The 57,671-nt window shown below is 40.0% G+C and carries 61 protein-coding genes, 1 rRNA gene and 1 pseudogene (1 of these 63 only partly in view); 27 read left to right on the top strand and 36 right to left on the bottom strand.

Annotation, left to right across the window (positions count from 1 at the left end; translation table 11 throughout):
• The 3 genes from CGC57_RS10080 to CGC57_RS10070 all read left to right on the top strand — a co-directional run.
• On the top strand, nt 1-234 hold the 3' end of the coding sequence (locus CGC57_RS10080; protein WP_095899009.1) for an HAD family hydrolase. The gene continues 393 nt to the left of window position 1, outside the view; 234 of the gene's 627 nt are visible here — the last part of the coding sequence; the start codon falls outside the window, past its left edge; its stop codon occupies nt 232-234.
• Nucleotides 231-629, top strand: coding sequence for a pyruvate carboxyltransferase (locus CGC57_RS10075; RefSeq protein WP_095899008.1), 399 nt, complete (start codon nt 231-233; stop codon nt 627-629). Before CGC57_RS10080 ends, CGC57_RS10075 begins: the two co-directional genes overlap by 4 nt.
• A gap of 90 nt (nt 630-719) precedes the next feature.
• On the top strand, nt 720-1,304 hold the full coding sequence (locus CGC57_RS10070) for a DUF4112 domain-containing protein (RefSeq protein WP_095899007.1): 585 nt from the start codon (nt 720-722) through the stop codon (nt 1,302-1,304).
• A 97-nt stretch (nt 1,305-1,401) separates the two neighbouring features.
• Here CGC57_RS10070 and CGC57_RS10065 read toward each other — a convergent pair whose 3' ends face one another.
• The 5 genes from CGC57_RS10065 to CGC57_RS10045 all read right to left on the bottom strand — a co-directional run bounded on the left by CGC57_RS10065 (nt 1,402) and on the right by CGC57_RS10045 (nt 9,008).
• Nucleotides 1,402-2,670 carry a DUF2851 family protein gene (locus CGC57_RS10065; RefSeq protein WP_095899006.1) on the bottom strand — a complete coding sequence of 423 codons (1,269 nt, stop codon included), beginning with the start codon at nt 2,668-2,670 and terminating at the stop codon, nt 1,402-1,404.
• Nucleotides 2,671-2,751: 81 nt separating this feature from the next.
• Nucleotides 2,752-3,327, bottom strand: a complete 576-nt coding sequence (locus CGC57_RS10060; RefSeq protein ID WP_095899005.1) for a phosphatase PAP2 family protein — start codon at nt 3,325-3,327, stop codon at nt 2,752-2,754.
• A complete protein-coding gene (locus tag CGC57_RS10055) occupies nt 3,327-5,081 on the bottom strand; it encodes a DEAD/DEAH box helicase (protein WP_095899004.1) in 1,755 nt (584 codons plus the stop codon). Before CGC57_RS10055 ends, CGC57_RS10060 begins: the two co-directional genes overlap by 1 nt.
• A gap of 181 nt (nt 5,082-5,262) precedes the next feature.
• On the bottom strand, nt 5,263-8,625 hold the full coding sequence (secA, locus tag CGC57_RS10050) for a preprotein translocase subunit SecA (RefSeq protein WP_095899003.1): 3,363 nt from the start codon (nt 8,623-8,625) through the stop codon (nt 5,263-5,265).
• Nucleotides 8,626-8,786: 161 nt separating this feature from the next.
• Nucleotides 8,787-9,008 carry a DUF2795 domain-containing protein gene (locus tag CGC57_RS10045; RefSeq protein ID WP_002673751.1) on the bottom strand — a complete coding sequence of 74 codons (222 nt, stop codon included), beginning with the start codon at nt 9,006-9,008 and terminating at the stop codon, nt 8,787-8,789.
• A gap of 276 nt (nt 9,009-9,284) precedes the next feature.
• Here CGC57_RS10045 and CGC57_RS10040 point away from each other — a divergent pair, with 276 nt between their 5' ends.
• The 4 genes from CGC57_RS10040 to CGC57_RS10025 all read left to right on the top strand — a co-directional run bounded on the left by CGC57_RS10040 (nt 9,285) and on the right by CGC57_RS10025 (nt 13,518).
• A complete protein-coding gene (locus CGC57_RS10040; RefSeq protein WP_095899002.1) occupies nt 9,285-10,535 on the top strand; it encodes a 3-phosphoshikimate 1-carboxyvinyltransferase in 1,251 nt (416 codons plus the stop codon).
• Nucleotides 10,536-10,721: 186 nt separating this feature from the next.
• On the top strand, nt 10,722-11,015 hold the full coding sequence (locus tag CGC57_RS10035) for an HU family DNA-binding protein (protein ID WP_040361328.1): 294 nt from the start codon (nt 10,722-10,724) through the stop codon (nt 11,013-11,015).
• 224 nt (nt 11,016-11,239) lie between these two features.
• The gene (locus tag CGC57_RS10030; protein WP_095899001.1) at nt 11,240-12,784 is read left to right on the top strand and encodes an Rne/Rng family ribonuclease; all 1,545 of its coding nucleotides are present in this window, start codon (nt 11,240-11,242) and stop codon (nt 12,782-12,784) included.
• Between the two features lie 68 nt (nt 12,785-12,852).
• Entirely contained in the window at nt 12,853-13,518 is a 666-nt protein-coding gene (locus CGC57_RS10025; protein ID WP_095899000.1) for a uroporphyrinogen-III synthase, read from the top strand.
• A 30-nt stretch (nt 13,519-13,548) separates the two neighbouring features.
• On the opposite strand, the gene CGC57_RS10020 is transcribed toward CGC57_RS10025, so the two are convergent.
• From CGC57_RS10020 to CGC57_RS13050, 9 genes are all read right to left on the bottom strand, one after another.
• Nucleotides 13,549-17,064, bottom strand: coding sequence for an MMPL family transporter (locus tag CGC57_RS10020; protein WP_095898999.1), 3,516 nt, complete (start codon nt 17,062-17,064; stop codon nt 13,549-13,551).
• 71 nt (nt 17,065-17,135) lie between these two features.
• Complete coding sequence (locus CGC57_RS10015) at nt 17,136-18,002, bottom strand: DKNYY domain-containing protein (protein ID WP_095898998.1); 867 nt, start codon at nt 18,000-18,002, stop codon at nt 17,136-17,138.
• Nucleotides 18,003-18,010: 8 nt separating this feature from the next.
• Entirely contained in the window at nt 18,011-18,649 is a 639-nt protein-coding gene (locus CGC57_RS10010) for a WG repeat-containing protein (protein ID WP_095898997.1), read from the bottom strand.
• 30 nt (nt 18,650-18,679) lie between these two features.
• Nucleotides 18,680-19,204 (bottom strand): O-acetyl-ADP-ribose deacetylase, encoded by a 525-nt coding sequence (locus CGC57_RS10005; RefSeq protein WP_095898996.1) that lies wholly within the window; start codon nt 19,202-19,204, stop codon nt 18,680-18,682.
• Nucleotides 19,205-19,211: 7 nt separating this feature from the next.
• A complete protein-coding gene (locus CGC57_RS10000) occupies nt 19,212-19,490 on the bottom strand; it encodes a DUF6794 domain-containing protein (protein WP_167372286.1) in 279 nt (92 codons plus the stop codon).
• Nucleotides 19,491-19,747: 257 nt separating this feature from the next.
• On the bottom strand, nt 19,748-19,963 hold the full coding sequence (locus CGC57_RS13065; protein ID WP_232033988.1) for a hypothetical protein: 216 nt from the start codon (nt 19,961-19,963) through the stop codon (nt 19,748-19,750).
• Between the two features lie 8 nt (nt 19,964-19,971).
• Nucleotides 19,972-20,316 carry an SMI1/KNR4 family protein gene (locus CGC57_RS13060; RefSeq protein ID WP_232033987.1) on the bottom strand — a complete coding sequence of 115 codons (345 nt, stop codon included), beginning with the start codon at nt 20,314-20,316 and terminating at the stop codon, nt 19,972-19,974.
• A 19-nt stretch (nt 20,317-20,335) separates the two neighbouring features.
• Nucleotides 20,336-20,833: a transposase gene (locus CGC57_RS13055; RefSeq protein WP_232033986.1), complete on the bottom strand. Its 498-nt coding sequence runs from the start codon at nt 20,831-20,833 to the stop codon at nt 20,336-20,338.
• 64 nt (nt 20,834-20,897) lie between these two features.
• Nucleotides 20,898-21,161, bottom strand: coding sequence for a transposase (locus tag CGC57_RS13050; protein WP_232747232.1), 264 nt, complete (start codon nt 21,159-21,161; stop codon nt 20,898-20,900).
• Between the two features lie 83 nt (nt 21,162-21,244).
• Between CGC57_RS13050 and CGC57_RS09985 the strand changes: the two genes are divergently transcribed.
• The 6 genes from CGC57_RS09985 to CGC57_RS09960 all read left to right on the top strand — a co-directional run bounded on the left by CGC57_RS09985 (nt 21,245) and on the right by CGC57_RS09960 (nt 26,523).
• Entirely contained in the window at nt 21,245-21,592 is a 348-nt protein-coding gene (locus tag CGC57_RS09985) for a hypothetical protein (protein WP_009413704.1), read from the top strand.
• 21 nt (nt 21,593-21,613) lie between these two features.
• A complete protein-coding gene (locus CGC57_RS09980) occupies nt 21,614-22,216 on the top strand; it encodes a CDP-alcohol phosphatidyltransferase family protein (RefSeq protein WP_088594990.1) in 603 nt (200 codons plus the stop codon).
• Complete coding sequence (locus CGC57_RS09975; RefSeq protein WP_002679931.1) at nt 22,206-22,982, top strand: phosphatidate cytidylyltransferase; 777 nt, start codon at nt 22,206-22,208, stop codon at nt 22,980-22,982. Before CGC57_RS09980 ends, CGC57_RS09975 begins: the two co-directional genes overlap by 11 nt.
• Nucleotides 22,970-24,010: a patatin-like phospholipase domain-containing protein gene (locus CGC57_RS09970; RefSeq protein WP_095898994.1), complete on the top strand. Its 1,041-nt coding sequence runs from the start codon at nt 22,970-22,972 to the stop codon at nt 24,008-24,010. Before CGC57_RS09975 ends, CGC57_RS09970 begins: the two co-directional genes overlap by 13 nt.
• Nucleotides 24,007-24,753, top strand: a complete 747-nt coding sequence (locus CGC57_RS09965) for an SDR family NAD(P)-dependent oxidoreductase (RefSeq protein ID WP_095898993.1) — start codon at nt 24,007-24,009, stop codon at nt 24,751-24,753. Before CGC57_RS09970 ends, CGC57_RS09965 begins: the two co-directional genes overlap by 4 nt.
• 66 nt (nt 24,754-24,819) lie before the next feature.
• Complete coding sequence (locus CGC57_RS09960) at nt 24,820-26,523, top strand: bifunctional alpha/beta hydrolase/class I SAM-dependent methyltransferase (RefSeq protein ID WP_095898992.1); 1,704 nt, start codon at nt 24,820-24,822, stop codon at nt 26,521-26,523.
• 41 nt (nt 26,524-26,564) lie between these two features.
• Here the strand turns inward: CGC57_RS09960 and CGC57_RS12935 are convergent, their stop codons facing one another.
• The 18 genes and pseudogenes from CGC57_RS12935 to CGC57_RS09870 form a co-directional block, all read right to left on the bottom strand.
• Complete coding sequence (locus CGC57_RS12935; protein ID WP_172595629.1) at nt 26,565-26,741, bottom strand: hypothetical protein; 177 nt, start codon at nt 26,739-26,741, stop codon at nt 26,565-26,567.
• A 5-nt stretch (nt 26,742-26,746) separates the two neighbouring features.
• A pseudogene (locus CGC57_RS09955) lies at nt 26,747-26,986 on the bottom strand (class I SAM-dependent methyltransferase); the annotation flags it as partial.
• Nucleotides 26,987-27,004: 18 nt separating this feature from the next.
• On the bottom strand, nt 27,005-27,688 hold the full coding sequence (locus CGC57_RS09950) for a hypothetical protein (RefSeq protein ID WP_095898991.1): 684 nt from the start codon (nt 27,686-27,688) through the stop codon (nt 27,005-27,007).
• Between the two features lie 10 nt (nt 27,689-27,698).
• A complete protein-coding gene (locus CGC57_RS09945) occupies nt 27,699-28,196 on the bottom strand; it encodes a YdeI/OmpD-associated family protein (RefSeq protein WP_095898990.1) in 498 nt (165 codons plus the stop codon).
• A gap of 32 nt (nt 28,197-28,228) precedes the next feature.
• Nucleotides 28,229-29,299 (bottom strand): hypothetical protein, encoded by a 1,071-nt coding sequence (locus CGC57_RS12930; protein WP_232033984.1) that lies wholly within the window; start codon nt 29,297-29,299, stop codon nt 28,229-28,231.
• 77 nt (nt 29,300-29,376) lie between these two features.
• Nucleotides 29,377-29,745, bottom strand: a complete 369-nt coding sequence (locus CGC57_RS09930) for a hypothetical protein (RefSeq protein ID WP_095898989.1) — start codon at nt 29,743-29,745, stop codon at nt 29,377-29,379.
• Nucleotides 29,746-29,845: 100 nt separating this feature from the next.
• Nucleotides 29,846-30,217, bottom strand: a complete 372-nt coding sequence (locus CGC57_RS09925) for a hypothetical protein (protein WP_095898988.1) — start codon at nt 30,215-30,217, stop codon at nt 29,846-29,848.
• Between the two features lie 6 nt (nt 30,218-30,223).
• Nucleotides 30,224-30,553, bottom strand: coding sequence for a hypothetical protein (locus tag CGC57_RS09920; RefSeq protein WP_095898987.1), 330 nt, complete (start codon nt 30,551-30,553; stop codon nt 30,224-30,226).
• Between the two features lie 6 nt (nt 30,554-30,559).
• A complete protein-coding gene (locus CGC57_RS09915) occupies nt 30,560-31,042 on the bottom strand; it encodes an SMI1/KNR4 family protein (protein ID WP_095898986.1) in 483 nt (160 codons plus the stop codon).
• 7 nt (nt 31,043-31,049) lie between these two features.
• Nucleotides 31,050-31,481: a DUF2262 domain-containing protein gene (locus tag CGC57_RS09910; protein ID WP_095898985.1), complete on the bottom strand. Its 432-nt coding sequence runs from the start codon at nt 31,479-31,481 to the stop codon at nt 31,050-31,052.
• Between the two features lie 188 nt (nt 31,482-31,669).
• Nucleotides 31,670-35,479 carry a DNA-directed RNA polymerase subunit beta gene (gene rpoB, locus CGC57_RS09905; protein ID WP_095898984.1) on the bottom strand — a complete coding sequence of 1,270 codons (3,810 nt, stop codon included), beginning with the start codon at nt 35,477-35,479 and terminating at the stop codon, nt 31,670-31,672.
• Nucleotides 35,480-35,752: 273 nt separating this feature from the next.
• Nucleotides 35,753-36,133, bottom strand: coding sequence for a 50S ribosomal protein L7/L12 (rplL, locus tag CGC57_RS09900; protein WP_002680017.1), 381 nt, complete (start codon nt 36,131-36,133; stop codon nt 35,753-35,755).
• A 53-nt stretch (nt 36,134-36,186) separates the two neighbouring features.
• Complete coding sequence (rplJ, locus tag CGC57_RS09895; protein ID WP_095898983.1) at nt 36,187-36,702, bottom strand: 50S ribosomal protein L10; 516 nt, start codon at nt 36,700-36,702, stop codon at nt 36,187-36,189.
• Between the two features lie 22 nt (nt 36,703-36,724).
• The gene (gene rplA, locus CGC57_RS09890; RefSeq protein ID WP_002679854.1) at nt 36,725-37,414 is read right to left on the bottom strand and encodes a 50S ribosomal protein L1; all 690 of its coding nucleotides are present in this window, start codon (nt 37,412-37,414) and stop codon (nt 36,725-36,727) included.
• A gap of 12 nt (nt 37,415-37,426) precedes the next feature.
• A complete protein-coding gene (gene rplK, locus CGC57_RS09885) occupies nt 37,427-37,864 on the bottom strand; it encodes a 50S ribosomal protein L11 (RefSeq protein WP_002679988.1) in 438 nt (145 codons plus the stop codon).
• Between the two features lie 47 nt (nt 37,865-37,911).
• Nucleotides 37,912-38,463, bottom strand: a complete 552-nt coding sequence (nusG, locus tag CGC57_RS09880; RefSeq protein ID WP_002679816.1) for a transcription termination/antitermination protein NusG — start codon at nt 38,461-38,463, stop codon at nt 37,912-37,914.
• A gap of 11 nt (nt 38,464-38,474) precedes the next feature.
• Nucleotides 38,475-38,666 (bottom strand): preprotein translocase subunit SecE, encoded by a 192-nt coding sequence (gene secE, locus CGC57_RS09875; protein ID WP_002679824.1) that lies wholly within the window; start codon nt 38,664-38,666, stop codon nt 38,475-38,477.
• 107 nt (nt 38,667-38,773) lie between these two features.
• Nucleotides 38,774-40,162, bottom strand: a complete 1,389-nt coding sequence (locus CGC57_RS09870) for a leucine-rich repeat domain-containing protein (protein WP_095898982.1) — start codon at nt 40,160-40,162, stop codon at nt 38,774-38,776.
• Nucleotides 40,163-40,471: 309 nt separating this feature from the next.
• Here CGC57_RS09870 and CGC57_RS09865 point away from each other — a divergent pair, with 309 nt between their 5' ends.
• From CGC57_RS09865 to nagB, 7 genes are all read left to right on the top strand, one after another.
• Entirely contained in the window at nt 40,472-42,589 is a 2,118-nt protein-coding gene (locus CGC57_RS09865) for a peptidylprolyl isomerase (protein ID WP_095898981.1), read from the top strand.
• Nucleotides 42,590-42,709: 120 nt separating this feature from the next.
• Complete coding sequence (gene pdxH / locus CGC57_RS09860) at nt 42,710-43,351, top strand: pyridoxamine 5'-phosphate oxidase (RefSeq protein WP_095898980.1); 642 nt, start codon at nt 42,710-42,712, stop codon at nt 43,349-43,351.
• A gap of 96 nt (nt 43,352-43,447) precedes the next feature.
• A complete protein-coding gene (locus CGC57_RS09855) occupies nt 43,448-43,807 on the top strand; it encodes a hypothetical protein (protein WP_095898979.1) in 360 nt (119 codons plus the stop codon).
• A 138-nt stretch (nt 43,808-43,945) separates the two neighbouring features.
• Entirely contained in the window at nt 43,946-44,680 is a 735-nt protein-coding gene (locus CGC57_RS09850) for a porin family protein (RefSeq protein ID WP_095898978.1), read from the top strand.
• Nucleotides 44,680-45,849 carry a VWA domain-containing protein gene (locus CGC57_RS09845; protein WP_095898977.1) on the top strand — a complete coding sequence of 390 codons (1,170 nt, stop codon included), beginning with the start codon at nt 44,680-44,682 and terminating at the stop codon, nt 45,847-45,849. The genes CGC57_RS09850 and CGC57_RS09845 overlap by 1 nt, the downstream gene beginning before the upstream one ends.
• 335 nt (nt 45,850-46,184) lie before the next feature.
• Nucleotides 46,185-46,871, top strand: a complete 687-nt coding sequence (locus CGC57_RS09840; RefSeq protein WP_002682147.1) for an LOG family protein — start codon at nt 46,185-46,187, stop codon at nt 46,869-46,871.
• 209 nt (nt 46,872-47,080) lie between these two features.
• Nucleotides 47,081-49,024 carry a glucosamine-6-phosphate deaminase gene (gene nagB, locus CGC57_RS09835; RefSeq protein ID WP_002682146.1) on the top strand — a complete coding sequence of 648 codons (1,944 nt, stop codon included), beginning with the start codon at nt 47,081-47,083 and terminating at the stop codon, nt 49,022-49,024.
• 82 nt (nt 49,025-49,106) lie between these two features.
• Here the strand turns inward: nagB and dnaJ are convergent, their stop codons facing one another.
• From dnaJ to CGC57_RS12925, 3 genes are all read right to left on the bottom strand, one after another.
• Nucleotides 49,107-50,225, bottom strand: a complete 1,119-nt coding sequence (gene dnaJ, locus CGC57_RS09830; protein ID WP_095898976.1) for a molecular chaperone DnaJ — start codon at nt 50,223-50,225, stop codon at nt 49,107-49,109.
• A 10-nt stretch (nt 50,226-50,235) separates the two neighbouring features.
• A complete protein-coding gene (locus CGC57_RS13160) occupies nt 50,236-50,766 on the bottom strand; it encodes a nucleotide exchange factor GrpE (protein ID WP_262482497.1) in 531 nt (176 codons plus the stop codon).
• A gap of 423 nt (nt 50,767-51,189) precedes the next feature.
• The gene (locus CGC57_RS12925; protein WP_172595628.1) at nt 51,190-52,050 is read right to left on the bottom strand and encodes a helix-turn-helix transcriptional regulator; all 861 of its coding nucleotides are present in this window, start codon (nt 52,048-52,050) and stop codon (nt 51,190-51,192) included.
• A 97-nt stretch (nt 52,051-52,147) separates the two neighbouring features.
• Between CGC57_RS12925 and CGC57_RS09815 the strand changes: the two genes are divergently transcribed.
• The 7 genes from CGC57_RS09815 (at nt 52,148) to CGC57_RS09785 (ending at nt 57,231) form a co-directional block, all read left to right on the top strand.
• Complete coding sequence (locus CGC57_RS09815) at nt 52,148-52,519, top strand: DUF2493 domain-containing protein (RefSeq protein ID WP_095898974.1); 372 nt, start codon at nt 52,148-52,150, stop codon at nt 52,517-52,519.
• A gap of 69 nt (nt 52,520-52,588) precedes the next feature.
• A complete protein-coding gene (locus CGC57_RS09810) occupies nt 52,589-52,888 on the top strand; it encodes a hypothetical protein (protein WP_095898973.1) in 300 nt (99 codons plus the stop codon).
• 74 nt (nt 52,889-52,962) lie between these two features.
• Nucleotides 52,963-54,180, top strand: coding sequence for a hypothetical protein (locus CGC57_RS09805; RefSeq protein WP_095898972.1), 1,218 nt, complete (start codon nt 52,963-52,965; stop codon nt 54,178-54,180).
• A gap of 45 nt (nt 54,181-54,225) precedes the next feature.
• Entirely contained in the window at nt 54,226-54,369 is a 144-nt protein-coding gene (locus tag CGC57_RS13045; protein ID WP_232033983.1) for a hypothetical protein, read from the top strand.
• A gap of 707 nt (nt 54,370-55,076) precedes the next feature.
• A complete protein-coding gene (locus CGC57_RS09795; RefSeq protein WP_095898971.1) occupies nt 55,077-55,301 on the top strand; it encodes a hypothetical protein in 225 nt (74 codons plus the stop codon).
• 74 nt (nt 55,302-55,375) lie between these two features.
• Nucleotides 55,376-56,578, top strand: coding sequence for a hypothetical protein (locus CGC57_RS09790; RefSeq protein ID WP_095898970.1), 1,203 nt, complete (start codon nt 55,376-55,378; stop codon nt 56,576-56,578).
• Between the two features lie 47 nt (nt 56,579-56,625).
• Entirely contained in the window at nt 56,626-57,231 is a 606-nt protein-coding gene (locus CGC57_RS09785; protein WP_232033982.1) for a hypothetical protein, read from the top strand.
• Between the two features lie 138 nt (nt 57,232-57,369).
• Here the strand turns inward: CGC57_RS09785 and rrf are convergent.
• Nucleotides 57,370-57,479 (bottom strand): 5S ribosomal RNA (rrf, locus tag CGC57_RS09780).
• Nucleotides 57,480-57,671: the final 192 nt, after the last annotated feature.

The raw sequence follows: 57,671 nt of genomic DNA, 5'->3' as shown, positions 1-57,671 counted from the left end.
ATGAGTGGCGATGATGTGAAATACAGCAAGCCTAACCCCGAAATATTCCTAAAGGTAGCCCAATGGTATGGATTACCAGCAACACAATTTACTGTGATAGAGGACAGTGCCAATGGCGTAAAGGCTGCCAAAAGTGCTAATATGCAGTGTGTAGGCTTCCAGAATCCCCTTTCAGGCGGACAAGATTTAAGTCAAGCCGATCTACTTATCCATTCAATGCAAGAATTGTTATGACAAACAGTAACATACAACTCATAGAATGTGTAACAATAGCCAATGAGGATTATTTGCAATCTTTATTATCAGTAGGTTACTATGCTCTTGCTCTCGAAGCCAGCCTCCTCTCCTTAACCAAAGATTTAGATTTTTCAAATACCCAAACTAAAATACTGCTTTTAAACGACGAACTGCCTACCATTGAAAAACAAGGTATTACTATTAGCAGTTTGGCTACTGCCTACCAAGCCGGCACTACCCGTTTTTACAGTGCTATCAAAGGTTATGGCGGCTATCTCCCTACTGAAAAACTCCTCACCTTCTTCCAAGCACAACATCACCCTACAGACATCAACCTGCTGGCTTTTGAGAGTGCTTATAACGAAGCGCTACAAATATTTTCTTCTCTCTGACGCTATTTGGCAGTTTCACTCCCTATCTTTGCCTCGCGAAACAGAATTAACAATATTTTTAAAAGAAAATAAACATATTACCATATAAATATGAACACCAACAATCGAAGCTCAAGGAGAATACAACAAACACAAGAAAGCATTTCTCAGGAATTTGCTGATGTAACAAGAGCTATTCAACGAGAGGAGAAAAGAAGAAAAAAAAGAGAAGAATGGAAAAGGAGTATTGAGCAAAGTAATAGCTACCAAACAATAAAGTCTGTAAAAACACTAATGGATGACTATTATTTAGATCCTTTATTAGGACTAATACCTGTTGTAGGAGATATCTTACCACAGATATTCAATTTTTCTTTTTTCTACGTTTCCACTTTTAAAATTAAATCGTATGCCTTAACAGTGATTATTCTGCGTAATATCTTGATAGATATTTTAGTAGGAATTATTCCATATTTAGGTATTATACTTGATGTTTTTCATAAGTCCTATCAAAAGAATTTCAATTTAATTGTAGGTTTTGTTAATGATGACAAAAACATAATACGAGAAGTTAATCAGAAAGCGTTTTCAACTACTATATGGATAGCTATTATAGGAGTAGCTATTTATTATTTGACAGTATTTTTATGGTCTATAGTAATGGGCGTTTATCATTGGATCATAAATCTATTCTAAAAAGAACTATTTCTAAAAATAGTAGCAAAACGCCTCTTACAAGTACGATACAAATATAATTGATAACCAATTGTTTTTCAATTTATCAAAGTTTTTCTTACTTCCTCCCTAAAATTGAAATCCCTATAGCACAATCTAAACAGCGTTTGGATTGGCAATAATGTTTGTATTGTTGTAGAAGTACTTGGGTGTCAAAAGCAGTGGTAACAGAGACTCCTAATTGTTGGTATTGGGTGATAATGCTGTTGCTCTCAGCAGTCATTGTTTTGAGTTCTTCAATGAGAGATTCACTCACATCCTTGCCCAAACTTTGGTAATAGGCATATTTGAGTGGAATGAATACATTTATCCAAATAAGTGTGATGAGACTCGCACTAATAGGCTTTTTTACTTTTTTAGAAGTCTTTGTAAAAGTATAGTGGGTTTCCCAAAAGTCGGAGACTCCTACCGCAAAGAGTTTTTGGATACTTTTAAAATCATTCACTTCAAGGATTTGTGAAAACAAACCTTCATTTAGCTCGTATAGCTGTACGAGTTGCGAGAGTCGGATAGTAGGGAAACCTTGTGGACGCAAACCGGTGAAATGTATTTTTACTACGGGTGCAGAGAGGTTGTATTTCTGTTGTAGGTAGTGATAATTTTGCAAGAGTTCACGTGGGTAGGAGAGTTCAGTTTCTTCGAGGAGTAAGCCTGCTTGCCCCAATAGTAGTGCTTCTAAATGTAAGGGATGTGAACGCTCTTTGCGGATAATACTAAAATCGAGATGTTTGCCCAATTGCAGGAATGCTTCGCCGTTTACAGTACCTCCAAAAGACTTGAGAAGCATACAAAAAAGTACTTTCTCCCAATCGAAATTGGCAGCTTTCCACAACTCGTTTACCGCAGTGGCTTTTTCTTCTAAACGTTCTACTAATAGGCGCTCATTCCACGAAAGCAAAGTAATGGCAGGTATAGTGGTATATTCTTTTTCACAAGGAATAAACTGGTAGTGTGAGGTTACAGTGGTATTGTATCGCTCTAAGAGTTCGGGGGAGATAAGACCTTGGAGTTCTAAAGTGGGAATAGGCAGATTGTTAGCATCGAATACTTCTATATCGTGTTCCCAAACTACGTGCAGAATCACATTGCGATAAGCGGGATCACTCTCGTGACCGTGTACATACCAATGCGATGATTTGAGATGCATTTCTACATTACCTGCCCATTGCTGCTCACCTATAAGCAGTTGGGCACTTTGGAAATCGGGACCAGAAAGGGTATTGTAGTCGCCAAATGAGAGAATTTGCAAGCGCTCTCCCGTAGTAAGTACAGTGTTGAGAGGTACTTTTTTGTATTTCCATAGGTAGTGTAAGAAATCTTCTTTCATTTTGTTTAGGTAAGAGATAAGAGGTAAGAGGTAAGAAATAGTACCAGCTTATTTAATTAGTAAAGGTTGTAACAATGCAAATTATTCTCGAGTTGGGATTTTTAATCTTTTTTCTGTGTATAAAAAAAGTAAATAATAAAGGGTAGCTAAGAGTATACCGAAAATCCAACCTACAAGCACATCACCAGGAAAATGCACGCCTAAATAAATACGGCTATAACTCACAATCACCGACCAACAGAGCAGTAGAGTGAGAATATATCGGGCATTTTTTCTAAGCAAGTAACTAAAAAATACGGCGATTGCCATTGTATTGGCTGCGTGTGCTGAAAAGAACCCATACTTACCGCCACAAATTACCATTCGCATTTGCCCTATAAGACTCTCATCGTGACAAGGGCGCAGGCGCTGGAATCCGTATTTGAAAACATTTGCTAGCTGGTCGGTAGTGGTGATGATTATAGTAGTGAATACCAAGATGAGCAACACTCGTTTCCAATGGAAATACTTGAAACACAAGTATAACAAAAAAGCGTAGAGGGGGATAGACGAGAGTTCATTGGTGATTACTAACCAAAGGCTGTCAGCTTCGGGTGTTCCCCCACTATTGAGAAAACAGAGCAGTTGCTTATCCGTTTCTATAAGGTATTCTAACATTATTTGCGTTTTTTCTTCTTTTTAAAAGCCTGTTGAAGGGCTTCGGCGGTCTTTTGTTTGCGACTTTCTCTTTGTCCTTTTTTGCGACTTCTCCCCTCGTCGTTGCCGTGTTTTCTACCGTCATCATTTCCGCGTTTGCGTCCGCCGCGGTCTCTGCCAGCTCCTTTAGTAGAGAGCTCTACATTGATGAAGCGACCGTCCATTTGAAAATCGGTAAAGGTGCTCATCACCAAATCGGAAAGATCGGCATCGGTATTGAAGAAAGAGAAACTGTTCTTTACATCTACTTTGAAAACATCATCACGACCTAAATTAAGGGTTGCTTTGAGGAAATCTTTGAGCGATTTCCAGTCGTAGCCATCGCGTTCACCTATGTTGATGAAATAGCGCACTTCATCGCTATTACCCCCACTACGGCTTTCGCGCTCGTTCTCTACCGATAAGTTTTCGGCATTTTTATAATAATTGAAGAAACGCGTAAACTCTACTGAGAATATTTTTTTGATTAGTTCATCGCGATCTACATTTTTCAGTTCTTTATAGATAGCTGGCAAATAATCGTCGATAGCAGGGTTTACTTCTGTATTTTTGAGGTTGTTAGCCAAGTGATAGAGTTGTATCTCGCAGATTTCCATACCCGATGGCAATTGTTTCTGCTCAAAAGGTTGCCCTATCATCTTTTCGATAGTTTTAATTTTCTTCACCTCACTTTTTGGTAAAATTACCATCGAAATTCCTGATTTACCGGCACGACCTGTACGCCCACTGCGGTGGTTGTAGGTTTCTATTTCGTCGGGCAATTGGTAGTGAATTACGTGGGTGATATCGTCTACATCGATACCGCGGGCAGCGACATCGGTAGCAACGAGCATTTGTATTTGGCGTGCGCGGAAAGATTTCATTACCAAATCGCGCTGATTCTGACTCAAATCGCCGTGAAGAGCAGCGGCATTATAACCGTCTTCAATAAGTTTTTCGGCTACTGCCTGAGTATCGCGTTTGGTACGGCAAAACACTACCGAGAAGATATCGGGGTTGGCATCAGCGAGGCGTTTTAGGGCTTGGTATCTATGGCGACCGCTCACTATATAGTACTCGTGTTGCACGGTGTTAGTAGCCTGATTGCGAGTTCCTACTGTTATTTCGATAGGTTTACGCATAAACTTACGCGCTATCTTAGCCACCTCGTTAGGCATAGTAGCCGAAAAGAGCCAAGTGCTTTTTTCTTGAGGGGTATGCGAGAGAATAGCGGTAATATCTTCATAGAAGCCCATATTGAGCATTTCGTCGGCTTCGTCCAGTACACAATAGTTGATATGACTGATATCTACGAAGTTACGGCGTATCATATCTTGCATACGTCCAGGAGTAGCCACGATAATTTGTGCGCCTTTTTTGAGGCTACGCGCTTGTTCCTCAATACTTGCGCCGCCATATACCGCCACTACGTTCACCTTAGGGAGGTACTTAGCATAATTGCGGAGCTCGGAAGCGATTTGCAAGCAGAGTTCGCGTGTAGGTGAAAGGATAAGACCTTGAGTTACACGGCTATCAGTATCGATAAGTTGGAGGAGAGGAAAGCCGAAAGCGGCTGTTTTACCAGTACCCGTTTGGGCTAAAGCTACCATATCAGCACCATTCGCCAAAAGAGTAGGGATGGCTTTTTGCTGAATTTCAGAAGGGATTTCAAAGCCCATATCGCTGATGGCTTTGAGGATAGGTTCATCAAGACCTAATTGTTCAAATAAATTCATTAATACAATTTGTAAATTAGCAAATTTGCCAATTTGCTAATGTATTTCAAGGCGCAAAGGTACAACAATATTTTCAATTGACAATTGATAATTGGCAATTAAGAAAAAAACTTTGCCAAAGGTCTTAGCACAAGAGGCTTTTAAGAACTTTGGCAAAGTGTAATGTTGATGTTTATTTTAATTATTTATTAGGCACTAATATCCACTCTCCGCTTTCTACTAGTGGTTCTGCTTGTTTGAACTTGAGTTCTTTGCGTTCACCGGTGCGGATGTTTTGGATTACTACCTTGTCGTTACGACCAATTTTAGGTTGTTGGCGTACGATGGTTTCTACTACCGAACGGCGCTGTGAGGCTTGTTGTCCTACTTCACGGGCGCGCTGTGCCATCTCATCGCTATTAAGAGTTTCTTCCTTATTGGTTTGGTAGTTCTCACGGGTGCGTTGTGGCGCGTGGGCTTCCTGCACTGGTGGATTTTGAGTAGGCAATTCGGCTTTGAATAAGAAAGAGATAATCTCTTTGTTTACCTTATCGAGCATTGATTTGAACAACTGATAAGCTTCAAACTTATAGATGAGTAGCGGGTCTTTTTGTTCGTGTACCGCTAATTGCACTGATTGTTTGAGCTCGTCCATACGGCGAAGGTGTGTTTTCCACTCCTCATCGATGATACCCAAAGTGATGTTCTTTTCAAAATCACTTACGAGTTTCTTACCTTGGGTTTCGTACGCCTCTTTAAGGTCGGTTACGATGTTGAGCATCTTTTCGCCATCGGTGAAAGGCACAACAATACGCTCATAAGTATTATTAGGATTTTCGTATACGTCTTTAATCACTGGGAAGGCTTGAGCGGCACTGCGTTCAGCTTTTTCCTGATAGTGTTTGAGCACTTCGTGATACAAGGTGAAAGTAAGATCGTTTACTGACTGTTTAGCAAATTCGGCTTCTGAAATCTTTGTTTTCAGTGAGAAATATTTGATGAGCTCGAAAGTGAAATTCTTGTAGTTATTACCACCTTTATTGTTCTCTACTATATTCTCGCAAGTATCGAATATCATATTTGCCAAATCCACTTTTAGGCGTTCACCTTCAAGAGCGTGGCGGCGGCGTTTATAAATTTGCTTGCGTTGTGCGTTCATCACATCGTCGTACTCCAACAGACGTTTACGCATACCGAAGTTGTTTTCTTCTACCTTTTTCTGAGCTGCCTCGATGCGTTTGGTCATCATAGAGTGCTGAATTACATCACCTTCTTTGTGACCTAAGCTATCCATTAGTCGGGCGATACGTTCAGAACCAAAGAGGCGCATTAGGTTATCTTCGAGAGAAACGAAGAAGAGTGAGCTACCAGGGTCACCTTGACGACCAGAACGACCGCGCAACTGACGATCGACACGGCGAGAGTCGTGGCGTTCGGTACCTATAATTGCCAAACCTCCTGCTGCTTTTACTTCGGGGGTTAGCTTGATGTCGGTACCACGTCCCGCCATATTGGTTGCGATGGTTACCACACCACTATGTCCGGCTTCAGCTACGATTTCAGCTTCTTTTTTATGCAATTTCGCGTTCAACACATTGTGTTTTACCTTGCGCATTGTAAGCATACGGCTGAGGAGTTCGGATACTTCCACCGAAGTAGTACCAATCAACACTGGGCGACCTGCTTCGGATAGTTTTACTACCTCATCAATCACAGCGTTGTATTTCTCGCGTTTGGTTTTGTAGATAAGGTCGTTATGGTCTTTGCGAGCGATAGGGCGGTTGGTAGGAATTTCCATTACATCGAGTTTATAGATTTCCCAGAACTCACCCGCTTCGGTGATAGCTGTACCCGTCATACCTGCTAACTTGCTGTACATACGGAAGTAGTTTTGCAAGGTAATAGTCGCATAGGTTTGGGTAGCAGCCTCAATTTTCACATTCTCTTTGGCTTCAATTGCTTGGTGCAAACCATCGGAATAACGACGACCGTCCATAATACGACCTGTTTGTTCATCTACGATGAGCACTTTGTTATCAATTACTACATACTCTACATCTTTTTCAAAGAGAGTGTAGGCTTTGAGCAATTGGTTAAGGGTGTGAATACGTTCGCTTTTTACGCTAAAATCTTGGAATAATTTATCTTTTAGTTTAGCTTCTTCTTCAATAGGAAGACCTTGGTTCTCGATATTGGCAATTTCTACCCCAATATCAGGTAAAACGAAGAAATCTTTATCGCCATCGTAGGCAATATCGGCAAACCCTTTATCGGTAAGCTCGATTTGGTTGTTTTTCTCATCAATCACGAAGTACAATTCGGCATCTACCTTTGGCATTTCGCGATTGTTATCCTGCATATAGTAATTTTCAGTTTTTTGGAGGAGTTGTTTTACCCCTTCTTCACTGAGGAACTTGATAAGTGCTTTGTTTTTAGGTAACCCACGATACACGCGCAAGAGTTGGAATCCACCTTCTTTGGTATCACCTTCGGCGATGAGTTTGCGGGCATCGGCTAATACTTTGGTAAGGTAAGTACGCTGTTTGTTTACCAAATCTTCTACCAAAGGTTTCAGTTCGTTGAACTCGTGCAATTCGCCTTTAGGGGTAGGACCTGAGATGATGAGCGGCGTACGAGCATCGTCTATCAATACTGAATCGACCTCATCGACAATAGCATAATTATGAGCGCGTTGCACCAAATCTTCGGGGGTGTGCGCCATATTGTCGCGTAGGTAGTCGAAACCAAATTCGTTGTTAGTTCCGTAGGTAATGTCGGCATTGTAAGCACGACGACGCGCTTCGGAGTTAGGTTGGTGGTTGTCGATACAATCCACACGTAAACCGTGGAACTCAAATAAAGGTCCCATCCACGCACTATCTCGGCGTGCCAAATAGTCGTTCACGGTTACCAGATGCACCCCATTCCCCGTTAGGGCATTGAGGTAGACAGGCAAGGTAGCCACAAGAGTTTTACCTTCCCCTGTTTGCATTTCGGCAATCTTACCTTGGTGAAGGGCAATACCTCCAATAAGCTGTACATCGTAGTGTACCATATCCCAAGTAACATCTTTACCAGCGGCGTCCCAGTGGTTTTTCCACACGGCTTTATCACCCTCGATAGTTACATAGTCGTGGGTAGCAGATAGTTCGCGGTCGTGCTCGGTAGCTGTTACGGTAATCGTTTCATTATTAGCAAAACGGCGGGTAGTTTCCTTCATCGTTGCGAAGGCTTCGGGAAGAATTTCGTTCAATGCCTTTTCTGAGGCTTGATAGGCTTCACCATTGAGTTTATCTACTTCAGCATAGAGGTCTTCTTTAGCATCGATATCGTCGGTAGCATTTGCTTGGGCTTCGAGTTCGGCTATTTTATTATCGAACTGAGCACGAGCGTCTTTTATTCTTTGCTTAAATTCAATAGTTTTTGCGCGCAACTCATCGTTAGAGATATTTTCTAACTGAGAGGCGTAAGTTTTTATTTTCTCAACGATAGGTTGGATAGCTTTTAGGTCGTTTTTGGCTTTATCGCCAACAAAAATTTTAATAAGGGAGTTTATAATACTCATATAGTGAGGATTTTTTTATAATATAATTATTCTAAAATTCATACCACAATTTTGTCAATAAACATACCAAACTGACAACAACTGACAAATTGTCACGGCATAATTGATTGATTAACAAATTTGCAAATTAAAAAAAGTCTCTTTGGAGAGACTTTTATTTTTTAGTATTCATCTTCATTCCATAGGTAGTCTTCTTCCGACGGATAATCAGGCCAGATTTCGTCGATAGATTCATACATATCACCTTCATCTTCTATTTCTTGAAGGTTTTCCACCACTTCCATAGGAGCGCCTGTACGGATAGCATAATCAATAAGCTCGTCTTTGGTAGCAGGCCAAGGAGCATCACTTAAATAAGATGCGAGTTCTAACGTCCAATACATAAACTAATAGAATTTTATAAATTTCGCGCAAAAGTAATATATTTTATTGAATGTGCAAATTTTTGTCTATTTTATTTTTAAATAGAGAGTTATTATCATGAGGGTGAGTGTAATGAATAGAGCTACTAAAAGATACAAATATCTGACCAATTAGCAGGAAATAAACTTTTTGTACGCGGTGTTTGCAGTGGGCGTTTGTAAAACGCCCCCACATATTTGTTAATTTGCTAATTTGTTAATTATCGCGTATCTTTGCGGTTGTTAAACAGTTATGCAATGAACATCACTCTGCCTTTATCGCAACTTGTTTCAGGGAAAACGTTACAGCTCTCGGGCTCTAAATCGGAGAGCAATAGAGCGCTTTTGCTACAAGCATTCTTCCCTGAATTACAGATAAAAAACCTCTCTACTGCCGATGATACACTTCTCTTACAGCGTGCGTTACAATCCGAAGAGGTAACTATCGATATTCACCACGCAGGTACAGCAATGCGCTTTCTCACAGCTTATTTTGCTACCCAAGTAGGGCGAGAGGTATTGCTCACTGGCTCAGCAAGGATGAAAGAGCGCCCCATTCACTTATTAGTGGAAGCATTACAGCGTTTAGGGGCTAATATTCGCTATGAAGAACGCGCAGGATTTCCGCCCTTATATATTAAAGGTGTTAGACTTAACGAAAAAGAAGTACGTATTCGCGGCGATGTGAGCAGTCAGTTTCTTTCTGCCTTATTGCTTATCGCCCCTTCATTACCAAATGGACTTACGCTGATTTTGGAGGGTAAACTCACCTCTATGCCTTATCTGAAAATGACCGTGAGTTTCCTGCAATACTGTTTGGGTGAAGAAGTTGTACAATGGGAAGGCAACGTGCTGAAAGTAGCTTCACATATAAATAGAGCTTTAAAAAACAATATATGGGAGGTAGAATCGGACTGGTCGTCGGCTTCGTATTGGTTTTCGTTTGTAGCACTCTCGCCCATAGGCACACAGCTCACACTCACACACTTCAAAGAAGATAGTTTGCAGGGTGATAGCGCATTACCACAACTCTATAAACATTTTGGCGTAAGCACTACTTTTAAAGGTAGTACAATGCACATTGAAAAAACTGCCCTCCCCTACTCTACCCGTTTAGAACTTCAGCTAAACGATACCCCCGACATCGCACAAACTATAGCTGTTACAGCTTTAGGATTGGGATTAGAGGCACACCTCAGCGGATTGCACACACTCAAAATTAAAGAAACCGACCGACTGCAAGCATTACAAACCGAAATGACAAAACTCGGTGCGACAGTGAACATCACTGATGAGAGTTTGCATTTAGCCTCTTGCAACCACCTGTGTGAGGGAGTGCCTATTGCCACTTATAACGACCATCGTATGGCAATGGCTTTTGCTCCGTTGATGCTCAAAACTCCTATAGTGATAGAGAACAAAGAGGTGGTAAGCAAATCGTATCCAGAGTTTTGGGAGCAGGTGGAACAGGTGTCAGGTATCAGGTTTCAGGGAACAGATAAGAGGTAAGAGATAAGAGTTAAGGGCATTAGAAAAATATAAATAATTGATAGTTAGGATATTAGTTTGTTTTTAAAAGAGAATAGAAAAATAAATACTAATTTTTTTAATGTAACATAGTGTTTATTAAAGATTTAATTTGTATCTTTGCCGCCTGAAAAGAAAAAAGAATATTCATACAAAAACATATTAAAGATGACAAAAGCAGAAATTGTATCAAAGATTTCCGACAAATTGGGTCTTGACAGAAACGACGTACAACTTACCGTTGAGAACTTTATGGATGAGGTGATTAACTCATTAGAAAGTGGACAAAATGTATATTTGAGAGGTTTTGGTAGCTTCATTATCAAAACAAGAGCTGAAAAAACAGGTCGCAACATCTCAAAAAATACTACTATCAAAATTCCTGCACACAACATTCCTGCCTTTAAGCCAGCAAAAGTATTTGTAGAAGGGGTGAAAGCAAAAGTGAAAGTTAAAAAGTAATACCCCCGTATTAGTTTAAGTAACTGAATAATTAACACATAAAATAATAAAGTTATGCCAAGCGGAAAAAAAAGAAAAAGACATAAAGTGGCTAACCACAAACGCAAAAAAAGAGCGAGAGCTAATCGTCACAAAAAGAAAAAGTAGTGTAATACTACTTTTTCTTTTTAACAGACAAAACGTACCTTGATTTATTAATTTTTAACTAAAAAAAATCCAACAAAGTGGACAAAGAATTAATTATTCGTTCTGGTTCCTCTTACGTAGATTTTGCTTTGCTCAGAGATGGTAGGCTCATAGAACTTCACAAAGAAGAAGATGCCAATGGATTGGGAGTAGGTGATATAATGCTAGCCAAAGTGCGCAAACCTATACAAGGGCTGAATGCAGCTTTTGTGAATGTAGGGCACGAAAAGGACGCTTTTTTGCATTATCACGACTTGGGACCTCAATTGGCTTCCTTACAGAAGTTTCTCAAATGGGTACTCTCGGGAAAACTAAAAGACTTTTCACTAAAAGATTTCCCCTTAGAACCAGATATCAACAAAAATGGTTCGATAGCCGATACTCTCAAGCCTAACCAGCCTATATTAGTGCAGATAGTGAAAGAACCTATCTCAACTAAAGGACCACGCATCAGCTCTGAACTTTCTATCGCGGGGCGCTACCTCGTGCTGGTGCCTTTCTCCGACCGCATTTCTATCTCGCAAAAAATAGAAGGTAAAGCCGAGAAAGAACGGTTGAGAAAACTCTTGCAAGGCATTAAACCTAAAGGTTTTGGCGTAATTGTACGCACTGTAGCCGAAGGTAAAAAAGTAGCGGAACTAGACAAAGATCTGCAAGGTCTCTTCAATCGTTGGGTTTTGATGTGTAGAAAAATACAAAAAGCGGTTTACCCCTCTAAGGTAATGAGTGAAGTGAGCAAAACAGGTGCTATACTTCGCGATATGTTCAACGACACGTTTACGGGTATACACGTGGATAACGAGCATCTCTACGAACAAATAAAGAAATATGTACAAGAGATTGCTCCTGAAAAAGAAAACATCGTAAAACTCTACCATTCATCAGTGCCGATATTTGAGAAGTTCCACATAGAACGCCAAATAAAAACGGCTTTTGGTCGTACTGTATCGATGCCTAAAGGAGCTTATCTAGTGATAGAACACACCGAAGCTCTACACGTGATAGATGTGAACAGTGGTAACCATTCTAACAAGAACAACGACCAAGAATCCACTGCACTATCCGTAAATCTCATCGCTGCTACCGAAATCGCACGACAATTGCGATTGCGCGATATGGGAGGTATTATCGTTGTAGATTTCATCGATATGGGCAATAGTGAAAACCGCCGTATCCTATTTGACCACTTGCGCAATGAAATGGCTGAAGACCGCGCCAAACACAAGATATTGCCTCCGAGCAAGTTTGGCTTGATACAAATCACTCGCCAACGCGTTCGACAAGAACTCAACATCAAAACAAAAGAAGAGAACCCAAGCAAAGAAGGCGAAATAGAAGCGCCTATCGTTCTGGTTGATAAAATCAACATAGAACTTGAAAGCATTATTAAGGAGGACGCCTATAAAGGACGCATTGTGCTGAACGCTCACCCTTTTATAGCGGCTTATTTAACCAAAGGGCTCTTTAGCTCTATCCGTTTTAAATGGTTTTTGAAATACAAACGATGGATAAAAATCCTACCTCGCGATGCCTATAGTTACTTAGAGTATCGATTCAAAACCAGTGAAGGTACCCCTCTTTAACATTACCAAACTCGGCGCTTGTGCGCCGAGTTTTCTATTTTAGATAACAGGTAACAGTCCTTATAAAAATGAAAACCATTGTCTCTACAAAAATATTAACCGAAACACAGAAGTCTGTGCTTTCAGGACTCGATATGCAGCTGATTGAACACAATTTTGTAAGTGTAAATTTGCTACCAATAAAACTCACTCTTCCTTATAATCTGTTAATCTTCACAAGCCAAAATGCGGTGAGGAGTGTATTGCAGCATCCTTTGGCTACTGCCTTAAAAAATAGTATTGTGTTATGTGTAGGCGAACGCACTGCACAACTACTTGAAAAAAGCGGTTTTACGGTGCGTTGCTCTTTTGATTACGCTACCGATTTAACGAAATATCTTTCAGCTAATTTAAAAGAATTTGAAAAAATGCATCGCATTGCTTTTTTTGCGGGCACACAGCGATTGGAAACGCTCCCACAATTCTTTGCTAAGCACTTGCCTAATGTAGAAGAAATTACCGCTTATCAAACAGAACTAACACCTATCACTATTCACAAAAGAGTAGATGGCATACTATTTTTCAGTCCGTCGGGGGTGGAGAGTTATCACTCGTGTAATCCTGCAGGCGAAGAAAAAGCGTTTTGCATAGGGGATACTACTGCCGAAGCTGCCCAACGCTATTGGAAAGAAGTGGTAGTTGCTGAAAAACCAACTATTGACAGTGTGCTGGCTCAGGTAATAGATATAAGGTAAGAGGTAAAAAAATAATGTAAAACACCCAAACTAAGCTGTTTCTCTACCTTTAATTACTACATCAAAATCTTTTCCTTCTGGACGTTCTTTTACGTATTGTATTTTGCGAATTTTAGTGAGGTAACTATGCTGTGCGATGGCGCGCTTCTCGTCATCGGTGATGACGGATACAATTTCGCGCTCGGGATAGGTGAGCAATAGCAAGAAATCTAACTGACCATAATCATCGGCGATATGCAAGATACGCGCTTTTTCGGGTAGTGAATGCACGAGCTCGTGATAGTGTTCGCGATGCTGCTGGTAATCTTCTTTGACAGCACACACTACATAATTTTCCTTGTATAAATAGTTTAAAAACAGTTTCTTCTTTAAGTAATCCACTCCTTCCAATCGTTTGCGTAAAGTGAGGAATTGCTGGCGGTAGAAAGCACCTATCTGTTTGGCTTTTTCGCGTGGAGTGTTGCCAAAACGCTCATCATCAGGTGTTATAGGGTCGCCAACTACTACCGTAATAGCACCATCGTAGATAATCACATCTCCTTTGGGTTGTACCTCCGAACAACCGTGAATATACACGGGCACGAGAGGCGTTTGGAAATGTTCGGCTATTAGAAAAGCACCTTTGTAAAAACGGTGTATTTGGTTACTTTCGGAACGTTTGCCTTCTGGGAAAATCATTACTGAAATACCATTCTTCAAATTCTTTTCAAATAAGGGCATTCCTTTTTCTATGCCTTCAGAAACAGGAAAAAAGCCCATTGACTGCACATAACGTCCAAATACTACCGATTTATACACCCAATCATTTACCATATAGCTGACGCGATGTGTGAAAAGCCCTATTGCCAAAGTATCGAGCCACGAGGTATGATTAGAAATTACTACCGAAGGGGTTGTAAGCTGTATATGGTGTGGATTCTCTACTTTTTTGCGCACAAAAGGATTGGCATAAAGCACCGAAGTAGTGAGCGAAGCTGCTAAACGTCTGAGCCACATAGTGCGTTTAGGAGTAAGTTTGGCAAGTAGCCAACCTATATTGGAGAGAATAATAGACGATAGTGCATAATAGGTAGTTAGCAGTATGGATTGCAGCAAAAGACGCAAACTCACCGGAGAACGCCCATTATCAGGACGACGGAAGATACAAAACTTAAATATCGTAGGGTAAAATACAAAAGTTATTGCCAAAGCAGTGAAAATACCTATCACCGATACCGATGCAATTGACTTTAAGGCGGGATGTTTGGCAAAAATAAGCGTACCGATAGCTAAAAAGGTAGTAATAGACGCCAAAAGTACTGATACTTTGTACACGGGAAGTTCATTTTTACCATCGGTATAGTCTTTTTGTAGCGCACAAGTCATAAAAATACTAAAATCTACCGAATGTCCTAATACCAAAGTGCAGACAATCATACTAAACACATTGAACTCTATGCCAAAAAAGTTCATCAGAGCAGATGTAACTACCCCTGTAACTCCAATAGGAATAAGAGTGAGTAACACCAACTCTATTCGCTTGAAAAACAAGAGCAGTATAAGGAAAATAGCGATAGACGAATAGTTTACTAACAGCAATATATCGTCTTTGAGTTTGCCTAAAAACGTTTCACTTAGGTTCTTACGGTCGATAACAACAGTAGGCGTATGTTTTTCTACTGAATGAATAAAAGAGTCTCGCTCGGCAACAGTGAGCTTTACGAGATTGGCAATGGTATAAAAACCTTCTTTTTCGGTAATAAAATCTTCTAACGGAATAGCTGAAAGGGCTTTATAAGCATCAAGGTTTTTTATAACTTCAAAATCACCAGCTATACTTTGGTAGAAAGGTGCGTAAGTTTCTTCTTTAAAACCAACCTCATTTCCTCTTTCTATCAGTTGTTGTTTTAGAAATTGCTGTCTTTCAGCATTCCAAAAATCTTTCCATCGTTGTAAACGCGCTTCTTGTTCTTTTTTAGGCAATACAATCCCCCCAATAGAACTGAATTGTTTGATACTATCGTGTGCTTTATAACTTTGCAACTGCTGATATAGTGTATAATTGCGCTCTAAGGCTTCCTCTAACGAATTGCCATAAGCAGCGGCATAGAGTGATTTGTATTCGCTATCAGTGATGTTTTCTAATTGATGTTCAGCTGCTTTATAACGTTCGTTGATATAGTTGATATTGGCAATATCGCCATTGAAACGGACATTATGAAAAGTAAAGCAACTCAACACTATCAGCAATAAGCAAGCTCCAACTACCCATTTGTTGTGATGAAATGGATAAGCCCCTATGCGGTCTAAAAAGGTTTTGCGCACCTCGATAGTGCGATTGCCACGGTAGAAATGAGGCACGAGCACCAATGACAATATGGCTGATACCATTATGCCTACGAAAGCAAACACGCCTAAATCTTGCATCACCTCAGAATGCACAAAGAGCAAGCAGAGGAATGAAATGGCAGTAGTGATACTACTGAGCAAGATAGGCACGGTTACAGCACGGTACAACTCGGCGGTGTTTTTAGCTACCTTGTAATGGGTAAGAATATGCAGTGAATAATCGATTGTAACTCCCAAGAGTACCGCTCCTAAACTGATAGAAATTGCTGAAATACTGCCTTTGAGCACATAGAGTGTTGCCAAAGCAGAGAGCACCCCAAAAGCTGAAGGGATAAACGCAATAAATGGGATATAGACACTTCGATAAAAAAAGACAAGTAATAAATAAAGTACTGATAGTGAAATGAGTACCGTGGTGAGAATATCAGTTTTGATTTGAGAAGCATTGCTCACCGAGATAAAGGGAGCCCCAAAGAAATCTACACGCACTTTCCCTTGATACTGGGCGTTGAGATGGTCTTGCAACTTATCTAAACTTGCGACAAAAGCGGCATTGTGCTCGCTGTCGTTGCCATCGTATTTGGGGTTGATAAAGAAGAGGATATGCTGCTCGTCATTAGTAGTGAGAAAACCATTGGCAATCTTAAAATCGTTGCCTGTATTCAGTTCTTGAAGTTTGCGCAAACCGCGAAAAGTGAGACCAAAGGGGTCTTTGCGAATAAACTGTTGTGCCACCATACCCGCAGGCGTGAGCATCGTTTTGTACTGACTCTCCACCATTGATTTGAGACTATCGGGGGCTAAACGGCGTTCTAAATAGGCGTAATCGTCATCGTTTAGAAAAAGAGGTAGGTGATCGTTTACAAACTGCCAAGTCTCATCGATTTCTTCCTCGTTTATAACCCCCTGAATACTGGTGATATACTTCGTCATAGAAGCATTGAGCGTATCGCGCAAAGTTTCGGCAACTGCCTGCATATCAGTAATTGTTCCACCTTTTTCGGCTGTTACCATTACCGAGATTTTATCGGCGAAGTTGAGTTGCTTGAGTACCTTGGATGTGAGGTTTGTTTTATCGTTTTGAGGGAGTACTTTGGTGATATCCTCTTCAAACCGCAACTGACTCAAGCCATAAATGGCAATGAGCGCCCAAGCGGTAAAGAATGAGAAGGTTGTGAGTTTATGAGTGGTGATATATTGGTAAATTCTGTTTAACATATTGGCAAAGTTTGCGATACTTCTTTTGGTGGACAAAAGTAGGGAATAATTTCAGAAGTACAAAAACTTTTCTAATCATCCCATAGCGGTTTGTTTACTTCGTGTAAGGCTTCAGCTTCGCTAAGAGAGTTCCCGCAGTTATAATATTGGTTTTTATCCTTGCCATAGGGCAGTTTGTATCCTTCTGGAGAAGTGAGCACTACCACCTCAAAAGTATTGTAATCCACCTCTTTGATGAGTTTGTTTTGGTAATAAACTCGCTTGTCATCTTTGGAATAAAAATGCGAAATCTTTCGCCAAGTCGCTGGATTTGCCTTAGGCAAGGGTGTTTTCCCATTGAAAACATAGGTATCATCTTTAGCAAAATCGCCATCGTTCATCGAGATGAAAGTCGCTGGATTGGCTTTAGCGAGTATTTTTATCTTGCCGTGATAATCCTCATAATACACCTGCTTACTATCTTTGGCATAGCCATACGGAAATTCTACACGCACCACACGCCTAATCCCATCGCTAAACTCCCACGAAGTCTCTCTATCTCTATCCGTTCTGTGAATACCCTCATCACATACCTCAAAAGTACTAATATCCTCAGGTTCAAAGCGCCCTCCCGATGTCCATACACTTTGATAATCGGTAGCATAACACTCGTTGAGCATTTCGAAAGTTTTAGGATTAGCCCCTTTGAGAGGGCGCCCCACGATATAACAATGCTTATCGTCTTTAGCAAAAAAGCCATTAAAATAAACAAAAGTATCAAGATTTGCCTTCTCTATAGGGGAATGGCGGTAGTATATCCGCTTGCCGTCTGTCCAATAGCAGGGCGTTTCTTGTGTGTCCGCCATATAAAAACGCGGGTCTTTATCAATATCTGCTACAGTGCGGATATCGATATCAAAAAAAGGAGGCTTTTTAGCCAAAGGTTTATTGATTTTCATTCTGTTTCTTATTTTATTTCTATACCTAATTTATTAATCTCAAATTGTTTGTCCCCTATCTGTACCCACGTTTTACCATTCTCAAAGAGAGCCCCATCGTCATAAATAAAAGGGAAAACGGTTTCGTTTTTGTCATTGATATAGCCATATTTAGCGCCTTTCTTTACCAAGGCAAGTCCCTCGGTAAAATAAGAAGCATCGTCATAGAGAAAAGGAATGATTTGTTCGCCTTTTTGGTTGATAAAGCCCCATTTGCCGTCTTTCTTTACGGCTACATAATCTTTATGAAAGTAGGTAGTATCTTCATAGATAAATGGAATCACCTCTTCTCCTTTCTCATTGATAAAGCCCCATTTGCCATTCAATAGAGCAGCTGCAGGGCGATGGTTATAGAAGTCGTTGTCATCTATAAGGTCGTATTTTATAGGAGTAATCTCCTTGCCAGAGGTATCTATCAATCCGTATTGCGCACCTATTCTCACCATTGCCACTCCTTGAAAGAAGTCATAGACAAAATCGTACTTTATAGGGGTAATCAGGGTTCCTTTCTCATTGATATAGCCCCATTTGTCACCTTGCCTTACACAAGCAAAGCCCTTGCGAAAATCGGTTATTTCATCATATTTTTCTTGCTTGTTTGTGTTCATTGTTTTAACTTTTAATTATCTTGTGAGTTCTTAAACCTTCTGTATGTTTGTATAAATATCGTAGTTTTCTTGATCAAAACAAACCATCTTCACCTGCTTGATTTTATCCGTTTTTTGCAAGAAATGAGCTATGGTATGAAGCGCTATTTGTGCTGCTTTTTCCTTCGGAAATCTATACCTCCCAGTACTGATATTAGGAAATGAAATAGTAGCTACTTGATGCTCTAAAGCCAACTCCAAACAACTAATGTAAACTTGTGCCAGTAGGTTTTCTTCATTATGTGTCCCCCCATTCCACACAGGACCTACTGTGTGAATAACATATTTAGCAGGCAAATTGCCGGCAGTAGTAATAACTGCACTACCTACTTTGCAACCTCCTTGTTTATTTCTTATCTTCTCACATTCTTCAGTAAGAGCTCTACCCCCTGCTTTATGAATAGCTCCATCAACCCCACCTCCACCAAGTAGAGAAGTGTTGGCTGCATTCACAATGGCATCTACGGAAATTTTAGTGATATCTCCTAATACAATTTCAATGTTACTATGTATCATCACTCAATTAATCATTAGAATTTGTTAGATACCTATAATAGCTTGTGAGTATCATAGCCGACATATCATCGGGGTGTTTAACGCCTTGGTCTAAAAAGAACTTCACAAGTTCAGGGTTCCCACTGCGAATCCACTCATTGCGAATGCCCATTCCTAAAGTAAAATGACTTTCCATAAAGAATTCATCTTCGGTAAGCGTTTTTATATACTCTTTATCCTGCTTTTTGAGGTTCTTATCCAGCATTTGGATACATTCTGTTAAGTTTTTAGGTTTTTGTTTTTTCATATCGATGTTTTTTATTTGTCCAAAAGCTATAAAACTAATGATACACATACAAAAAGTAATGAGATGTTTCATATAATTATTTGGAGTTCATTTGTTATTTATTGATTTTTTTGAATTTTATTCTATTGAAAGTCAGTTATTTTAGGTTCTGTTGTAGGGGCAATTTGCAAATCGCCCACTAAAGACAAGGCTTTGTATCTTTTGTATATCACCAATGGGTAGGTTGTTGAAACAACAACTTATCAAATACATTAGCATTACATTTGTACTGCTTCATCAAGCCATTCAGTAAACCAAGAGATGAAAGATACTCTTTCTCCTTTTTCATTCAATAGAGGCTCTATACCTCCATAATCTGCTCTCTCATCAAGCCATATATTGCCATACTCTTCACCATTTACAACTAATAAATAAGTGGCTCCGTGCCCTATATGACAAATTTGCAAACAACCTGTGATATGATCAGTACTCATATACTTCTCTAATACTTCATCATCAGGGCGTCCCCCCCATCCCAGTCAATAGCATCAATCCATTCATCTTCATCCCATTTTTCATTATAAGGGAAAGGCTTAGATAGATTAATTGCAGGATTATCTCTAAGTTTGAAGTCTTTCATTGACTCTTGCAAAGAAAGCAGTCCATAATCTGGTCCTATACATCCATTCCCTATTTTTGTTATAAATTCTCTATAACCTTTAGGAAGTATTATATTGTTCCTTTTTTCTATTTCAGAAACTTCATCTTCTGAAATCGTAGGGTTTATAAATACCTCTTTAGGAACAATTGATTTTAAAGAATCAGGATGTGCTAATAAAAATAGCATCTTTTTTTAATAAACGTGTTTAAACTTTTTTGAGGAACTTGGAGATAAACCCTAATAGGAGCATTCCAATCCAAGTTACATCAAGATACTCATATCTCATTATCAAACCTTTATATCCGTCAAGCCGACCATTTGCTTGTTCAATCTTAAACCTATTTTTGTACAATTCTTCATCAAAATAAACATCTGGTTGCTTTCCATTTCGGGGATTAGGTTTAATATTTGCTATAATTTCTTTGCTTTCTAAAAACTCTCTAAGAGATTTGCTATCAAATCCTGCATCAGCATTGAGAAACAGTCCTTTGTGTTCTATTCCTGCTTCTTCTAATAAAGCTAAGATTTCTTTTAGTACTTCTTCTATTTTATATAAGTCATTGTGATTTCCTGCTTTAGGGCTTCCCATTGCTATCATTTGCCCTTTATTATCACACAAAAAAATATTATTGGTGGTTAGCTTTTTTTCTTGCTTGATAACCTGCTGACGCTCCTTTTTGACGACAACGTGTATGACTACCATCCAATTGAACACAAGACATATCTAATTTTCTTTTCTTCTTACTTAATAGATTCAACCATACTCGCTAAAAACTACCATCTTTACTCCATTTATTGAAGTAGTAATAGACATTTTGCCAAGAGATTTCAGCTTTTTCAAAATAGCTTTCAATTGGAAGTTCTCTCCATTGCACCCCTGTTTTTAATCTCTTGAGAATCAATAAAAATATTGAAGCTAAATCAAAATTACTTTTAAATCCTCTTTTTCCTACACTTAAAAAGGGAATAATCCAGTTATTTATTGTATCTTTGCCCAAAGTTCCTGAATTTTGGTGTTCTTTTTTTTTCAAACGCAAAATTACTAATTTTCGGGAACTTTTACTTTATTATAGGAAAAAGTTTAAACAGCTTCTATAAATAATATATCAACATTATGACCTCAGACGAATTTGCAAAGAACTTTTACCTTGAAAAACTAGCGTTTTTAAAGTCATGCTTTCAAGCACAACCCGAACAAGCTTCGGCTGTAAATGTAAAAATAAAAGAAATGGCTCTGACAGAGAGTCAAACTGAGAAACTTAAGGAAGTTATTGATATTCTGTTAGAAGATGTATTTTACACTATCCTATTAGGCCTAGATGGTGAATGCCCCATAGGTGAGATCCAACAGAATTATAAGATATATGACCAAGACAATAATCTTATTTCCGATTGTGGAGAATTGGAAGCCAGTGCTTATGAGTACTTTCACGAAGACAAATATGAGAGGGAAACTCTCTGATAATTAACAAATGAACCTATTATGATTTCTGTATACAAACTAAAACCTAAATTCCAGCAGCTATTGCACCCGCTACTGGTATGGCTACACAGGAGAGGTGTTACTGCCAATGAGATTACTGTAGTGGCCATTGTGTTCTCCTTTGGGATTGGCGTGCTCTTTTGGGAGGCTTCGGCGGTACCACTTTTCTTTTTGGCACTGCCCATAGGGCTGTTGGTGCGTATGATCCTCAATGCTCTTGACGGTATGATGGCACGAGAGTTCGGACAAACCTCCCGCTTAGGAGAGGTACTCAATGAGGTGGGCGATGTGGTCTCGGATGTGTTTATCTTCTTCCCCTTGCTAAAGTACCACCCCGAAAGCCTTTACTGGGTGGTAGCTTTTATTGTACTGAGCGTACTCAATGAGTTTGCTGGCGTCATGGGCAAGGTCTTAGGAGGGCAAAGGCGCTATGAGGGACCTATGGGCAAGAGCGACCGAGCACTGCTGATGGGTATCTATGGGCTGCTTGCCTACTTTGGTGTGGGAATACAAGCCTACTCTCAAGTGGTTTTTGCCATAGTTATTGCCTTGCTACTTTTAAGTACTTTCACCCGCTTAAAAAAAGGACTTTATGCCGCTTGACAACAAATATGCCGATGTACCACTTCGTATCAGGAGCTGGGGAGTGATTATCTGTGTTTTTGCTGCGGCTGTCTCCCACCCCTACGCCATGTGTCTTTTTTCCCTATGGGTAAGCTTTCAAGCCCTTACGGAATTGGGCGGGCTCTTTGGTTTTAATCCGAGCTATTGGCGTATGGCTATTCCCTTGTTACAAGGGGTTTTACTATGGAGCTGTCCCAACTACTCCACTTATATGGTAGAAGCTTGTATGGTTGTGGGGATAGGCCTTATCCTATATCTATGCCTTAGGCAAATCCCCTTAGGATTGCCCCTTTCCCTACTGATTGTTTTGGCAGCCTACCCTCACCTGACTTTCTTACGTATGAAGCCACAAGGGGTGGAGTGGTTCATCTTCTTGGTGGTAACGACCGAACTCAACGACATCTTCCAATACCTCACTGGAAAGCGCTTTGGCAAGCACAAGATCTTACCCAAGATAAGCCCCAATAAGACCGTGGAAGGGTTTGTAGGCGGCTTACTGCTCACCCCTTTTTTGAGTGTGGGCTTAGGCTACTTGCTGAGGCTTCCTATTGCACTACATACATTAGTTTTTGTAGGCTTATTCATTAGCTTTTTTGGTTTCTGGGGCGATGTGACTTTCTCTTACCTCAAGCGGCGGGCGGGGGTAAAGGACACCAGCCAACTGATTCCTGGTCATGGTGGTCTCTTGGATCGCATAGATAGTCTCTTGTTCAACTGTATTTGGTTTTACCTATGGATACGATAAAGCCCTTTTCCCGTAGTTTGCTTCTCTCCGGAGGAGGCACCCGCTTTGCCTTATACAATGGTATGTATGCAGCGTTGTGTGATATAGGCAAAGCTCCTGAGCTACTTATTGCCAGCTGTGGTGGGGCTTTTGCTGCCTTGGTAATCAATGCTTTTGCTAATAATACAGAGAGAAAAGCCTATCTGCAATCACAGGAGTTTTACCACTTTATCCAAAGCCTGTCCCTTACCCCTTATAGCAAGCTATATCGCTTGGGGCTTTTAGTCCTACAGAAGCACTATGACCGGCGTCGTGCTCCCTTGGTAGAGGATGTATATACACGCTATTTGGTAGAAATGTCCCAAGACCTATCGGGGCTACTCCCCTCCTTAGCCAAGTTAGCTTTTTCTGCTGCCTTGCCCACTATCATCATAGGAGCAAAGATGTGCTTTGCCCCCCATGAGTGTGGCAAGCGTAGGGGTAAGCGAAAACTCTACCAAGAGGTGCTCATAACCGACCCTGAGACTGCCCAGAGGATCCCTCTTGAGACACTGCAACATACCGAATCCAACTATATGCTTTCGGCCGTAGCAACCGATATAAGTGTGGAAACGGCTATTCCCTTGCTCTGGGCTGCCCGTATTTCTATCTCGGATATGTTCTATGTAGCTCCTGTAAGCTATCAGGGGACATACTATACAGGCGGGGCTATTGACCTTGTTCCTATGGAGCTGGCTTATGCGCTTTCAACTACTGTAATTGCTGAGCACAAGCAGGCCTACTCTCCTACCGAAGAGTCTTTGGTACGTGCCGTCTTGGGCTTTAGTGGCAACGAGCGGTTGGCGTCGGTGGCTTCCTATCCTGCCCAATGGATAGATACTCGAAGAGCAACTACCGTTCTAAAGGGCTTTTACTCTGAGAAATATATCAATTGGAAGCATCTGGAGATAGGAATTCACTTTCCCAAGGACTATCCCTCTTACCGAGAGCAGATAGAGCGGCAATGGGACTATGGTTACCAAACTATTCTTAACACCTTTAGCTTATGAATGTATTTATCATAGGAGGCACCACTGGCATAGGGTTTGCCTTGGCTCACTTCTACCAGCAAAGCGGCCATCGGGTTGGGGTATGCGGCAGAGATCTTAGCAAGCTCCCCAAGGCAGTTCCTTTTGAGAGTTATAAGGCCGATGTTATAGACAAAGCACTATTAACCCAGGTGATACGACAGTTTGTAGGCTCAGACACCCTCTCCTTACTTATCAACTGTGCGGGTAGCTATGCCGAGGATGTGGTAGGAGAAATTTCTTACGAGGAGGCGGTCAGTATACTACAAACCAATATCATAGGAGCCGTCAATACCTTGGAGGTTGGCCGAGAACTTATGGCTCATCATGGAGGCCAAATCGTCCTGCTAGCATCTATCTCAGGGATTTTGGACTATCCCTCCTCCAGCCTATATACCAAGACCAAGCGCAGTGTTTTACAGATAGCCGATGCCTATAGGCGTGCCTTACGCCCCTTTGGCATCTATATCACCTCTATTGCGCCTGGGTATGTAGCCACCCAAAAGCTCTACAAGCTCAACCAAAACAATCTCTCTAAGAAACCTTTTCTGGTGAGTGAAGATAGAGCAGTAGCCGAAATCAGCAGGGCTATCACTCAAAAGAAAGGCCTACACCTCTTCCCTACTCGTATGAAGTGGCTCATGCAATTACTCTCGCTACTGCCTAAGCCTTTGCTGTCCTTACTAATGTACAGAAAGGCCAAATGGATGCAAAATCACAACTAATTCTAACAAAAAATTAGGTAATCAAAAAATAATTTTCTATTTTTGTCGTATCAAAATCATTATACCATGAACACAGGTTTTTTCAAAAGTCATGAAGGGGAAGAACTATTCTTCTACGAATGGAATTACAAGCCCGAACAAAAGACCCTTATCGTAATCCATAGAGGTCATGAGTATGGGGAGCGTCTACAGGAATTTGCTACCCATCCGCTCTTTGCTGCCTACAACATCTTTGCTTTTGACATGCGTGGACATGGGCACACCAAAGCCGCTGTATCTCCTGTTTTCATGGATTCGGTACGGGACTTGGATACCTTTGCCAAGTTCCTTGGGCAGCACTATGAGGTACGCGAGGAAGATATCTTTGTAGTGGCCAATAGTATTGGCGGGGTAATCACATCGGCTTGGGTGCATGATTTTGCACCCCGCATCGCTGGCATGGCGCTATTGGCTCCTGCCTTTGAGATCAACCTGATCGTTCCTATGGCCAAGCAAGCCATCGAGTTGGCTCTAAAAATCAATCCTAAACTGATTGTTAAGAGCTATGTAAAATCCAAGATGCTCACTCGCGACACTAAGCAGCAACAGGCTTACGATAATGACCCTCTCATCACCCGCTCTATCAATGGCAAACTCCTCATTGACCTTGCCAATGCTGGTAAGCGATTGGTGGAAGATGCCGCTGCAATCACCACCCCTACCCTACTGCTCTCCGCTAAAAAAGACTTTGTGGTGATTAACCGACAGCAAAAGCAGTTTTATGTAAACCTATCCTCCCCTATAAAAGAGTTCGTTACCTTGGAGGGCTTCCATCATGGAATTCTCTTCGAGCAAGGCCGTGAGGAAGTATATAAGCTCCTACAACACTTTATCCAAAAGGCTTTCTCTGCACCCTTGCCTACTCCTACTCTTGATTCTGATCTCTTTACTCAGAAAGAATTTGAGACCATGCAATATGAACTGATTCCCACTAGAGAGCGTTGGGGTTACCATCTTCAGAAATGGGCGTTGAGCAAGCTTGGTCACCTCAGTGGTGGTATGACTGTAGGGCTTACCTATGGCTTCGATTCTGGCGCCTCCATGGATTATGTATATAAAAACACGCCACAAGGCAAGTGGGGTATAGGTCGTTGGATGGACAAAAGCTATCTCAATGCCATAGGCTGGCGCGGGGTACGTATCCGCAAGAGACACCTCCTACAACAGGTAGAAAAGGCTATACAAGCCCTACAAGCCCAAGAACAGGAGGTAAAAATATTGGACATCGCAGGTGGAGTGGGCAACTACCTTTTTGATATCAAAGAGCGCCACCCTGAAGTGGAGATCGTTATCAATGAGTTCCTACCAGCCAACATACAGAAGGGAGAGCAAATTATCAAAGAGCGTGGCTACCAGAATATTCGCTTTACCAATTACAATTGTTTTGAGGCTGATACTTACCGCAAACTAAATTATTCGCCCAATATCACCATCATCTCAGGTATTTTTGAGCTTTTTGGGGATAATATCTTGGCCTCTGAGGCAATCAAAGGGGTGGTTTCTATCTCGGACAATGGGTATATCATCTATACAGGACAGCCATGGCACCCCCAGCTCAAAACCATTGCCTTTGTCCTGAAGAGCCATCAGGAAAAAGACTGGGTGATGCGCCGCCGTAGCCAGCGTGAATTGGACGGACTTTTCTCCCTCCAAGGAGTCAAGAAAAAAAGTATGCTGATTGATGATTTTGGAATCTTTACTGTTAGTTTAGGACAAGTAAAGAAATATTAGGTGAGAATATATGAAAATAATTTATGCTTTTATAATAGCACTTATCCTAAGTATGATTGCTTTTTTCCTTCTTTAAAACTAAGTATTTTGTATTCTTCATTTAGGTGATATTTCACTTTGGTTTCATTGTACCAAGTATCGTGTTCTTTTCCATCACACAAGCTATTTTCGTGAGGAACGGTTTCTATTTGTGCTAATCGTTTCTGTAAGACATTCATTTAGTTGCTTTTTCTAAAAGTGATTCCATAAAGTCGGCAGTCTCATCGGCGATAAGGAGTTTGTTCCCTGCTTTGGCAACCCGAAGCATTTCGCTTATAGCAAGTGCTTTATCGTTAAAGAAATTGATACCTCCGTTGTGAAACACAATATCAAAAGTATTATCGGCAAAAGGCAATTCCTCTCTCGTGGACTTCTCCCAAGGAGAGGGGCAACCCGCAAGAGTGATTTTTTTTATTTTTGATTTACTTTGATAATTAAATCATTAATCAGTTGTCGAGGCTATAATCCCTATATACCAATACCTACACGGATTATAGACCGTCCAAAAGAAACTCCCTCTCCCCTTTTTGCCCTCATCAAAGTAATTAGAGCTATCAGTACTCCACTTACAGACTTCTATTTGCGAAATATCAGTAAAAAGTAACCTACAAAAATCTAAAAAGAAGTTGCCTTTTTCAAAATTGCTATGCCTATACATAAAAGAGAACCGAGGCTGAAAGAAAGCGTAAGCAAAGGCTTCCTTTTTGAGGTCTTCCTCAGTCATCGCCACTACTTTTTCAGGTACTTCTTTATCATCATAGTAAAAATACTGATTGTACAGTTTCTCTCCACTAAGAATTATCCTCCCGCTCACCTCCTCATATTGCCAGCCCATAAAGTCTTGTACAGAAATCTCCTTACCAGAGTCTTTAAGAACGCTAAAATCGTAGTCCATCGTAAAAAGTTTCGTACGATTCATTTTAAATTTAGCCGCCATACGGTCAAGACGTGTATTTGCTTCTTCCGCTACCGAAATAAGAGTCTGCTGGGCTACTGCCAAATGCTTCTGATAAGGTGTATCGTCCTGCTCCGTATCCAACTGAAAGATACGAAAGTCTATCATACCGCCTTCTCGTTCGTAGGCTTTATACTTTTCTATAAACTTAGGAATTTCTATAGTTGTCATTTGTTGATATTTAATTCTTATCCGCAAAAGGCGCTAACAGTTGTTTTATCTCTTCCTTTATGGTTGTGTTATCTGCATTAGCAGCTTGTTCTTCTATAGGCTCAAAGTAGTAAAGGTCGTTTAGAATCCCATATAAGGCTATAGCCCGTGAAGTATTGGGCTGAGAAATTTGGTACAATTGCCCCAAAAAAGCAATTGCCCACTTATATGCCACACAATACACGCCACTATGGTTATTACCTATAGCATTTATAAAAGCCTCTGCAAGGGCATTCCCTTCTTGCGAATTAATATTAATAATTTCATCTAATAGATTAATAACTTGGGGGTCTCCCTCCAATGTATACTTCTCACAGAACGACATTTGCATTTTCAGCACTCTTTTAAGGCGTGTTTCTTCCTTTTTAGCCTCATTAATATAGTTCACCCACTCTTTTTGATGAGAAATAGGCAAGGTAATGAAGTGCTTTTTTACATTTTCACTTAACAAAGGCGTTATATCTACCATACTTTATGTTGTTTAGAATGCTTTTTGATGTTCTATTTCCCCCAATCAACAGGCGCCCATTGGGTAAGATGCCAAGGGAAATCATTAAGGTCTATTCCGTTGTATTTTTCATAGATATCCCCACCTTTTTCCCAAGGATTAGGTTTGCCTTGTACCATCTCGTTTATAGGGTGTTCAGCAGTAAAAGTATGGCAAAAAAGATTCTTATCGGCTGCATAACCTCCATATTTCTGTACCGCTTTGGCTACCAAAAGGGTAAAAGGACGAAGTTTTAACTTGTTAAGGTCTATGTTAGGATCTATGCGAAACCATTGTCCTTCCAACGGAGCATTAGGGTTTGTTGACGTGCCATCTCCTTGTTTTGCTGGATAAGAAAAACCTTTCCCTGCATTGGCAATAGTAAAGGATAGCGCGTGGCATATCTCACCTTTTCGCGCCTCTGCAATGCCTATTTGAGAGAGTGGATTGAGCATACACACTACTGCCGACCCTCCTGTGGTGTGTTGCATTGCAAAGTTGTCCTTACCCAAATCTTTAAAGTTTGGTTTTGCTTTAAAATATCCCGAAGCAGCAAAATGCCAAGTCCCTTTCTCATCTTTAACAGCGTAAAAATATTCTCGCATTATTCCTGTTGCTCTGTCATAAACAGCAAAAGCTCTATCTCCTCCGCCTGCTGGTTGTGCATATTTAGGCAAGGGTATACGCCCCGTAGTATACTTAATAAGATCTTGTTTGTAAATAACTCTATTATCTTTAGATTCAAAATAAGCATATTCCTGATGAGGGTTATTAGAATCTACCACATAAATAGGGATGTTATAAGATGTTGTACTCAGTGTTGTTAGTACCGTTTTTTTAAATCTTTCTGGCAGATATTCAGCGGGCATTTTAGGCATATAAGCTGCTATGGCAGCCGAGTTCGTTGCTAAAGGCATATTTTTAACTTCTCTTGTGAAAATAGACCCCTGAGCTATATAAGGCTCAAAGAGACTTCCCGTATAATAATACCCTTTTTGTTGTTGTTCTTCTTCTTCTGATTGTTTGCTACAAGCAGATAATATAAGTAGAAAGAAAAAGTAAATAAGTGTTTTGTTATGTGTCATTTTAAATATTTTTATTGATTTTATTTCTTGCCTTGTTTAGAAAGAGCTTTTACAAGCTGAGAAAATTGTTCTTTTATTTATACATCAAAATAACTAAACACAAACTTAGGGGGTAACTCATGCAAAAGATAATCGCCTACTATAAGTCCTATACATTCATTTTTATCATATACACAAGCCTCTACCACAAGTTTATTCATCTTTTTATCTTTATACAAGGTCAGTTCGCGTAGTTTATTCACTTCCTTATCTATATCTTCTATCGGGAAAAGGTATAACACGCTTTTATCCTCTACAAAATCAAGAGTCTCATTGATTTCTTCTAAAAACGCTCCCGAAACACCAAACTTTTCAGCTAATACTTGGGTATCTTCGGCTTTATAGGCTTCTAAAAAGTCCGCAAGAGTGTGGTAAATCTCTATTTTAAGTTCTTGTGTGATTTCCATATAGTGTTATTTTATCTTTACTATGTCGTTTTTATAACTCGCAAAAGTATAGCGACGCAAAAGCAATTTCGAGACTTTTCAGATAGCCTCTACGGGTGTATTAACAACTAAAGTAGTGAAATACAAACTTAGGAAATTGGTCTCTAAGGTTGTAATATCCTTTGATGATGGCAAAATATTCTTGATCATCCCACAAGTGAGCTTCTACTCCTACAGCGGTATTGTCATTGTTGAAGTTATACACCTCTAAATTCACCCCTCCACCTTCTTCTTTGTCCATTTCTTCTATAGGAAAGAGGTGTAATACACTTTTGTCTTCTACAAAATCAAGCATTTCATAGATTTCTTCCAAAAACTCCCCCGATATATCAAACTTTTCAGCTAATACTTGGGTATCTTCGGCTTTATAGGCTTCTAAAAAGTCCGTAAGGGCGTAGTAAATTTCTGTTTTAAGAGATTGTGTAATTTCCATATAGTGTTATTTAATCTTTGCTATGTCGTTTTTATAACTTGCAAAACTGATGTTTCCTTCTAAAACCAATTCGCAGAGGGCTGTTGGGTCATAATTTTTAAAGGAATGAAGGGTATAATAGCAATGCTTGTTATCGCGCTCTAAGTGAAGTACATAACCATCGGGTTCATCTTGAAAAACAACGGTTGCTTCTTTGTACTTTTCTAAGGTTGCTACCGAGCGTATCAAATCCTGCCTACTATCGTGCAAGTGAGAGGCTACAAAGGCTATTTCGGCAGTGCCATTACTGATTATGACTTCTGCCCAGCCGTGTTCTTTTTGCGTGTAACTAATCATTGCAAATTAATAAAGTTTCATTAGTAAATTGGCAAAAGAAGTAGCAATAGGGTTTGGCTCTACGTCCTGAATATTGTGATTGAAGAGATAGATTTGCTGGTCTTCTGCTAATAGAAGTGTATCGCCCGCAGGAGTGCGCGCAATCGGTATTCCTTGTTTCTGAAAGTCAGGATACAAGTCTATCAGCGAATGAAACTTATAAGCCGACCGAAATGCCAAAAAGCGGTCTATCACCACTTTACTTCCTTTCACCCTGTTTTTAGAAGGGATGCCTCCGTTGTGCTCCAACAGAAAACGAATATATTTCTCATCGATAGGCTGGCTCAGCTCTCTCTGAAAATCAGCGATTTCTGTTTCTTCCGCCTTGTCCGTTTCGTAGGCTTTGATGAGGTTTTTTAGGGTTTGTTTATCGGGCAAAATCTTATAAGCTCTGAGCTGTTCCACTTTCTCCGGACTCAAGCCATATTTCTCAAAAGTAAGGTTTTTCATAGGTTTATTATCCACTAATCGTTTCTAAATGAAGTTGATAGTTATCATCGAGCCTGATATTCACCAGATGCCCCAAAAAGTAATCAGGGTCAGTATCTACATCAAAAGTGCAGACGAGGTTTTCACCTACTTCACAATACAAATCATAGAAATACACAGCCTCGCAAAATTGCTCTTCAGTAATTTCTTCTTCAAGGTCTTCTTGGGCTACTTCAAAAAGTTCTCTTACCTCTTCATTTTTGAGCAGAAACTGCAGAACAGCTTCCTTGTTGCCCTCCAACCATTGTACTTTGGTTGCTACTTGTTTAAATACTTCTTGCTTTTCTTCTTCTGTAAAGTGGCGTTTGGCATCAAAACAGACCACAACTTCAGCCTCTTCGTCCCCCCAAAAGGTAAAGAGGGCTTGATACTCGGTTTGGTTTTCGGTAATAAAATTCATATTCAATAAATAAACTGATAATGAGAGCAAAGGTAAACATAATTAGCGAATTAACCAATATATCAAAAAAACTTTCCCTTTGCAAGAAACAAAAATTCCAAACTACTGAATATTCAATAGTTTGGAATTTTATTTCTAATGAATGACGAATTACTTGTTATTTGTAATTCGTCATTCGTAATTAACAATTATTCTTCAAGTCGGATATCTAATCCAAGACCTTTAAGCTCGTGCATCAATACGTTGAAAGATTCTGGCAAGCCTGGTTCTGGCATTGTCTCACCTTTTACAATTGCTTCGTAAGTTTTAGCACGACCTACTACGTCGTCGGATTTTACTGTTAAGATTTCGCGTAAGGTACTAGATGCTCCATAAGCCTCTAATGCCCATACCTCCATCTCTCCAAAACGCTGACCACCAAATTGGGCTTTACCTCCCAATGGTTGTTGTGTGATGAGTGAGTACGGACCGATAGAACGCGCGTGCATCTTATCGTCAATCATATGTCCGAGTTTGATCATATAAATCACACCTACGGTTGCTTTTTGGTCGAAACGTTCACCGGTACCACCATCGTATAGGTAAGTATGACCGAAACGCGGTACGCCTGCTTCATCGGTAAGCTCATTGATTTGCTCAAGTGATGCCCCGTCGAAGATAGGAGTTGCAAATTTCTTACCGAGTTTTTGTCCTGCCCAACCCAATACAGTTTCGTATATCTGACCGATGTTCATACGTGAAGGCACCCCAAGTGGGTTCAACACGATGTCTACAGGAGTTCCGTCTTCAAGGAATGGCATATCTTCATCACGAACGATACGCGCTACGATACCCTTGTTACCGTGGCGACCTGCCATCTTATCCCCTACTTTTAACTTACGTTTCTTAGCCACGTAAATCTTAGCCAATTTGAGGATACCTGCAGGCAATTCGTCACCCACAGCGATAGTGAATTTATCACGGCGCAACATACCTTGCAAGTCGTTTTCGCGAATGCGGTAGTTGTGCAAGAGGTCGTCTATAAGTCCGTTGATATGTTTATCATCAGTCCAACCTGCAGAAGTAAGGTGAGCGTAATCTTCAATACTTTCGAGTACTTTTTTGCTGTATTTCTTACCTTTAGGTACGATTTCTTCACCAAGGTCGTTTACTACCCCTTCTGAGGTTTTTTCGGCTACTAAACTAAATAGTTTTTCTAATAATTTAGTACGAAGTGCCTCGAATTTAGCATTGTAGTCGGCTTCTAATTGCGCTACATCTTCTTTATCTTTACTACGTTTGCGTTTATCTTTTACTGCACGAGAGAACAATTTCTTATCAATTACTACCCCGTAAAGTGATGGAGAGGCTTTTAGAGAAGCATCTTTTACATCGCCTGCTTTATCACCAAAGATAGCGCGGAGGAGTTTCTCTTCAGGAGTAGGATCAGATTCTCCTTTAGGAGTAATTTTACCTATAAGAATATCTCCAGGGCGTACTTCGGCACCAATTCGAATCATACCATTTTCATCCAAATCCTTAGTAGCATCTTCCGATACGTTAGGAATATCATTGGTAAGTTCTTCAGCACCTAACTTAGTGTCACGCACTTCAAGTGCATACTCATCAATATGGATAGAAGTGAAGATATCATCGCGTACAGCACGTTCTGAGATTACAATCGCATCCTCGAAGTTATACCCTTTCCAAGGCATAAACGCTACTTTCATATTGCGACCAAGTGCTAACTCTCCATTTTCGGTAGCATAACCTTCACAAAGCACTTGTCCTTTTTTCACACGTTCGCCTTTTTCTACAATTGGCTTAAGGTTGATACAAGTACCTTGGTTAGTTTTTTGGAATTTGATAAGGTTGTATACTGTTTCATCAGGGTCGAAACTCACGAGTTTTTCTTCATCAGTACGGTCGTAAGTAATGATGATTTTTTCAGCATCTACATAATCTACTACCCCATCGCGTTCAGCATTCATAAGCACACGAGCATCCGATGCTATACGGCGTTCCAAACCTGTACCTACAATAGGAGCTTCTGGTTTCAACAAAGGCACTGCTTGGCGCATCATATTTGAGCCCATCAATGCACGGTTCGCGTCGTCGTGTTCCAAGAACGGAATAAGAGAAGCTGAAATAGAAGCGATTTGGTTAGGTGCTACGTCTATATATTGTACTTCGTTAGGTTCGATTACAGGGAAGTCACCATCTTCTTTTACAACCACTTTTTCCTCAATGATATTAGCTTTATCGTCTAATGCGATATTTGCCATACCAATTTTAAGTCCTTCTTCATCTTCAGCAGTAAGGTAAGTCATATCTTTGAGATCTACCTTTCCGTTAGTAACTTTGTGGTAAGGAGTCTCAATAAAGCCCATACCATTCACTTTAGAAAATACCGCTAATGATGAAATCAAACCGATGTTTGGTCCCTCAGGAGTTTCAATTGGACACAAGCGTCCGTAGTGAGTATAGTGTACGTCGCGCACCTCAAAACCTGCACGTTCACGTGATAAACCTCCAGGTCCTAAAGCTGATAAACGGCGTTTGTGAGTGATCTCAGCTAATGGGTTTGTTTGATCCATAAACTGAGATAATTGGTTTGTACCAAAGAACGAGTTGATTACAGATGAAAGAGTTTTAGCGTTAATCAAATCAATAGGTGTAAACACCTCGTTATCACGTACGTTCATACGTTCGCGGATAGTGCGTGACATACGAGAAAGACCTACACCAAACTGAGCTGCCAACTGCTCTCCTACCGTGCGCACACGGCGGTTAGACAAGTGGTCGATATCATCTACCTCTGCTTTAGAGTTGATGAGCTCAATCAAATATTTTACAATAGTGATGATATCCTCTTTGGTAAGCACTTGCTTTTCCATAGGGGTATCCAAGCCCAATTTCTTGTTGATACGATAACGACCTACATCTCCCAAGTTGTAACGCTGATCTGAGAAGAATAGCTTGTCGATAATACCACGAGCAGTTTCTTCATCGGGTGGTTCGGCGTTACGCAATTGTCGGTAAATGTGTTCTACCGCTTCTTTTTCAGAGTTGGTAGGGTCTTTTTGTAAAGTATTGTGGATAATGGTATAATCTGTAGCCTGACTATCTTCTTTGTGAAGAAGAATAGTTTTTACATCAGCATCTAAGATTTCTTGAATGTTATCTTCATCGAGTACAGTATCGCGGTCGAGGATAATCTCATTACGCTCAATAGATACTACTTCTCCTGTATCTTCATCTACGAAGTCCTCGTGCCAAGTGTTAAGTACACGAGCAGCCAAACGACGACCGATGTATTTTTTAAGCCCTGTTTTAGAAACTTTGATTTCTTCGGCAAGGTCGAATATTTCTAATATATCTTTATCGCGTTCAAAACCAATCGCACGGAAAAGTGTAGTTACGGGCAATTTCTTTTTACGGTCGATATAAGCGTACATCACATTGTTGATGTCGGTAGCGAACTCAATCCACGAACCTTTGAAAGGAATGATACGTGCAGAGTAGAGTTTAGTACCATTAGCGTGAAACGACTGACCGAAGAATACCCCAGGAGAACGGTGTAATTGGGAAACTACCACGCGTTCAGCACCGTTGATAACGAAAGTTCCGCTGGAAGTCATATAAGGCACAGTTCCCAAGTATACATCTTGTACGATAGTTTCAAAATCTTCGTGCTCAGGGTCGGTGCAATAGAGCTTCAATCGGGCTTTCAGAGGCACGCTATAGGTAAGACCACGCTCAATACACTCTTGTATAGAGTAGCGAGGAGGGTCTACGAAATAGTCGAGAAACTCCAATACGAATTGGTTACGAGTATCGGATATAGGAAAGTTTTCCTTAAAGGTTTGGTATAATCCCTCGTGAACTCGGTCTTCCGACTTGGTTTCCATCTGAAAGAACTCTTGAAACGATTTGATTTGAATATCCAAAAAATCAGGATACTCAGGGGTGTGTTTCACAGAAGCAAAATTGACTCTTGCGGTTTGATTCGTAAGCATTTTCTTTACTTTAATATTATTGTTTAGTGTGTTAGTAGTAAGTTGTTAGTCAGTTAGCTTTTAACAGCAATTATTATTTTGAAACTCAAACAAAGTTTGTAGTGGGAAAGACTATTGCAGACTTTGCTTAAAGTTGATGAGTTGTTTGTTTGAGGGTTGGCAAGATAAGTCTTACCATTATATTGTTGTTGTATTGTTGCTTTAAATTACAAAATGGTTTAGGTCTTTTTACCATTGAAAAAGACCTAAACCTTATAGGGTTTATAAGTAAAATTATTTCAATTCTACTTCAGCACCAGCTTCTTCTAAAGATTTTTTAAGCCCTTCAGCTTCTTCTTTAGAAACACCTTCTTTTACTTTTGAAGGAGCGCCGTCTACAACTTCTTTAGCTTCTTTAAGTCCAAGACCAGTAAGATCTTTTACTAATTTAACAACCGCTAATTTGTTAGCACCTGCTGATTTTAAGAATACATCAAATTCTGTTTTTTCAGCGGCTGCTTCACCAGCACCACCTGCAGCTGGACCTGCTGCTACTGCTACTGCTGCTGCAGCTGGCTCGATACCGTACTCTTCTTTCAAGATTTGAGCAAGCTCGTTTACTTCTTTAACGGTTAAGTTTACTAATTGTTCTGCGAAATTTTTTAAATCTGCCATTTTTTCTATCGTTTTTGTTTAATTGTTTAAAAATAAATTCTGTGTGTTCTGTTTTACTTTTCAGATAAAGTTTTGATGATACCAGCCAATTTGCCGCCACCTGATTTGAGAGCTGAAACAACGTTTTTGGCAGGAGATTGGAGCAATCCGATGATATCGCCAATAACTTCGTTTTTAGATTTGAGAGCTGCTAATGCATCTAATTGATTGTCACCAATAAATACAGCTGCATCTACATAAACTCCTTTCAAAATAGGTTTATCTGATTTTTTACGGAATTCTTTGATGAGTTTTGCAGGTACATTACCTACTTCAGCATACATCAAAGAAGTGTTGCCTTTGAGAATGCTTGGCAATTCGCCAAATTCTTTTTCTGAAGCCTCCATTGCTTTAGAAAGCAAGGTATTTTTCACAACTGCTAATTTGATATTCGCTTTGAAACAAGCACGACGTAAAGCCGTTGTTTCCTGAGCGTTCAAACCAGTTAAATCTGCTACATAAATAACGTTATTTTCAGCTAACTGTGCAGTTAAATTATCTATTACTAATGATTTTTCTTCTCTTGTCATAATTTCGGTTTTTAACTACAAATTAAACTGTTTTAGGATCTACAGCTACACTTGGGCTCATAGTAGATGAAAGATAAATAGATTTCATATACGTACCTTTAGCAGCGGTAGGTTTCATCTTTATTAATGTTTGGATCAACTCGTTAGCGTTGTCTACAATTTTATCGGCTGTGAATGATACTTTACCGATAGAAGCGTGTACGATACCTGTTTTATCTACACGGAAATCGATTTTACCAGATTTCACTTCTTGTACAGCTTTACCAATTTCCATAGTAACGGTACCGGTTTTAGGGTTTGGCATCAATCCGCGAGGGCCGAGCACACGTCCTAAAGGACCTAATTTACCCATTACAGCAGGCATAGTAACGATTACGTCTACATCTGTCCAGCCGTCTTTGATTTTTTGTAGATATTCATCAAGCCCTACATAGTCTGCTCCAGCAGCTTTAGCTTCAGCTTCTTTATCTGGAGTTACTAATGCAAGTACACGAACATCTTTACCAGTTCCATGAGGAAGCGTAACTACACCGCGTACCATTTGGTTTGCTTTACGTGGGTCTACCCCTAAACGCACTGCAATATCTACAGAAGCATCAAATTTAGTGTAAGTGATTTCTTTCAATAATGCTGAAGCCTCTTTGAGTGAATATAGCTTGTTGCTATCAACTTTTGCAAGAGCTTCTTTGTGTTTCTTTGTTAATTTTGCCATATTGCTTTGCGATTAAAAAGGTTTTTCTCCAGTTACTGATATACCCATTGAACGTGCCGTACCAGCAACCATACTCATTGCAGACTCGATTGTAAATGCGTTCAAATCAGGCATTTTGTCTTCTGCAATTGCTTTCACTTGTTCCCAAGTGATACTTGCTACTTTCTTACGGTTTGGTTCTCCGGAACCTCCTTTAACCTTAGCGGCTTCCAACAGCTGAACAGCAGCAGGTGCAGTTTTGATAACAAAGTCGAAAGACTTGTCTTTATAAACGGTGATAACTACAGGAATCACTTTTCCTTGTTTGTCCTGCGTACGAGCGTTGAACTGCTTGCAGAACTCCATAATATTAACACCGGCAGCACCTAATGCGGGTCCAATTGGTGGCGAAGGATTCGCTTGACCTCCCCGAGCTTGTAGTTTAACTACTTTACTAATTTCTTTTGCCATTGTTTATAATTAATAATTTATTTAAAATGCCTCTTATGAGGACTTTGTTACAATTTTTCTACTTGAGTGTAGCTGAGTTCTAAAGGCGTTTTACGTCCGAAGATTTTCACCATCACTTCAAGTTTGCGTTTTTCTTCGTTCACGCGTTCTATAGTACCATTAAAACCATTGAAAGGACCATCGATAAGTTTTACCATCTCGCCTACTTCAAACGGAATAGCTACTGTTTCTACTGTTTCAGCTAATTCATCTACCTGACCAAGCATACGGTTTACATCAGCTTTACGCAATGGCAGTGGATCACCTCCTTTGGTTTCACTCAAGAAGCCTACTACCCCTGGGATAGACTTAATGATATGCACTACCTCACCTGCTAAGTGAACTTTCACCATTACATAGCCAGGCATATGCACTCTATCTTTGGTGATTTTCTTGCCGTTACGCACTTGAACCACCTTTTCAGTAGGCACTAAAACTTCCTCTACATAGTCGGCATAACCTAAACGAGAAGTCTCGTTCTCTATGTAGTTCTTTATTTTGTTCTCCTGACCAGTAACGGTTTTAATTACATACCATTTTTTTTCTATTAATCCAGACATTGTTGCTGTTTTTATTTCAATTTCATAAATTCAAAATACTTACCTATAAGGTATTCAAATGAAGAATCCATTCCCCAAATTACTAAAGAAAATAGAATAGAAAATACCACTACTACCACCATTTCCTTCTGTGCATCTGAAATATTAGGCCACGTAACGTGGTTAGTTAGCTCTTCATAAGACTCTTTAACGTATTGAATCATAACTTATTAGTATTATTAATGAATAATATTACGCCTATTTATGTGCGCTTTTGGGTGGCAAAAGTACGGCGAAAATTTTAATCCGCCAAACTTTTTAGAATATTTTTTTATTCCAAAGCACAATCTTTCCATCCTTCAGCTTGTTTGTAAAGCTCTAATGAGCGATAGGGCACTAACACTTTTCCTCTATATCCAAAACTGCGATTCACCACTGGTGGAGTAATTGCACGACAATGCAACTCAGAAAGTCCGCTATTTTCAAAAGCTGCTAAATCTATTTTTTCTACTGTATTAGGCAATTTCAATTCTTTTAAGTTAATGCATCCGTAAAACGATTGTACCCCTATAGAAGTAGTAAATTTAGAAAAGTTCACTTCGGCAAGGTTTGTGCAGTTGTAGAACACCTTAGCTGCGACATCTACCACGGCACGAGGTAGCTCTACAGTTTGCAGACTTGCACATTCGGCAAAAGCAAACACACCTATATATTTAACATTCTCAGGCAAATCAATATATTGCAAATTTCTACAACCATAGAAAGCACCGTAGAAAATATCGGTAAGTGCCAAAGGCATTTGAACTGTGAGTAATGAAGTACAATTCTTGAATGCCTGCATATTGATTTTCTCTACTGTATCTGGAATCACTACTGAACTCAAACTCGTACAATTTAAAAAGGTATCATTCAAAATATGGCGTAGACCATAAGGCAATTTGAGCGTTGCTAGAGCACTACAACTATGAAAGGCACTTGCTCCAATAAAAAACACACTATCAGGAATGTCTATTTTTTTGAGTGATTTGCAATACTCGAAAGCATCGTCGCCTATGCTTTCTAATTTTTCTGGCAATATTAATTCTGGCAACGATTCACAATATGCAAAAACACTACTCTTGATATGACGCAAACTCGGCGGCAAAGTTACTTGTGCAAGCGCTTTACACTGATAGAACAACTGCGATGGGAGAGTATTAAGTTCATTACTCAAAAAAACTACTTGCTTAAGCCCTGAGCAGTCTATAAAAGCCCTATTACCAATAAGAGTAGTCGCTTCGGGTATTTCTACACGCTCTAAAGCGAAACAACCTCTAAAAGCCTCCTCCCCTATTGTCGTTACTGTGTTGGGCAAGTTAATTTCCTTTAAATTAGGACAAAAAGCAAACGCCTGTACCCCAATAGCCGTCACTGAGTTTGGCAACATCTCTACCTTAGTAAGGCTCTCACATTCGGCAAAAGCACGATCTCCAATAGCTGTTACCACTCCCGAGACACTGATTCGTTGCAAGCGTATACAACCTTTAAATGCTTCAGCTGCAATTGCTTTCACCGTATGAGGCAACGCTATATAGCCATCTGAAGGTATCTTAGCATCCTCACATTTGAGCAACACTCCTTCTTTGATAAAGAGCGCCTCAATACCCTGCTGAGACAACACAAGTTGCGCGCAGAAAAACAATACTATAAACAAGTATTTATAAAGAGCCGTAGTCTTCATATCTTTATATATCAAAGGGCAAAAGTACAAAATAATTACCAAATAGCAAAAAAAAGCACCTCATTCGAACACTCAATGAACACGTAACGAAGACACAACGAACCTCCTCCCTACTTGCAAAAAACTACACTAAAAAAATTATAAAATCCCCCCCTACCCCACTCAACAACAATTTCTTATCTCTTACTTCTTACCTCCTATCTTATAAAAAATCTTAAAAATATTTTTGCATTTCCACAAAAAGTATTACTTTTGCCGTTTGATTAATAACACCAAACAATTTTATACTTTTATAAACGAATATAAACAATGGCAGTACTCGAAAAGATTAGAAGTAAAACCGTATTCCTTATCGCGATTATAGGGCTTGCCCTCTTCGCTTTCATCATCTCCGATTTCATCGGTAAAGGGCGCTTTAGCAACCACATGCCTAACGAAATAGGTACCGTAAACGGCGAAGATGTCTCTATCGACGCCTTCCGCGCTCAAGTCGAAAACGCTACTCGTCAAGCTAACGGACAAGTAAGCAGCATCGAAGCCGCTAAATACGTGTGGGAACAAAAAGTCCAAGAAATCCTCCTCAACCAACAAATCGAAAAACTCGGCCTTAGTGTTGAAAAAGACCAAATCTTGGCTATCCTCGCTAAAACCCCTCTAGCGCAAAACCCTCAATTCGTGAATGAACTCGGCGTGTTCGACCCCCATAAATTCACTTCCTACTTGGCTACCCTCAAAAGCACCAACCCCGAAGCCTATGCTCAGTGGAAAATGCAGGAAGACGCTATCGTAGAGGGCGCTAAACAACAAATGTATTTCAGCCTCATCCGCGCTGGACTTGGCGTTACCAATGCCGAAGCCGAAATGGAATACCACCAAGAAAAAGACCTCGCCGATATCAACTATGTTGCCCTCCAATACAGCAGCATCGACGATAAAAATATTACCGTTACCGACGGCGAAATCCAAGACTACATCAAAAAACACGAAAAACAATTCAAACAAGAGGCTTACCGCAATATCCAGTACATCGTCGCTGCCGAAAAACCTTCAGCTAAAGATATGGAAGCTGAAAAACAAAGCTTGCTCAAACTCTTGCAACCCGAAGTCGTGTACAACAGCAAAACCAATAGCAACGACACCCTCCCTGGATTTGCTAAAACTAAGAATATCAAAGAGTTCGTCGATCGCAACTCTAATGTCCCTTACGATAGCACTTTCGTAAATAAAGACAATATCCGCTCTGCTTACGCCGATACTCTTTACGCTCTTCCCGTAGGTAAAGTATTCGGTCCTTACGAAGAAGACGGCAACATCAAACTCAGCCGTATGGTTGCCAAAGAACCCGCCGGAGCCGTGAAAGCAAGCCACATCCTCATCGCCTACCAAGGAAGCCAAGCCGCTACTCCTAATACCACTCGTACTAAGGAAGAAGCTAAGGCAAAAGCCGAAGAACTCTTGGCAAAAGCCAAAACAGCAGGAACTGATTTCGCTGAACTCGCTCGTGAAAACTCTGAAGAACCTGGCGCTGCCTACAGCGGTGGAGACCTCGGATTCTTTGGAAAAGGCGCAATGGTAAAACCTTTCGAAGAATTCGCTTTCGCTAACCCCGTTGGCAACATAGGTCTTGTTGAAACCGACTTTGGGTTCCACGTTGTAAAAGTTACAGGCAAAGCCGAAGCTGTAAACATCGCTACTATCAGCCGTGCGGTAGAACCTTCTGAAGCCACTGTAAGCGAGATTTTCTCTAAAGTTTCTAACTTTGAAATGAAGGCTTCTCAAAATCCAAAAGAATTTGCAAGCATCGCCAAAAAATCCGACCTTTCAGTACTCCGCGCCGATAACCTCCATAAAAACGACGACCAAATCATCGGATTAGGTAGCAACCGCGCCATCGTACAATGGTTGTTCAATAAGGACACCAAAGTAGGTGACATCAAGCGATTCAATGCCGGAAGCAACAACATCGTCGCTCAATTAGTAAAACAAGGTGAAGAAGGACTCAGCTCTGTACAAGATGCCGCTCCTATCGTGAAACCTATCCTCATCCGCGAAAAGAAAGCCGCTATTTTAAAAGAAAAAGCCAAAGGCAACAGCCTCCAAGCCATCGCTTCAGCTAACAAAACTGAAGTAAAAAGCGCTACAGGTCTCGTGATGAAAAACCCAACTATTATAGGTGAAGGTCGCGAACCCAAAGTCGTAGGAGCTGCCTTCGGACTCAAACAAGGTCAAATTTCTAAGCCTATTGATGGTGAAAATGCGGTATATGTAATCCAACTCACTTCAGCTACTATAGCCCCTGCAATCACCGATTACAGAACTCAAGCTGAAACCGTTGAAAACCTTCGCACTGAACGCGCTGCCCAAAACATTCTCAAATCATTAGAGAACAGCGCTACTATCAAAGAAAACCTAAGTTCATTCTATTAATATATAGAAATCAGAAAATAGAAAAGGAGTTAAAGAATTTAAAACATTCTTTAACTCCTTTTCTTTTACAATTTTGCCAATTAACATTTTATCCTTATCTTTGTCTAAAATTCACTCAATATGGATTTAAGCAACTACCGAAAAACTTACGACAAACGCGTGCTTTTAGAAAGCGATGCTCCGGAAAACCCTATGCAACTCTTCCAAACTTGGTTTTACGAAGCCGATGAGAGCGACAGCGTAGATGAAGCCAACGCAATGTCCGTCAGCACCATAGGATTCGACGGATTCCCAAAAACCCGCGTTGTACTCCTCAAACAGTACACTTACGAAGGTTTTATTTTCTATACCAATTACGAAAGCGAAAAAGGCAAAGCCATTCTCGCCAATCCTCATTTGTGTCTATCCTTTTTCTGGCCATCTCTCGAACGACAAATTATCATCAAAGGAATAGCCGAAAAAGTCCCCGAAAACACCTCCGATGGCTATTTCGAATCCCGTCCTCTCGGCAGCAGATTAGGAGCCATAGTCTCACCGCAGAGTGAAGTCATCGCCTCAAGAGAATACCTAGAAGAACGTTTACATCAATTAGAAAAAGAGTTTGAAGGCAAAGAAGTGCCTCGTCCAGCCTATTGGGGAGGTTTTTTAGTACGCCCTCAGAGTATTGAGTTCTGGCAAGGACGCCCCAACCGCCTTCACGACCGCCTGCGCTATACCCTCACAGAAGACTACGACTGGAAATTAGAGCGCTTAGCACCATGATAATTAGCAAATTAGATAATTAGTAAATTTGTTAATTATCAATTCCTTTTCTTGCTTGTGTGGCTCGAACCGTCATTTGTAATTCATTTGCTATGTATGATTGAAAAAGACTATCTGAAACGCCAAATCGACCGTTTCTTTGAGGAACTCACTGCCCTACTAAACCCCAAGGCAGCCAAAGAAGAAGAACGCAAACATTTAGACCTGCTGGCTGAAAAATACACCCAGCACCATCTCACATACTTCTTTAACACCCCCACCGAAACCCTACTTTCAGAATACGAAAACGATCCTGAGGCGTTAGAAATCATCTCCGAATTACTCCTTCAATCCAGCAACAAGCCTGCAACCCTACAGAAAACCGCTCGTATTATCAAATATGTAGATGCCATCAGCAAAGACTTTTCATTTAGAAGAAAAAACAACTTAGAAAAAATTATAGCTCTTCAAAATTAATTTACAAATTTCGTTTCACTACACTTTGCCAAAGTTTTCTGCCTGTGTGACTCGCACCTTCCCTCATATTTCGTAATTCGTATTTCGTAATTCGTAATTATTTATTACCTTTGCCAAAAATATAATCCAAAGAAAAAAATGAACAAACTAAATATCATTCTTTTACTCCTCCCCCTCTTCACTTACGCTCAAGAGGATAGTGATGATGGGCTAATTGCCTCTCCTCAAAGCGCAACCTCTACGCTAACAACCATCGACAACCGTTATTTAGAAGATCAATTCTACGTTGGTCTCACCTACGATTATCTCGCTGGTAAAGCCAGCAGTGTCGTGCAACACAACCTCTCCCACGGCATCCACTTAGGTTTCATCCGCGACCTCCCTATCAACCAAAAACGCAATCTTGGGTTCGGCATAGGGTTAGGCTATGCTTACGATGTGGTGTATAACAATATGGTAGCCAATAGAAACTCATCAGGAGTTGTGAGCTACGAAATCGTTGAGCACTTCCGAGATTTGAACATCAGCAAAAACTACTTCAAAACCCACGCTATCGAGATACCCGTAGAATTCCGCTTCCGCACTTCCAACCCTACATCTCACAAGTTCTGGAGAGTATATGCCGGTATGCGATTCTCCTATCTCGTAGGAGGCAGAAGCCTATACACCGCGAACGATATCGACACTTCTTTCCAAAACCCCGATATTGCTAAAAAATTTCAGGTAAAAGCCTTTGCCGCTTTTGGCTATAATGCACTGAATTTCTTCGTGCAATACAATCTTTCTCCTTTGTTAAAAGACGTAAAAACTACTGATGGCACGAGCCTCAGTTCAAATGTATTACAAATAGGTCTCATCTTTTACATACTCTAATGGACGAAAATATCACACGCTGGCGACTCATCTTGGGTCAAGACGCAAATGCTTTGGGCGAGGTATCGCTTAACGAACAACAATCGCTGATGGACGCTACCCTCGCCGCCCTCTACGACGACACCAATGACAATAACAATAGCAATGGCGGCGGCAAACGCTCGGCTGGCTTGGGCAACTCTGCTCCTAACTTAGCCAAGTGGCTCACCGATGTACGTTCCTTCTTCCCCCCCGATGTAGTGAGCGTCATTCAAACCGATGCTATCGAACGCAAAGGACTCACCAAACTGCTCTTTGAACCCGAAACCCTCAAGAACGTAAAGCCCGACATCTCTATGGTGGGCACCCTAATGGCACTCAAAGACCAGATTCCTGCCAAATCCAAAGACACCGCCCGCGAGTTAGTCAAAGAAGTCGTCAATGAGATAATGAAACGTATGGAGCAAGACCTCCGCCGTGCCGTTACGGGCGCTCTCAACAAAAAAGCACATACCCCCATCGCCAATTTCTCATCAACCGATTGGAAACGAACCATTCAGCGCAACCTCAAAAACTACGATACCGCCACCAAGCGCATCATACCCGAAAAATTCTATTTCTTTGAGCGCACTCAAAAACAAAAAAACTGGACGGTAATCCTCGACATCGACCAAAGTGGGTCTATGTGCGATTCCATTATCTACTCATCGGTAATGGGCTCTATCTTTGCCAGTATGCCAGCCCTCGACACTCACGTAGTAGTGTTCGACACCGAAATAACCGACCTCACCGAAGCCTGCCGTCAAGACCCCGTCGATATGCTCTTTGGCGTGCAATTGGGTGGAGGAACCGACATTAATAAGTCTGTGGCATATTGCCAAACGCTCATCGAGAACCCCCGCAAAACGATGTTCATCCTCATATCCGACCTCTATGAGGGAGGTGTGCGCTCCGGACTACTACGTCGTCTAAACGAGATGCATCAGGACGGCGTAAAAGTATTGGTACTCTTAGCCCTTTCCGATAGCGGTCGTCCCGATTACGACGAAAAACTTGGCAAGGAAATCAGCAAACTCGGCATCGCCTGTTTCGCCTGCACCCCCGATCGCCTCCCCGAGCTCGTTGAAAATGCTCTCAAAGGCAACGACCTTAAAAAATTTGAAAGTAAAAATAATGAATCTATAAACTAATTTGCTAATTCTCTAATGTCCAAATTTGTTAATTTTCCACAGCTCCTCTCCGAGCCTCTCTGAGCCTCTCTGAGACCTTAGATTTTTCACTTTTCACTCCCTTCGCCGTCAGGCGAAAATTCGTGCAAATTCGTGAAATTCGTGGGCAAAAAACTCTCGCAGCCCCAGCTGCCTAACATCACTTGGCATTCGTCACTCAGAAATTTTCAGAGTCCCTCTGAAAACTCCATTGATTACACTGATATTCAATATTTTTTCCGGCTATTCCCCCTTCGGGGAAGTCTGCGAGAGCAGAGTATGTGGGGGCTATCTTTTAACTTTTAATACTTAATTCAATGAAAAAACATTCTAAAGTTTGGAACGAAACCAAAACACACGACTCTTGGTCTATTTTTAAAATAATGGGCGAATTTGTCCAAGGCTATGAGCAGATGAGCTCCATAGGACCCTGCGTATGCATTTTCGGGTCAGCCCGTATCAAGCCAGGCACCCCCTACTACGAACTCACCGTACGCATCGCCCAAAAAATAGTCGACGAAGGTTTTGGCATCATCACCGGTGGAGGACCCGGCATTATGGAAGCCGGCAACAAAGGCGCACACCTCAACAAAGGCGTATCTGCCGGACTCAACATCGACCTCCCCTTCGAGCAAACCAACAACCCTTATATCGACCACGACAAGAACATCAAGTTCAACTATTTCTTTGCCCGCAAAGTAATGTTCGTCAAGTATTCCAAAGCCTTTGTAGCGATGCCAGGCGGTTTCGGCACCCTCGACGAGCTTTTCGAGACCCTCACCCTCGTACAAACCCATAAAATCGACAAAATCCCTATCATTTTAGTAGGCACCGATTATTGGGGCGGACTTGTAGAGTGGATAAAATCAATATTGTCAGAAAAGTTCAACAACATCAGTCCCGAAGACTTAGATTTGTTCCATTTGGTAGACACCGAAGACGAAGTCATCAAAGTCATCGAAGACTTCTATTTCAACAAACATCAATTAAAACCAAATTTCTAAAAATACTAACTTTGCTAAAGCAAGTAAGCTTTAGCAAAGTTTTTTTATTTTACATCACAAAGCAATCCCAAAACCCTCAAAACCATCCCTCTCATCCTTTTCACTTTTCATTATAATAAAATGTTAATTTTTTTGTATAAACCATAAAAAAGATATACCTTTGCAGGGTCAAAACTGAAATTTATTATAACATCATTTATCAATAAAAAATGAGAACACATATCAGAAAAGAAGTTTCATCAATCGCTCATCAGCCTGCTGGCTCTGTTGAGGAAACTCGCTTCGAGAAAATCCACAACATCGTTTTCTCGAACTCCGTAACCGCTTCAATTAGTGTCGCACACGAAATCGCCGACCTTATCAAAAAGAAACAAGCCGAAGGCAAAAAATGCGTATTAGGTTTAGCCACTGGCTCCTCCCCTGTAAAAGTCTACGACGAACTCGTGCGTATGCACAAAGAAGAAGGTCTTAGTTTCAAAAACGTAATTACCTTCAACTTAGACGAGTATTATCCAATGGAAAAACAGGATATACAAAGTTATTGGTACTTTATGCACGAGCACCTCTTCAACCATATTGATATCCCTAAAGAAAATATCAATATCCCTGATGGAACCGTATCTCACGACGAATTAGAAGCCTACTGCGCTAATTACGACAAAAAAATCCAAGATTGCGGCGGACTTGATTTCCAACTCCTCGGTATCGGTCGTACCGGTCACATCGGCTTCAACGAACCTGGTTCTAACCGCAATTCTGGTACCCGCATCATCACTCTCGACCACATCACCCGTTCCGATGCCGCCGAAACCTTCCACGGCATCGACAATGTGCCTCGCCAAGCCATTACAATGGGTATCCGCACCGTGTTAAAAGCACACCGCATCGTATTGCTCGCTTGGGGTAGCAGTAAAGCCTCTATCGTAGCCAAAGCCGTAGAAGGTGATATCACTGCCGAAGTACCTTCAAGCTACCTCCAACTTCACGAAAACACTACTTTTGTATTAGACGAAGAAGCAGCCGCCGATCTTACTCGTATCAAAACCCCTTGGCTCGTTACCGATGTACAATGGAACGAAGACCTCAAAGCAAAAGCTATTGTTTGGCTTTGCGAACACTTGGGTAAAACAATCCTCAAACTCACAGATTCCGATTACAACGAGTACGGTATGTCCAAACTCTTGGCAGAATCAGGTCCTGCTTACGATTTGAACATCGCTATGTTCAACCGCTTGCAACACACCATCACAGGATGGCCAGGTGGTAAACCTAATGCGGACGATACCAACCGCCCTGAACGTGAACATCCTCACAAAAAACGCGTAATTATCTTCAGTCCTCACCCCGATGACGATGTAATTTCTATGGGAGGTACTTTCGACCGATTAGTTTCTCAAGGTCACGAAGTACACGTAGCTTACCAAACTTCTGGTAACTTTGCCGTATCCGACCACGAAGCGCTTAAATTCGCCGAAGTATTCAAAGATATAGCCAAAGAAAACAAAACTGAAGTAGCTGTAATCAACGAGATTATTAGCAATATCACCAATAAAAAATCCAACGAAATCGATAGCCTTCTCGTACGCCAACTCAAAGGTAACATCCGTCGCCACGAATCGTTGGCTGCTACACGTTATGAAGGAGTGCCCGATAACCAAGTACACTTCCTCAACTTGCCTTTCTACGAAACAGGTGGTGTGAAAAAGAACCCTATAGGTGAAGCCGATATCAAAATCATTATGGATTTGATTGAAGAAGTAAAACCTCACCAAATCTATGCTGCAGGTGACCTCGCCGACCCTCACGGAACTCACAAAGTATGTCTCGATGCTATCTTTGCTGCTTTGAAGAACTTAAAACACAAAGATTATATGAAAGACTGCTGGGTATGGTTATACCGTGGAGCTTGGCACGAATGGGACATCCACGAAATCGAAATGGCAGTCCCTATGAGTCCAGCACAAGTACTCAAAAAACGTCAAGCCATCTTCTTCCACCAATCTCAAAAAGATGGTGCTATGTTCCAAGGAGACGACTTGCGTGAGTTCTGGCAACGCGCCGAAGCTCGTAACAGCGAAACCGCTCGTCGTTACCGCAATTTAGGCTTCGCCGACTATGCCGCTATCGAGGCTTTCAAACGTTACTTCTTCTAAGAAGGATACGCCTTAAAATACAAAATAAAAAGGGACTACCTGCGTAAGGTAGTCCCTTTTTAGATTTAACAAAATCTATAACCTATGAAAACATTTCTTTTACTTTTTCAAAGAACGACTTATCGTGCTTATCGGGTTTAGGAGCGAAATTCTCATCCTCCTGCATCTTTTTAAAGAAAGCCTTTTGCTCATCGTTCAAGTTTTTAGGAGTCCATACATTCACGTGAACAATCAAATCACCCGTTGCGCGTCCTTGCAAGCTAGGAATACCTTTGCCTCGCAAGCGCAATATCTTGCCCGATTGTATGCCTTCTTCTAATTTGATACGCACTTTGCCCGTTACTGTATCTATTTCCTTAGTAGCTCCTAAAACAGCTTCAGGGAAACTGATATACAAATCGTAATGCAAATTATCGCCTTCGCGTTTGAGAGTTTCGTGTTCTTGTTCTTCAATAAGAATCAAAAGGTCACCAGCAACACTGTTCTTCACAGGAGCTTCATTACCCTTTCCATTCATATTCAGCTGAATACCATCCATTACACCCGCAGGAATATTGATAGAGATAGTCTCTTCAATAGTTTTCAATCCTTGGGCATCAGTATCGGTACCGCGTTTATCAATCACTTCACCAGCACCGCCACAAGCCGAACAAGTAGAGGCAGTTTGCATCATACCAAGCATTGTGTTCACTTGTCGTACCACTTGTCCGCGACCATTACACGTTGGGCAAGTTTTGTAAGTTGTATCTTCAGCTTTTACTTTGCGGCGTACTTTTATTTTCTTCTCAGTACCTTTCACAACGTCTTCTAAGGTAACTTTCACACGTATACGCAAGTTTTCACCTTTCACATATACCTGCCGACTACCGCCACCAAAACCGCTAAAACCACCAAAATTCCCTGAAAAATGACCGCCAAATATATCGCCAAACTGACTGAATATATCGTCCATTGAGAAACCACCGCCTCCCATACCGCCTTCAAAGGCAGCGTGACCAAAGCGGTCGTACTGAGCGCGTTTGTTCTCATCGCTGAGCACCTCATAGGCTTCAGCAGCTAATTTAAAATTCTCTTCAGCTTCTTTATCCCCAGGATTTTTGTCGGGGTGGTATTTTAATGCTTGTTTGCGGTATGCTTTTTTTATTTCGGCAGCCGTAGCTGTTTTCTGTATTTCTAATATTTCGTAGTAATCTCTTTTCATTTCAAACTTCTTATTGTGCTACTACTACTTTAGGAAAACGTATTATTTTATCACCTAATTTGTAGCCTGCTTGCACTACATCCACTATTCTGCCTTTATACTCAGGCGATGGTGCAGGAATGAGTGTAATTGCCTCGTGAATTTCACTGTCGAACACATCATTAGGAGCAACGTCCATACGCTCTAAACCTTTAGATTTTAGCGTGTTTATAAGTTTGTTATAGATGAGTTTCACCCCTTCAAGTGTATTCTCATCTGCTGTTTTAGAGAGTTCCACCAAAGCACGGTCAAAATCATCTACTATAGGCAACATAGCTGACAAAATGTCCTTTCCAGCAGTAGCTATTAATTCTTCACGTTCTTTAATAGTTCTACGGCGGTAGTTATCAAACTCAGCAAACAGACGCAAATAGCGGTCTCTTTCCTTGTTGAAATACTCATCCGTTTTTTCAGGTTCGTTAGGGTCTTTATACATAATCTGCTCTTCATCAGTAGGTTCCGAAGTATGAGTAGGTTCATCTTCTAATGGAGGCTGTTCCATTGGTTCTTCCTCTGTTTCAGGTTCTTCTTCAAACGCTTCAAAGTCTTCATCCTCAAAAGGCTCTTCAGAATCCTCTTCTTCAGGTTGCTCTTCTTTGGAGTCTTCTTCTGTTTCAGGCTCTTCCAATTCTTCCTCTGCTTCAGGTTCTTCTTCTTCAAAAGAGTCGTCGTCATCTAAATCAAAAGGCATTTCGTCCTCATTGAAGTCATCGAAGTCCTCATCTTCAGGAATTTCCACTGTTTTGTACATATCCTCTTCAGGAGTGTAATCCACAGGGTCTTGTTCAAATTCAAAATCGTCTTTGTTAATATCTTCAGTACTCATAATGATTCTTATTAGATTTATTTCGTATTTTGATAGCAAACAATTTGCCATTTACAAAAACAGTGCCATTTTGGCAGTTTGAGCCACTCGTACAATTGCTTACCTCCACTCTACCCTACTGCCGTACGATTGTATTTCCTTCACAAAATCGGGAGTAATTTTCAAGTGCAGTTTGAGCACAATTTCATCTTCAGTTTCACTCATCACCTCTTGCGAAGAGTGTAAAGGCATCGCTTTGAGGTATTCAGCAGGGTTAGGCACAAAAGGCGAGTCGGTGGGTAACTTTTTAAAGGCGAGCACCACCTCTTCAGCTTGCGTACGCTCGTTGTCTACCCACGCCCCAAAACTATCGTCAAAAAAGTGCTCTACGCCCTCTGGTACAGGATGCTGAAACTTCACTCCCCGCTGATCATCTAAGTGCTTAATTCTATCCAAACCAAACACCCGCAACGCTTCCTTCTCCACATCCCACGCCAGCACATACCAGCGTCTTTGCGCTTCTTTTAGCAAATAAGGCTCTAACGTGCGCACCACTGGCTGTTTGTTTTTATCCCAAAACTTATAGTAATGCAACGCTACCTGTCGCTTTTCTTTGATAGCCCTAAGCAGCGGCGACAGATATTCCGTACCCGCAGGCAATCGCTTTTCAAACTGAATCACCTCTGAAAGATTGCCGTAATTCTGCAACGCTCTAAACACATCAAACGCTTCTAATAGATTTTGAGTATAGAGGTCGTTATCTTCTGTGATTTCGTACGCTTTAAGAGTGTTATTATACTCAATTTTTATGTGGTAGATTTTCTCAATTTCTTGCTTATCACGCAGAAAAGTACGATCAGTAAAGGACTCAACATCGCAATATTCCTCACTTTTTTGTAAAGCTTTTATCAAATCTTCATACGAATGAGGCTTCATACGCAGGCGTTCCACGATAAAACGTTGTCTTAAAAACTTCTTCATTTCACTATTTTTTTTGCAAATATACAAACTTTTTCTTCGAGCGACAGTTTTTGTCGCTCTTGCTATCGACTTTTGCCCCCAACAAATAACGATTTATATGAATATAGCCATTGTTGGGGGACGTGATTTTAGCGATTACACCCTACTGAAAGAAAGTATTTTAGCGTATATCAATACGCACGAAAAACCCGAAAACATCGTATCGGGTGGTGCTAAAGGAGCCGACACCCTTGCCGCACAATTTGCTGCTGAGATGGGTATTCCTCTCCTCGTTTTCAAACCCGATTACCAAAGGTATGGGCGTGGGGCGACCCTTGTGCGCAACACTCAAATCATCGAAAATGCCGAAGTGGTTTTTGCTTTCTGGGACGGACAGTCAAAAGGCACTAACGACAGCATTAAAAAAGCCAAAAAACTTGAAAAAGAGTTATATATCATCAAGTACAAACAAAGCTTTTTTACCTCTTAACTCTTACCTTAAAACATTGGGAAAGCCGAAAACCATATAGAGTAGGCACTCACTAAAAACTATAATAATATGATTTTAAAAATTATAAATGGAAGATTAGATCTTCTCAGTGATTCAGGAGGTCGTATCAGAACGATTGCACAAAGCAATGTAATTGACGCTGCTCTCAGCGATGATGAAAAATCTGTTTTAATTACCTACAGCAATGGTAGAACAGATCTTTGCAACGATTCTGGAGAACGTAAATCTACAGTTGTAGAAAGTAATGCTGTAAAAGCTATTTTCTACAATTCAGACATACTCATCACCTTAAAAAACGGAGATATGGAACTGAGAAACCAAAATGGTGGAAAGATAAGAAGCATTTAATTTACATTTCACAAGGAGTGCAAGCCTATAATAAACTTAGGCTTGTTACTCCTTCTAAAAAAGATTTAACAACAATGAAAATACAAAATAACGGTTTAGAAAATTATCCTAGAAGTCCTTATATTCCTAAGGTAGAACCCAATCTTTTCTTTGCAGGCAAAAAAGTAAAAACGTCCTACAAAGAATACGAGGTACTCATAGACAACAACAACATTGGCTTAGGCAAATTTAAAAAAAATGTGGCTGTTATTCCTGAGGATATCATAAACCTTATCAAGGAATATGATGATATGGCAAGAGATTTTAGAACGAAAAAATCCCTTGATGAAACGACCAAAACATTGTGGCATAACATATTATTTTTCAGTGGTTGTGAATGCTTTGTAACTACTTACAACGAACAGGGGTTAGTAACGAGTTACGAAGTAGACGATTTTGTATTTGTTTTTAAATATAATGAACAGCAACAACTCACCGAATGGACTGCTACTATTTCTGATCAAATACCTTGTACATACAGTTTTTTGTACAATGAAAAAGGTTTGCTCTATAAAATTACAGAAAAGATCCCTACAGGTATTTTTAAAGAGTATTTATATGACGAAAAAGGCGATATGGTAGTCGTTATAGAAAATGGGGAAAATCCTGAAGAGTATAAATATAAGTACAACTCAAAAGGTGAATTAGTAAGCTTAAAACGTTATCGAAATGAGAGATTTATGTGGGAAGATTTGTTCCTATATGACGAGAGAGGCAATAAAACACTATTTTGTTCTTTCAGCGAAGAAAACGAAAAAAACGAAAGAGAAAACGAGCGAAAAGTATTTATCAATTCGTATAAAAATGGACGTCTTGCCAAACAAGAAATTTTGTACTACGAGAATGGAGAGAAGGAGTTTTTATTCTTTGACGAACAAGGAAATGTAATTGAAAAACAGTACTTTGAAATCAAATATTACCGAGGGTTTGAATTAAAAGAAAGTATTAACTACCAATATTTTGAAGATAAGGTAAAATGCACTTACATAAATAAGTATAATGCGAAAGAAGTTATTATTTGTAAAGATATTAAGTGCACTGAAGAACCTCTTTATAAAAATCATTTTTCTAATTATAGTAATATTTGGCACAACGAAAATTTTTCTTCTTTAGTTATAAATAACCTAGACGATAACGAGAAAGAAAAGTTTGTACGCAACTACTCTCCTAATGGAGAATGGGAAACTATTTTCTATCATAATGGGAAACCGATCTATATCGTTAGAAAAGAGTGCAGTGTAGTCGAAAATTAATGCTTTTACACAGAAAAAGAATATAATATTAAAAACTTAAATTATATGTATACACAAGCTTTCAAAGAGGTTGTAGTCTACTGCAAAGCCAACAATCTATTTGTAGGGTATGGCAATCCTAATGGTAAAGTTTTGATAATCGGCAAAGAAGCCGCACACATTGGCAATGAAGAGACTATCGAAATTTAGAGAAGAGGAAAGAAGAGCTCTTCCAAAGTAATGTATCTCAATGGGAGCGCATACTTTCTACTAATGAAGTACCTAACTACGATAGTCAACGCCTCATCTCTCACGAAAATCCCTTATATGCTTACGGCAATCAATATAATAGTTGGGATAAAAGCAAAAAAGGAGGAACCAGTCGTACCTATTTAAACTACGAAAAGCTCTACGAACAACTATTTTTACAAGGTGAAAAACTTGAGAAAATCAACTTTCAAAAAGAGTTTTTCATTACTGAATTTAATGATTACCCTACTAAGGAAAGTTACAAGAGTGAGGATATAGAAGCGCTTAGAAAACAGTCTATAGAAGAGCGTAAACCTCTCTTTGCAATGCCTTTTTTCAAGGAGTTTTCTATTCCAATGATTATCCAAAACATTACCAAATTGACTTAGAACGAACTTTTGATGTCGTTTTCCAAAAAGAAATAAAAGTAGGAAGAGACCGTTATTTCTTACACTTTAGTAAGGATAACAAACGTATTCTTATCTATACTCAACAATTAAGCAATAGCTTCTCTAAAGAGCTTATTCCTGCTATTGCTGCTGAGGCTAAAAAGTTTTTATAACAACGAGTTATATCACTTCCTGTTGATAACTTTGCCTAAAAATAAAGAAATACTGGGGAAGCCGAAAACCATATAGAGTAGGCACTCACTAAAAACTATAATAATTATGAGTTTAATGGTTACATTTAAAAACGAAGTGGTTCGCATTTGTCCAAAAAATGCAAAGAAAATCGAGGCTTCTAAGAATAATGGAATTTCTTGGATTGGTCGCTACTCTGGCAGTTATATCTTTAAAGATTTAACAGTCTCCGGTAATGAAATCTTAGCACAAACTGATAAAGGTTTGTACTGTTCAAAAAATGGAGGTTTATCTTGGATAAAACGCAGTTAAAACAACTGAGGAGGTTGCTTTTAAAGGGAACCTCCTCTTACCCAATATTTGTAAAACTAAAAAAATAAACAACAATGAAAATAAAAAATAACGGCTTAAAACGTCCTGATTCACCTTATATTCCTATAATGGAGCCTAATACTTTCTTTGCCAACAAAAAAGTGCAAACTACTTACAAAGAATACGAGGCAGTAGAAGATGAGAACAACACTGTGCGCTTAGGAGCATTTAAAGATTATGAACTTTTTATTCCTGAAACTATCCAAACACTTATTAGCGAATTTCGCGGAATGGCAGTAACTTTATATAATATAGATTCTTTTAATGATAAACCAGAAATAGAAAACTTTTTTGATATTTTTGATTATTCTCATAATAATAAATACTTTACAACAACTTACAACGATAAAGGTTTCATAACAAGCTATGAAATAGACAACATCCTCATTACTTTTAAGTACAATGAAAACGATCAAATCATTGAGTGGACGGCTACAATCTCAGGAGAAATACCTTGTACTAGAAAATTTTTGTACAACGAAAATAAACTCCTTAGTAAAGTGATTGATCCTCTCCCTTCAAGCAAAACCCAAGAGTGGTTATATGATGAAAAAGGTGATATGATAGCTATCCTAAAAAATAATGAAATCACTCAAAAATATGAATACAACTACAACCAAAAAAAAGAGTTAATAGGCGTAAAAGGTTTAAGTACTGAAGAATCATTCTTGTACGACGAAAAAGGAAATAAAGTACAATACAATATGTCTTATGATGGTAAAGTATATGAAGACTACCGAAAAGTATTTATCAATTCCTATGAAAAAGACATACTCACCAAACAGGAAATTCTAGATTACTATTATGGTGACAAAGAAGTACTTTTCTTCAATGAACAAGGAAGATTTATTCAAAGGTGCTTCTTTGAACATAAACCTTACCGAGATTTTGAGTTAATAACTACCACTAACTACCACTATTTTGAGGACAAAGTAAAACGTACTTATATAAATAAGTATATTGGAAAAGAAGTTATTGTTTGCAAAGATATTGAATATGCTAAAGAACCTATTTATAGAGATTGTTTTTTAAAGCACTATGGTGAAATTTGGGCAAACGAAAATTTTTCTTTTTTCGTTATGTATAATCTAAATGATATTGAGGAAATAAAGTTTATGCGCACCTACCTCAATAATGGAGAATGGGAAACTGTTTTTTACAAATACTGCAAACCTGAATATATCATAAGAAAAGAGTGTACTATCGTAGAAAATTAGTATATTTGCACAATCAAACATAAAGTAATAACTAAAACAATAATAATATGAGCAAAATGTTTAAACAGCTATTAAGCATCATCGAATCAGATGAGTTTAGAGTACAATTAACTGAACTCAACAACAATTTCTTTAACCTAAAACAAGAACTCCACATCAGAGATCTATTGTTAGCTCTTTTCAACAAGTATCATAGTCAAAAAGGAGTCAGAGCCATAGCGGAACACCCTCGCTTAGAAAAAGAGAAAACTACAGGAGAAGAACGAACCTCCTACACCCGCGTTGATTTATCTTTAGTTGACGAAAATTTCCCTAAAAATCCTTTTAAAATAGAGTTTAAATATCACTTCCCAAAAGATAAAGGAGGTTTTTCAGAGTACCAAGAATCTATTCAAAAACACTTTGAAAATAGAAATAGTAATGGATTTATACTCATTGTTTGTGACAGCGACAAAGATTTAAGAAAGAAGTTTGAAGAAAGATGGGATGTTGACACTATATTTCCAAAGTTATCCAAGGAAGATAACATCTGGAAAGAAAATCTTGAAGATAAGTTTAAGAACACTGCTGATTCTCAAGCTTATTTTTTTGAAATCACCGTAGAAAAACCTTTTGAAACCACTTATCACTTCTTTATCTTAGAAAGGAAATAATAAAACTTCCTACAAAGCAAAAAAACTCCCCAAGGCATTGTGCGTTGGGGAGTTTTTATTTATTATCTTTTCTATTTGTTCAATTCATCATAATTCATAATAAAAAAAGAGCAACTCATTACTGAATTGCTCTTTATAAGAAGGCGGCGACATACTCTCCCACGTGACCGTAGTACCATCTGCGCTAAAAGGTTTAACTGCTCTGTTCGGAATGGTAAGAGGTGAGACCTTTGACTATAACCACCTTAAACTTTTTAGGTAAGAGGTAAGAGGTAAAAGATAAGAGCTTTTTAAAACTCCTTTTTGTATCTTATCCTAAAATACCTATTCCTAATCATTTTTTTAACATATAGGGATAAAAAACATATTTGTAACTAACTTCCTAAGAGATTGATAAAATATAAGTAGTATTACCTTTCTTACTTCTTATCTCTTAACTC

The organism is Capnocytophaga sputigena (assembly GCF_002302495.1).
GTDB lineage: Bacteria > Bacteroidota > Bacteroidia > Flavobacteriales > Flavobacteriaceae > Capnocytophaga > Capnocytophaga sputigena.
The sequence above is the reverse complement of the archived record's forward strand: the minus strand, read 5'-3'. Positions and strand labels throughout refer to the sequence as shown.

Bases quoted from the DNA above. Each gene is read 5' to 3' on its own strand.
- CGC57_RS10070 (WP_095899007.1), top strand. From the start codon at position 720: ATGAACACCAACAATCGAAGCTCAAGGAGAATACAACAAACACAAGAA.
- rplJ (WP_095898983.1), bottom strand. From the start codon at position 36,702: ATGACAAGAGAAGAAAAATCATTAGTAATAGATAATTTAACTGCACAG.
- secA (WP_095899003.1), bottom strand. From the start codon at position 8,625: ATGAGTATTATAAACTCCCTTATTAAAATTTTTGTTGGCGATAAAGCC.
- CGC57_RS10040 (WP_095899002.1), top strand. From the start codon at position 9,285: ATGAACATCACTCTGCCTTTATCGCAACTTGTTTCAGGGAAAACGTTA.
- CGC57_RS09975 (WP_002679931.1), top strand. From the start codon at position 22,206: ATGCCGCTTGACAACAAATATGCCGATGTACCACTTCGTATCAGGAGC.
- CGC57_RS09970 (WP_095898994.1), top strand. From the start codon at position 22,970: ATGGATACGATAAAGCCCTTTTCCCGTAGTTTGCTTCTCTCCGGAGGA.
- CGC57_RS10010 (WP_095898997.1), bottom strand. From the start codon at position 18,649: ATGAACACAAACAAGCAAGAAAAATATGATGAAATAACCGATTTTCGC.
- CGC57_RS09965 (WP_095898993.1), top strand. From the start codon at position 24,007: ATGAATGTATTTATCATAGGAGGCACCACTGGCATAGGGTTTGCCTTG.
- CGC57_RS10075 (WP_095899008.1), top strand. From the start codon at position 231: ATGACAAACAGTAACATACAACTCATAGAATGTGTAACAATAGCCAAT.
- CGC57_RS09865 (WP_095898981.1), top strand. From the start codon at position 40,472: ATGGCAGTACTCGAAAAGATTAGAAGTAAAACCGTATTCCTTATCGCG.
- CGC57_RS13045 (WP_232033983.1), top strand. From the start codon at position 54,226: ATGTATACACAAGCTTTCAAAGAGGTTGTAGTCTACTGCAAAGCCAAC.
- CGC57_RS13065 (WP_232033988.1), bottom strand. From the start codon at position 19,963: ATGAGTACTGATCATATCACAGGTTGTTTGCAAATTTGTCATATAGGG.
- pdxH (WP_095898980.1), top strand. From the start codon at position 42,710: ATGGATTTAAGCAACTACCGAAAAACTTACGACAAACGCGTGCTTTTA.
- CGC57_RS12935 (WP_172595629.1), bottom strand. From the start codon at position 26,741: ATGAATGTCTTACAGAAACGATTAGCACAAATAGAAACCGTTCCTCAC.
- CGC57_RS10015 (WP_095898998.1), bottom strand. From the start codon at position 18,002: ATGAAAATCAATAAACCTTTGGCTAAAAAGCCTCCTTTTTTTGATATC.
- CGC57_RS09930 (WP_095898989.1), bottom strand. From the start codon at position 29,745: ATGGAAATCACACAAGAACTTAAAATAGAGATTTACCACACTCTTGCG.
- CGC57_RS09840 (WP_002682147.1), top strand. From the start codon at position 46,185: ATGAAAAAACATTCTAAAGTTTGGAACGAAACCAAAACACACGACTCT.
- rplK (WP_002679988.1), bottom strand. From the start codon at position 37,864: ATGGCAAAAGAAATTAGTAAAGTAGTTAAACTACAAGCTCGGGGAGGT.
- CGC57_RS09795 (WP_095898971.1), top strand. From the start codon at position 55,077: ATGAGTTTAATGGTTACATTTAAAAACGAAGTGGTTCGCATTTGTCCA.
- CGC57_RS10000 (WP_167372286.1), bottom strand. From the start codon at position 19,490: ATGAAAAAACAAAAACCTAAAAACTTAACAGAATGTATCCAAATGCTG.
- CGC57_RS09805 (WP_095898972.1), top strand. From the start codon at position 52,963: ATGAAAATACAAAATAACGGTTTAGAAAATTATCCTAGAAGTCCTTAT.
- CGC57_RS10005 (WP_095898996.1), bottom strand. From the start codon at position 19,204: ATGATACATAGTAACATTGAAATTGTATTAGGAGATATCACTAAAATT.
- CGC57_RS10035 (WP_040361328.1), top strand. From the start codon at position 10,722: ATGACAAAAGCAGAAATTGTATCAAAGATTTCCGACAAATTGGGTCTT.
- CGC57_RS09785 (WP_232033982.1), top strand. From the start codon at position 56,626: ATGAGCAAAATGTTTAAACAGCTATTAAGCATCATCGAATCAGATGAG.
- CGC57_RS12930 (WP_232033984.1), bottom strand. From the start codon at position 29,299: ATGACACATAACAAAACACTTATTTACTTTTTCTTTCTACTTATATTA.
- rplA (WP_002679854.1), bottom strand. From the start codon at position 37,414: ATGGCAAAATTAACAAAGAAACACAAAGAAGCTCTTGCAAAAGTTGAT.
- CGC57_RS09960 (WP_095898992.1), top strand. From the start codon at position 24,820: ATGAACACAGGTTTTTTCAAAAGTCATGAAGGGGAAGAACTATTCTTC.
- secE (WP_002679824.1), bottom strand. From the start codon at position 38,666: ATGATTCAATACGTTAAAGAGTCTTATGAAGAGCTAACTAACCACGTT.
- CGC57_RS09980 (WP_088594990.1), top strand. From the start codon at position 21,614: ATGATTTCTGTATACAAACTAAAACCTAAATTCCAGCAGCTATTGCAC.
- CGC57_RS10020 (WP_095898999.1), bottom strand. From the start codon at position 17,064: ATGTTAAACAGAATTTACCAATATATCACCACTCATAAACTCACAACC.
- CGC57_RS09815 (WP_095898974.1), top strand. From the start codon at position 52,148: ATGAATATAGCCATTGTTGGGGGACGTGATTTTAGCGATTACACCCTA.
- CGC57_RS09950 (WP_095898991.1), bottom strand. From the start codon at position 27,688: ATGACAACTATAGAAATTCCTAAGTTTATAGAAAAGTATAAAGCCTAC.
- CGC57_RS12925 (WP_172595628.1), bottom strand. From the start codon at position 52,050: ATGAAGAAGTTTTTAAGACAACGTTTTATCGTGGAACGCCTGCGTATG.
- CGC57_RS09985 (WP_009413704.1), top strand. From the start codon at position 21,245: ATGACCTCAGACGAATTTGCAAAGAACTTTTACCTTGAAAAACTAGCG.
- rpoB (WP_095898984.1), bottom strand. From the start codon at position 35,479: ATGCTTACGAATCAAACCGCAAGAGTCAATTTTGCTTCTGTGAAACAC.
- CGC57_RS09945 (WP_095898990.1), bottom strand. From the start codon at position 28,196: ATGGTAGATATAACGCCTTTGTTAAGTGAAAATGTAAAAAAGCACTTC.
- CGC57_RS10045 (WP_002673751.1), bottom strand. From the start codon at position 9,008: ATGTATTGGACGTTAGAACTCGCATCTTATTTAAGTGATGCTCCTTGG.
- CGC57_RS13060 (WP_232033987.1), bottom strand. From the start codon at position 20,316: ATGCTATTTTTATTAGCACATCCTGATTCTTTAAAATCAATTGTTCCT.
- dnaJ (WP_095898976.1), bottom strand. From the start codon at position 50,225: ATGAAAAGAGATTACTACGAAATATTAGAAATACAGAAAACAGCTACG.
- CGC57_RS13160 (WP_262482497.1), bottom strand. From the start codon at position 50,766: ATGGAACAGCCTCCATTAGAAGATGAACCTACTCATACTTCGGAACCT.
- CGC57_RS10065 (WP_095899006.1), bottom strand. From the start codon at position 2,670: ATGAAAGAAGATTTCTTACACTACCTATGGAAATACAAAAAAGTACCT.
- rplL (WP_002680017.1), bottom strand. From the start codon at position 36,133: ATGGCAGATTTAAAAAATTTCGCAGAACAATTAGTAAACTTAACCGTT.
- nagB (WP_002682146.1), top strand. From the start codon at position 47,081: ATGAGAACACATATCAGAAAAGAAGTTTCATCAATCGCTCATCAGCCT.
- CGC57_RS13055 (WP_232033986.1), bottom strand. From the start codon at position 20,833: ATGGTAGTCATACACGTTGTCGTCAAAAAGGAGCGTCAGCAGGTTATC.
- CGC57_RS09925 (WP_095898988.1), bottom strand. From the start codon at position 30,217: ATGGAAATTACACAATCTCTTAAAACAGAAATTTACTACGCCCTTACG.
- CGC57_RS09845 (WP_095898977.1), top strand. From the start codon at position 44,680: ATGGACGAAAATATCACACGCTGGCGACTCATCTTGGGTCAAGACGCA.
- CGC57_RS09915 (WP_095898986.1), bottom strand. From the start codon at position 31,042: ATGAAAAACCTTACTTTTGAGAAATATGGCTTGAGTCCGGAGAAAGTG.
- CGC57_RS10055 (WP_095899004.1), bottom strand. From the start codon at position 5,081: ATGAATTTATTTGAACAATTAGGTCTTGATGAACCTATCCTCAAAGCC.
- CGC57_RS09855 (WP_095898979.1), top strand. From the start codon at position 43,448: ATGATTGAAAAAGACTATCTGAAACGCCAAATCGACCGTTTCTTTGAG.
- CGC57_RS10060 (WP_095899005.1), bottom strand. From the start codon at position 3,327: ATGTTAGAATACCTTATAGAAACGGATAAGCAACTGCTCTGTTTTCTC.
- CGC57_RS09910 (WP_095898985.1), bottom strand. From the start codon at position 31,481: ATGAATTTTATTACCGAAAACCAAACCGAGTATCAAGCCCTCTTTACC.
- CGC57_RS09870 (WP_095898982.1), bottom strand. From the start codon at position 40,162: ATGAAGACTACGGCTCTTTATAAATACTTGTTTATAGTATTGTTTTTC.
- nusG (WP_002679816.1), bottom strand. From the start codon at position 38,463: ATGTCTGGATTAATAGAAAAAAAATGGTATGTAATTAAAACCGTTACT.
- CGC57_RS09920 (WP_095898987.1), bottom strand. From the start codon at position 30,553: ATGATTAGTTACACGCAAAAAGAACACGGCTGGGCAGAAGTCATAATC.
- CGC57_RS10025 (WP_095899000.1), top strand. From the start codon at position 12,853: ATGAAAACCATTGTCTCTACAAAAATATTAACCGAAACACAGAAGTCT.
- CGC57_RS09850 (WP_095898978.1), top strand. From the start codon at position 43,946: ATGAACAAACTAAATATCATTCTTTTACTCCTCCCCCTCTTCACTTAC.
- CGC57_RS09810 (WP_095898973.1), top strand. From the start codon at position 52,589: ATGATTTTAAAAATTATAAATGGAAGATTAGATCTTCTCAGTGATTCA.
- CGC57_RS09790 (WP_095898970.1), top strand. From the start codon at position 55,376: ATGAAAATAAAAAATAACGGCTTAAAACGTCCTGATTCACCTTATATT.